At 71.8% G+C, this 57,671-nt stretch carries 33 protein-coding genes and 3 pseudogenes (1 of these 36 running past the window's edge); 14 read left to right on the top strand and 22 right to left on the bottom strand.

Annotated elements, in window-relative coordinates:
- On the bottom strand, positions 1 to 1,003 hold a 1,003-nt coding region (locus ACXAHD_RS03895), incomplete at its 3' end, for a serine/threonine-protein kinase (RefSeq protein ID WP_475048642.1).
- Positions 1,004 to 1,127: 124 nt separating this feature from the next.
- On the bottom strand, positions 1,128 to 2,693 hold the full coding sequence (locus ACXAHD_RS03900) for a GH1 family beta-glucosidase (protein WP_281555322.1): 1,566 nt from the start codon (positions 2,691 to 2,693) through the stop codon (positions 1,128 to 1,130).
- Positions 2,694 to 3,610: 917 nt separating this feature from the next.
- Between ACXAHD_RS03900 and ACXAHD_RS03905 the strand changes: the two genes are divergently transcribed.
- Entirely contained in the window at positions 3,611 to 6,520 is a 2,910-nt protein-coding gene (locus ACXAHD_RS03905; RefSeq protein ID WP_281555321.1) for a glycoside hydrolase family 48 protein, read from the top strand.
- On the opposite strand, the gene ACXAHD_RS03910 is transcribed toward ACXAHD_RS03905, so the two are convergent.
- The 8 genes from ACXAHD_RS03910 to ACXAHD_RS03945 all read right to left on the bottom strand — a co-directional run bounded on the left by ACXAHD_RS03910 (position 6,499) and on the right by ACXAHD_RS03945 (position 17,318).
- The gene (locus tag ACXAHD_RS03910) at positions 6,499 to 6,660 is read right to left on the bottom strand and encodes a hypothetical protein (protein ID WP_475048647.1); all 162 of its coding nucleotides are present in this window, start codon (positions 6,658 to 6,660) and stop codon (positions 6,499 to 6,501) included. The genes ACXAHD_RS03905 and ACXAHD_RS03910 overlap by 22 nt on opposite strands.
- A 190-nt stretch (positions 6,661 to 6,850) precedes the next feature.
- Positions 6,851 to 7,855 carry a hypothetical protein gene (locus ACXAHD_RS03915; RefSeq protein WP_475048650.1) on the bottom strand — a complete coding sequence of 335 codons (1,005 nt, stop codon included), beginning with the start codon at positions 7,853 to 7,855 and terminating at the stop codon, positions 6,851 to 6,853.
- Positions 7,856 to 7,948: 93 nt separating this feature from the next.
- Positions 7,949 to 8,605, bottom strand: coding sequence for a DUF3159 domain-containing protein (locus ACXAHD_RS03920; RefSeq protein ID WP_281555319.1), 657 nt, complete (start codon positions 8,603 to 8,605; stop codon positions 7,949 to 7,951).
- Between the two features lie 32 nt (positions 8,606 to 8,637).
- Positions 8,638 to 11,007, bottom strand: a complete 2,370-nt coding sequence (locus ACXAHD_RS03925; RefSeq protein WP_281555318.1) for a transglutaminase-like domain-containing protein — start codon at positions 11,005 to 11,007, stop codon at positions 8,638 to 8,640.
- A complete protein-coding gene (locus ACXAHD_RS03930) occupies positions 11,004 to 12,203 on the bottom strand; it encodes a DUF58 domain-containing protein (protein ID WP_475048653.1) in 1,200 nt (399 codons plus the stop codon). The genes ACXAHD_RS03925 and ACXAHD_RS03930 overlap by 4 nt, the downstream gene beginning before the upstream one ends.
- A 12-nt stretch (positions 12,204 to 12,215) precedes the next feature.
- A complete protein-coding gene (locus ACXAHD_RS03935; RefSeq protein WP_475048656.1) occupies positions 12,216 to 13,211 on the bottom strand; it encodes an AAA family ATPase in 996 nt (331 codons plus the stop codon).
- Positions 13,212 to 13,263: 52 nt separating this feature from the next.
- The gene (locus ACXAHD_RS03940) at positions 13,264 to 15,894 is read right to left on the bottom strand and encodes a fibronectin type III domain-containing protein (protein ID WP_475048695.1); all 2,631 of its coding nucleotides are present in this window, start codon (positions 15,892 to 15,894) and stop codon (positions 13,264 to 13,266) included.
- Between the two features lie 341 nt (positions 15,895 to 16,235).
- The gene (locus ACXAHD_RS03945) at positions 16,236 to 17,318 is read right to left on the bottom strand and encodes a fibronectin type III domain-containing protein (protein ID WP_475048659.1); all 1,083 of its coding nucleotides are present in this window, start codon (positions 17,316 to 17,318) and stop codon (positions 16,236 to 16,238) included.
- Positions 17,319 to 17,686: 368 nt separating this feature from the next.
- Between ACXAHD_RS03945 and ACXAHD_RS03950 the strand changes: the two genes are divergently transcribed.
- The 9 genes from ACXAHD_RS03950 (at position 17,687) to ACXAHD_RS03990 (ending at position 37,383) form a co-directional block, all read left to right on the top strand.
- Positions 17,687 to 25,273: an SDR family NAD(P)-dependent oxidoreductase gene (locus ACXAHD_RS03950; protein WP_475048662.1), complete on the top strand. Its 7,587-nt coding sequence runs from the start codon at positions 17,687 to 17,689 to the stop codon at positions 25,271 to 25,273.
- A 5-nt stretch (positions 25,274 to 25,278) separates the two neighbouring features.
- A complete protein-coding gene (locus ACXAHD_RS03955) occupies positions 25,279 to 30,084 on the top strand; it encodes a beta-ketoacyl synthase N-terminal-like domain-containing protein (protein ID WP_475048664.1) in 4,806 nt (1,601 codons plus the stop codon).
- 68 nt (positions 30,085 to 30,152) lie between these two features.
- A complete protein-coding gene (locus ACXAHD_RS03960) occupies positions 30,153 to 30,467 on the top strand; it encodes an acyl carrier protein (RefSeq protein ID WP_281555312.1) in 315 nt (104 codons plus the stop codon).
- 2 nt (positions 30,468 to 30,469) lie between these two features.
- Entirely contained in the window at positions 30,470 to 31,354 is an 885-nt protein-coding gene (locus ACXAHD_RS03965; RefSeq protein ID WP_475048697.1) for an alpha/beta fold hydrolase, read from the top strand.
- Positions 31,355 to 31,381: 27 nt separating this feature from the next.
- Positions 31,382 to 32,344 (top strand): sulfotransferase domain-containing protein, encoded by a 963-nt coding sequence (locus tag ACXAHD_RS03970; RefSeq protein WP_281555311.1) that lies wholly within the window; start codon positions 31,382 to 31,384, stop codon positions 32,342 to 32,344.
- Between the two features lie 50 nt (positions 32,345 to 32,394).
- A complete protein-coding gene (locus ACXAHD_RS03975; RefSeq protein ID WP_475048668.1) occupies positions 32,395 to 34,263 on the top strand; it encodes a hypothetical protein in 1,869 nt (622 codons plus the stop codon).
- A 16-nt stretch (positions 34,264 to 34,279) separates the two neighbouring features.
- Positions 34,280 to 35,287: a CE1 family esterase gene (locus ACXAHD_RS03980; RefSeq protein ID WP_475048671.1), complete on the top strand. Its 1,008-nt coding sequence runs from the start codon at positions 34,280 to 34,282 to the stop codon at positions 35,285 to 35,287.
- A gap of 12 nt (positions 35,288 to 35,299) precedes the next feature.
- Complete coding sequence (locus tag ACXAHD_RS03985) at positions 35,300 to 36,550, top strand: ABC transporter ATP-binding protein (protein WP_289213047.1); 1,251 nt, start codon at positions 35,300 to 35,302, stop codon at positions 36,548 to 36,550.
- On the top strand, positions 36,547 to 37,383 hold the full coding sequence (locus ACXAHD_RS03990) for an ABC transporter permease (protein WP_281555307.1): 837 nt from the start codon (positions 36,547 to 36,549) through the stop codon (positions 37,381 to 37,383). Before ACXAHD_RS03985 ends, ACXAHD_RS03990 begins: the two co-directional genes overlap by 4 nt.
- Before the next feature lie 43 nt (positions 37,384 to 37,426).
- On the opposite strand, the gene ACXAHD_RS03995 is transcribed toward ACXAHD_RS03990, so the two are convergent.
- Positions 37,427 to 37,573 (bottom strand): hypothetical protein, encoded by a 147-nt coding sequence (locus ACXAHD_RS03995; RefSeq protein WP_281567331.1) that lies wholly within the window; start codon positions 37,571 to 37,573, stop codon positions 37,427 to 37,429.
- Between the two features lie 86 nt (positions 37,574 to 37,659).
- Here ACXAHD_RS03995 and ctaD point away from each other — a divergent pair, with 86 nt between their 5' ends.
- From ctaD to ACXAHD_RS04010, 3 genes are all read left to right on the top strand, one after another.
- Positions 37,660 to 39,657 carry an aa3-type cytochrome oxidase subunit I gene (gene ctaD, locus ACXAHD_RS04000; RefSeq protein WP_348650069.1) on the top strand — a complete coding sequence of 666 codons (1,998 nt, stop codon included), beginning with the start codon at positions 37,660 to 37,662 and terminating at the stop codon, positions 39,655 to 39,657.
- Between the two features lie 125 nt (positions 39,658 to 39,782).
- Positions 39,783 to 40,289, top strand: a complete 507-nt coding sequence (locus tag ACXAHD_RS04005) for a hypothetical protein (RefSeq protein WP_281555305.1) — start codon at positions 39,783 to 39,785, stop codon at positions 40,287 to 40,289.
- Between the two features lie 160 nt (positions 40,290 to 40,449).
- The gene (locus ACXAHD_RS04010; protein WP_281555304.1) at positions 40,450 to 41,199 is read left to right on the top strand and encodes a CDP-alcohol phosphatidyltransferase family protein; all 750 of its coding nucleotides are present in this window, start codon (positions 40,450 to 40,452) and stop codon (positions 41,197 to 41,199) included.
- Here the strand turns inward: ACXAHD_RS04010 and ACXAHD_RS04015 are convergent.
- The 6 genes and pseudogenes from ACXAHD_RS04015 to ACXAHD_RS04040 all read right to left on the bottom strand — a co-directional run bounded on the left by ACXAHD_RS04015 (position 41,188) and on the right by ACXAHD_RS04040 (position 49,927).
- Positions 41,188 to 41,991 (bottom strand): FkbM family methyltransferase, encoded by an 804-nt coding sequence (locus ACXAHD_RS04015; protein ID WP_475048676.1) that lies wholly within the window; start codon positions 41,989 to 41,991, stop codon positions 41,188 to 41,190. The two genes, ACXAHD_RS04010 and ACXAHD_RS04015, sit on opposite strands and share 12 nt — an antisense overlap.
- Positions 41,988 to 42,602, bottom strand: a complete 615-nt coding sequence (locus ACXAHD_RS04020; RefSeq protein WP_475048700.1) for a GNAT family N-acetyltransferase — start codon at positions 42,600 to 42,602, stop codon at positions 41,988 to 41,990. Before ACXAHD_RS04020 ends, ACXAHD_RS04015 begins: the two co-directional genes overlap by 4 nt.
- Before the next feature lie 18 nt (positions 42,603 to 42,620).
- A pseudogene (locus tag ACXAHD_RS04025) lies at positions 42,621 to 44,678 on the bottom strand (penicillin acylase family protein); the annotation flags it as partial.
- Positions 44,675 to 47,014, bottom strand: a complete 2,340-nt coding sequence (locus tag ACXAHD_RS04030; RefSeq protein ID WP_281555602.1) for a GNAT family N-acetyltransferase — start codon at positions 47,012 to 47,014, stop codon at positions 44,675 to 44,677. The pseudogene ACXAHD_RS04025 and the gene ACXAHD_RS04030, both read right to left, overlap by 4 nt.
- A gap of 143 nt (positions 47,015 to 47,157) precedes the next feature.
- Positions 47,158 to 48,441: pseudogene (locus ACXAHD_RS04035) on the bottom strand (lysine N(6)-hydroxylase/L-ornithine N(5)-oxygenase family protein); the annotation flags it as partial.
- Positions 48,428 to 49,927, bottom strand: coding sequence for a pyridoxal phosphate-dependent decarboxylase family protein (locus tag ACXAHD_RS04040; protein ID WP_281555302.1), 1,500 nt, complete (start codon positions 49,925 to 49,927; stop codon positions 48,428 to 48,430). The pseudogene ACXAHD_RS04035 and the gene ACXAHD_RS04040, both read right to left, overlap by 14 nt.
- A 280-nt stretch (positions 49,928 to 50,207) precedes the next feature.
- Here ACXAHD_RS04040 and ACXAHD_RS04045 point away from each other — a divergent pair, with 280 nt between their 5' ends.
- Complete coding sequence (locus ACXAHD_RS04045; protein ID WP_289213045.1) at positions 50,208 to 51,590, top strand: MFS transporter; 1,383 nt, start codon at positions 50,208 to 50,210, stop codon at positions 51,588 to 51,590.
- Positions 51,591 to 51,593: 3 nt separating this feature from the next.
- Here ACXAHD_RS04045 and ACXAHD_RS04050 read toward each other — a convergent pair.
- The 5 genes and pseudogenes from ACXAHD_RS04050 to ACXAHD_RS04070 form a co-directional block, all read right to left on the bottom strand.
- A pseudogene (locus tag ACXAHD_RS04050) lies at positions 51,594 to 52,016 on the bottom strand (GNAT family N-acetyltransferase); the annotation flags it as partial.
- A gap of 32 nt (positions 52,017 to 52,048) precedes the next feature.
- The gene (locus tag ACXAHD_RS04055) at positions 52,049 to 52,294 is read right to left on the bottom strand and encodes a hypothetical protein (RefSeq protein ID WP_289213044.1); all 246 of its coding nucleotides are present in this window, start codon (positions 52,292 to 52,294) and stop codon (positions 52,049 to 52,051) included.
- Between the two features lie 342 nt (positions 52,295 to 52,636).
- Positions 52,637 to 54,004: an NAD(P)/FAD-dependent oxidoreductase gene (locus ACXAHD_RS04060; protein ID WP_289213043.1), complete on the bottom strand. Its 1,368-nt coding sequence runs from the start codon at positions 54,002 to 54,004 to the stop codon at positions 52,637 to 52,639.
- 4 nt (positions 54,005 to 54,008) lie between these two features.
- Positions 54,009 to 55,625, bottom strand: a complete 1,617-nt coding sequence (locus tag ACXAHD_RS04065) for a xylulokinase (protein ID WP_281555297.1) — start codon at positions 55,623 to 55,625, stop codon at positions 54,009 to 54,011.
- Between the two features lie 4 nt (positions 55,626 to 55,629).
- Positions 55,630 to 57,671: the 3' portion of an aminotransferase class III-fold pyridoxal phosphate-dependent enzyme gene (locus ACXAHD_RS04070; protein WP_475048682.1), read on the bottom strand. The gene runs 223 nt beyond the window's last position; 2,042 of the gene's 2,265 nt are visible here — the last part of the coding sequence; the start codon falls outside the window, past its right edge — the gene reads right to left on this strand; its stop codon occupies positions 55,630 to 55,632.

The raw sequence follows: 57,671 nt of genomic DNA on the forward strand, positions 1-57,671 counted from the left end.
GGACAGCCGGCCGCGCCGCCATCGCGGCCCGGCGCGGTGCCGGTTGGTCCGACTGGGCCACCATCGCGGCCCGCCGCAGCATCGGCCCGGCCTGCCGGGCCGGCGGTAGCCGGTCCACCAAGGTCCGGCCGCCGGGCGAAGCGCCGACCGGGCGCGGTCCGGGCAACGGGAACTCGACCATCACGCCGAGCACCGCGTGCAGGGCGTCGGCGATCTCACCGGCGGCCGGCCGCTGCGCCGGATCCCGGCTCAGGCAGGCGAGGCAGAGATCGGCGGCGGGGGCGGGCAGTCCGTCGGCGCGGGGTCGGGCCGGCGGGTCCGGTCGCTGTAGCCGGACGGCCGCCTCCCGCCAACTGCCGGCCGGTATGAGTGGTGACCCGGTCAGCATCTCGTAGCAGAGCGCGCCGAGGGCGTAGACGTCGGCCGCCGGATGGGCCGGCCAGTGAAGCAGCCGTTCCGGTGCGGCGTACGCCGGAGTGCCGAGCAACCAGCCGGCATCGGGCGCGGGTCGGCCGTCGGTCAACGCGGCGATGCCGAAGTCCAGGATCTTGGCGCCACTGGCGGTGAGCATGACGTTGCCCGGCTTGATGTCCCGATGCACCACCCCGATCCGGTGGGCGGCGGCCAGGCCGCTGGCCACCTGTGCGGTCAGCCAGACCGCAGCCTGCCAGGGCAGCGGCCCACCGGCCAGGCGGGCAGCGAGGTTCTCCCCGTCGACCAGTTCGAGGACCAGAAACGGCACCACATCGGTCTCGGTGATCGCCGCCTCGCCGTAGTCGTACACCTGGGTGACATGCGGATGAGTGATCCGGGCCGCGGCCCGGGCCTCCTGCCGACAAGCGGCCCGGACCGCTGGCGCGATCGGCGGCGTGAGCGCCTTCACCGCGACCGGTCGGTCGAGCAGTTCGTCGCTGGCCCGCCACACCTCGGACATCCCACCCAGCCCGATCCGTTCGACCAGTACGTATCTCCGGTCGAGACGCAACCCAGGACCGAACCCCATGGGCACAGTCTGTCCTGGCGCGTACCCGGCGTGGTGCGGTTTTCTGGTTACCGAGGGCGAGTTCCTCCGGAGGATGTAATCCCGGTCGTCTTCCGCGCGGCCCGGCCGTGGAACATCATCGCTGTCAGATGGCGTTCTCCGCGATCACCCGCCGGTACCAGTGCGCGCTTCGCTTGAAGATCCGCCGTTGCGTCGGGTAGTCGACGTAGATGAGCCCCCAGCGCTGCTGGTATCCCTCGGCCCATTCGAAGTTGTCCAGCAGCGACCAGACATGGTAGCTCTCCACGTTGACACCGGTGCTGATCGCCCGGTGCACGGCGGCGAGGTGATCCCGGAGGAAGGCGACCCGGCCGGGATCGTCCACCGAACCGTCCGTCGCCAACCGGTCCGGGGTGGGCAGGCCGTTCTCGGTGATCGTGATCGGCACGGTGCCGTACTCCCGGTGTACCCGGGTGAGGGCGTCGAACATGCCGTCCGGGTGGATCTGCTGCCAGCCCGCCTCCGAGGTCGGCCAGCGGCGGACCGTGCTGCCGTCTGCGGCGACGTAGAACGGGGTGTAGTACTGGACGGCCAGCAGGTCGATCGGCTCGGCGATGACATCGAGGTCACCGTCGTGTATCCCACCGGCCAGCCGGCTGGCCGGGCCGAGATCGGCGAGGACGTCCGCCGGGTAGCTGGCGAGGAAGATCGGGTCCAGGTACAGCCGGTTCTCGTAGCCGTCGTACAGCCGGGCCGCAGCGGCGGCTGCCGGGCTCGCGTCGGCTGGGTAGCAGGGATGCAGGTTGAGCGCCGGTCCGATCCGGCACGCGGCCCGCTCCGCGCGTAGCGCCTGTACGGCCAGACCGTGCGCGAGTTGGAGGTGGTGGGCCACCAGGTACGCTGCGTCCGCGTCCGGCCGGCCCGGGGCGTGATGCCCGCTGAGGTAGCCGTTCTGTACCACGGTCTTCGGCTCGTTGATCGTCAGCCAGACCGGCACCTCGCTGCCGAGGGCGTGGAACAGGATCTGGGCGTACTCGGCGAAGCGGTACGCCACGTCGCGCTGCTCCCACCCGCCGAGGTCCTGCAGGGCCTGTGGCAGGTCCCAGTGGAACAGGGTGGCCATCGGCTCGATGCCCCGCTCGAGCAGCCCGGCGACCAGTCGGCGGTAGAAGTCCAGCCCGCGCCGGTTGGGCTGACCGGTGCCGTCGGGCTGGATCCGCGGCCAGGAGATGGAGAACCGGTAGCTGTGCAGTCCGAGCTCACGCATCAGGTCCAGGTCGTGGCCGTACCGATGGTAGTGGTCGGCCGCGACGTCGCCGGTATCGCCGCCGCGGGTCCGACCGGGGGTGTGGCTGAAGGTGTCCCACACCGATTCGCCCCGGCCGTCCTCTTTGGCGGCACCTTCGATCTGGTACGCGGAGGTCGCCGCGCCCCAGCGGAAGTTGTTAGGAAAGTGCAGACCGATCGGACGTTCGGGATCGCCGCGGTGGCGGATGGCCGGGGTCGCGGAACCATCGCCTGCCGGGTCGGGCCCGGTCGCGTCGACGGGGCCGGCTTCGGTCGCGTCGGCGATGGCTCGGCCGGGGTCGGTGCCGGTGATGCGGCCGGTGCCGGCGGCGCGGCCTGGATCGCCGCTCGGATCGCCGCTCGCGGCGCGGACGGCGGAACGCTCGGCCCGGCGGTGCAGGTGCCGGCGGGACAGTACGGCCATCGGGCTCTCCTGACAGTGGTGTCCGATCCACTGCGGTGCGGCACGGGCGCGCGGATGCGCCGGTCAGGTGGCGCGGATGGGGGGATCGGCGGTGGTGGAACCGGGTCACGTCGGCCGGACGGCCGGACGGGGTGCCGGGTCGACCGATTTCCTGCCGGGTGTGGGGAAGTAGTGTGGGGACGGGGAGGGCAACCCCCGTCCCCACCATCAGTTGCTTTCACGCACGAGCGGTTTGGCGTCCAGGTCGTGCGTGACGCGCGGGAGCCGGGCCACGCGAGTGGCTCTGGATCCACCTCCTCTCCCGGGTGGTGTCTGCAGCTGCCGGCGGAGTCCGGGCTGGCCCGCCACCAGCTGTACGACCGGTAGTGGTGTGCTCCACCGGGGCGGCGGGGCACGGCAGGTACGGTGTACTCTCACGTGTTGCAACATCCATCGATGGAAGCGCTCCCATCGACGTTGGTTCTGGACTGTAGTCTCCGTCACGGGTTTGTGAAAGACCCAAAACGAGATCGAAACATGTTGGTGGCGTGAGTGAGTCCGGCCGCGCCCGACCATCGCTGATGAATTCCCTGCTCAATGCGGGTTCGTCTGGGTTCTCCGGTGGGTTGTCAAAGGTTGCCACTTGCTGCGGGAGCGCTCCCATGTAACACTGTCGACCATCGCAGGTGGGAGCCAACAGACCACGCGACAGCGGCAGCCGAGGGCATCCGACCCCGTGTCGGTACGGCGCCACGCAGTGAACCGGAGCCGCCGGTCCGGCGCTCTCCGTCGTATGCAGACCCCGGTCCGGGACGGGTCACACCCATCCGGCGCCTGGCGTCCGACGCGCTGCTCCACGACATCGCCCACCGCGCCCAAGGCGCCAAGCCGAGGTGTACCTCACTGCCTCGGCCTGGTTCGCGAGGAGAACCCCGCACATGAGATTGACCGCGACGAGACAGCGGCTGGCAATGCTCGCCGCTGGCGTGATGGTCGTCGGAGGTGTCGCCGCCGTCCCCGGCGTCGCCAACGCGGCCACCGCCTGCGACGTCGTCTATTCGACCAACGACTGGAACAACGGCTTCACCGCCAACGTGACCATCGAGAACCTCGGTGATCCGCTCACCGGGTGGACCCTGCGCTTCACGTTCCCGGGCGGCCAGCGGGTCACCCAGGGCTGGTCGGCCAACTGGACCCAGTCCGGCAACGTGGTGACCGCGACCAACGCCGCCTGGAACGGCAATCTGGCCACCGGTCAGTCAACCAACATCGGCTTCAACGGCTCGCACACCGGCTCCAACCCCCGGCCGACCTCGTTCTCCATCAACGGTGTGACCTGTAACGGCGCGTCGGAGAACCAACCGCCCACGGTCGGTTTGACGGTGCCGTCGGGGCCGTTCATCGCGCCGGCCGACGTCCCGCTGACCGCGACCGCCAGCGACGCCGACGGCACCGTCGACCGGGTCGAGTTCTACCGCAACGGGCTGCTGGTCAACACCGACACGACCAGCCCGTACCAGTACGTCATGGAGGACCTGCCCGCAGGCAGCTACACCGTGCAGGCCCGGGCGTACGACAACGCCGGCGCCAGCGCCACCGCCGAGCGGGCGTTCACCGTCAGTCCGGCCTCTGGACCGAGTCTGATCGCCACCCCGTCGTCGGTGAGTGTCAACGAGGGCGGCAGCAGCAGCTTCAACCTGCGGTTGAGCTCGGCGCCGAGCGGTAATCTGCCGGTCAGCCTTGCGATCTCCGGCGACAACAGCATCACCCGGTCGCCGTCGTCGGTCACCCTCACCCCGAGCAACTGGAACACCGGGGCGACGGTCACCGTGTCGGCCGCCGAGGACAGCGACACGGTCAGCGGCACGGCCACGATCACCGCCACGGCGAGTGGCCTGGCGCCACTGGCCATCGTGGTCACCGAGATCGACAACGACTCGCCCGGCGGCGACAACGAGTACATCGAGCGCTTCCTGGAGCAGTACGGAAAGATCAAGAACTCGGGTTACTTCAGCCCCGAGGGCGTGCCCTACCACTCCATTGAGACACTGATCGTCGAGGCCCCGGACCACGGCCACGAAACCACCTCCGAAGCTTTCAGCTTCTGGATCTGGCTGGAGGCCAACTACGGCCGGGTCACCGAGAACTGGGCGCCGTTCAACAACGCGTGGACCGTGATGGAGCGGTACATCATCCCGGGCACCGCCGACCAGCCGACCGCGGGTGTCCCCGGCACCCCGCAGTACGCTGCGGAGTACCTGCGCCCCGACCAGTACCCGTCGCGGCTGAACCAGAACGTTCCGGTCGGCACCGATCCGCTGCGCAACGAGCTGCAGTCGGCGTACGGCACCGGCGAGATCTACGGCATGCACTGGCTGCTCGACGTGGACAACGTCTACGGCTACGGCCGCTGCGGTGACGGCACCACCCGACCCGCGTACATCAACACCTTCCAGCGCGGCCCGCAGGAGTCGGTCTGGGAGACCGTCCCGCAGCCATCCTGCGACACCAAAGCGCACGGCGGCCCGAACGGCTACCTGGACCTGTTCATCGCCGAGGACAACGCCCCGGCGTCGCAGTGGAAGTACACCAACGCCCCGGATGCCGACGCCCGCGCCATTCAGGCGGCCTACTGGGCGCTGGTCTGGGCCGAGGAGCAGGGCAACGAGAGCGCGGTCGCGGCCACCGTCGCGAAAGCCGCCCGGATGGGCGACTACCTGCGCTACGCGATGTTCGACAAGTACTTCAAGCGGATCGGCAACTGTGTCGGCCCATCCAGCTGCCCGGCCGGTACCGGTAAGGACTCCGCGCACTACCTGATGTCCTGGTACTACGCCTGGGGTGGCGCCACCGACACCTCGGCGGCCTGGTCGTGGCGGATCGGCTCCAGCCACAACCACTTCGGCTACCAGAACCCGTTCGCCGCCTGGGCGCTGACCAACGTGCCGGAGCTGCGGCCGCGCGGCGCCACCGCGGTGCAGGACTGGACCGAGAGCTTCGACCGGCAGATGGAGTTCTACCAGTGGCTGCAGTCCGCTGAAGGTGCCATCGCCGGCGGTGCCACCAACAGCTGGAACGGCTCCTACGCCCAGCCTCCGTCGGGCACCCCGACCTTCTACGGCATGTACTACACGGAGCACCCGGTCTACCACGACCCGGGCAGCAACGAGTGGTTCGGCATGCAGGTCTGGTCGCTGCAGCGGGTGGCCGAGGTCTACTACGTGACCGGCGACGCCCGGGCCAAGCAGATCCTCGACAAGTGGGTGCCGTGGGCCATCTCGCACACCGAGATCGGCACCGGCGGGGACTTTGCGATCCCGTCGACCATGGAGTGGACCGGCGCGCCGGACACCTGGAACCCGAGCAACCCCGGTGCCAACAACAACCTGCACGTCGAGGTCGTCGGTACCGGTCAGGATGTCGGCGTGGCCTCGGCCTACGCCCGGACCCTGATGTGGTACGCGGCCGCCTCCGGCGACACCGAGGCCCGCGACACCGCCAAGGGCCTGCTGGACGCGTTGTACGCCAACGCCGACGCGCAGGGCTCCTCCACCGTGGAGACGAGAGGTGACTACCGTCGCTTCGACGACGTCTACAACGCCTCCACCGGGCAGGGTCTGTACATCCCGAACGGCTGGTCGGGCACCATGCCCAACGGCGACACGATCGAGCCGGGCGCGAGCTTCCTGGACATCAGGTCGTTCTACCTGGACGACCCGGACTGGCCGAAGGTTGAGGCGTACCTCAACGGTGGGCCGGAGCCGGAGTTCCGCTACCACCGGTTCTGGGCACAGGCTGACCTGGCGATGGCCTACGCCGACTTCGGTCACCTGTTCCCGAACAACTGAGACCGGTGTTGGGGGGGGGGGGGGGGAAAAAGCCACCCCAAAAACCCCCCCCCACCCCCCCCCCCACCCCCCAACCCCCTCCCCCCCCCCCCCCCCACCACCCTCTCCCCCCCCCCCCCCCCCCCCCCCCCCCCCTCCACCGCGATCCATCACCTGAACCAACACCTACGTACCGCCGCCCCACCAAACGGTCCGGCACCGCCTGACGGCGCCGAACCTCCGCAGACGGCCTGATACCCACGGTCAGGCCCGCCCGTGGTGGGTCGGCCGGGATTGGCCAACGCAGCGATCCCGGTCGGCCCACCACATCCTTGTGTTCGTCGGCTGACGTCAGCCCCGGTAGCACCGCCAGCTGTACGCGTCCCGACGACTGCCGGCCTCGGCGACGACCGGCTCGCCGTATCGACTGGCGCAGGCGCGTCGGACGTCGAGGTCTCGGTCATGAGGGGTCCACGGCCGGACGCACTCCCATTCGGTGCCGTTGCCCGGCCACTCGCGCGGCCACGCCATCCACCCGCCGCCGTGCTCCTGCTTGCAGTAACTGTCCAGCATGCCACGGAGATCGTCGCTGTTGTCCGGGCCGAGCAGCACCGGCTCGCCGCCGCCCGGCGGTGCGGCGCTGGACGCCGGCGGGTCGTCCGATGGGGGCGGGGGAGGAGCCGGGTCCGACGCGGGCTGCTCGGGGGGCACGGCCGGCGGGTCGGCCTGGCGCACCTCGGGTGACTCCCCGTTGTCGCCGGCGGCCGGCGAGGTGTCGGTGACCTCGGCCGTGACCGTCGCGGTAGGGGCGCTTTCCGGGGTCGCGGTGGGGGTGGTCGGCGAGCCTGTCGAACTCGCCGGGTTCCACAACAGTCCGTTTCCGGAGACGAACGGCGCCGAGCACAGCAGCGCCACTGCGGCGACCGAACCGGCGGCCACCACCCAGCCGTACCGGCGGGCCAGCGCGATGAACCGGTCCGGCTCGTCCGGTGGCGCGCTCCGGGACGGTGCCGGCGCGGTCGCTGCCGGTCCAGATGCGGTGCCGGCCGGTCCCGTCGGTAGTTGTGCCGGGGCGGCGGTCAGGCCCGCGACAGCGGCGGCCGCGGGTCGGACGGCTGCGGGGCGTACCACCGGCTGCTCGACCGTCGGTTCGTCGAACGCGTCGGCCGAGCGGTTCGCGTCGGCCGATAGCTGGACGATTGGCTGCTCGACCGTCGGTGCGTCCGGAACCGCCGGGCCCGGCGGCCGACCGCCAGGCAGGGCCTTCAGCTCGACGGTCGGCTGCGTGAGGGCACCGTCCGCAGCGGAGTCGCTGCGTCTGGCGCCGCGAGCGGAGTCAGCAGGTTTCTCGGCCACGGGAACGCCTGCCTCCTTGTGCGGATGCGGTCGGGACAGCGTGTCACTCTAGTCACATCAGCACCGGCCCGGGTCGTACGGGAGGCCGATTCGTCACCGTAGGTCGGCCGGTACCGGACGGCGTATCCCCGGGTGCCCGGCCGGAAGCGACCGGCGGAGCACCCACCAGCTCACCGCCAGGCAGGCGGCGACCAGCGGCCAGGCTAGCGCGACCCGTAAGGCGGCCAGCGCCATCGCCTGGTCGGCGAGATAGAGCGGGACGAAGACGGCCACCCGGGTCACGTACTGCCCGACCCAGACCCAGCTGGCCCGGCCGTACGCCCGCAGCAGCGCCGGATCCCGGCGCCACCCGGTCCGTTGACCCAGCACCGCTCCCACTACCACGCCGAGCAGCGGCCGCCGGACGACGATGCTGAACGCCCAGGCCAGTGCGCTCGCCGCGTTCGACAGCAGCTGCACCAGGAAGAAGTCGGACGCCCGCCCGGTGCGTAGCGCGATCACCGCGGCGACGCAGACGGCGAGCAGCCCGATCAGCACCGACCGGGGTCGATCACCACGCCGTAGGCGTACCCCGGCGATCACCACGCCGACCGTGACCGCGCAGCACACGCCGACCCAGATCGACTCTCCGCCGGCCACCCATCCGACGCCGAACGCCACTGCTGGCAGCGTGGCGTCGATGGCGCCTCGTCGCCCACCGAGCAGTTGCGCCAGTGACTCCGCCTGGGTGTCGTCCGATGTACCGGTCACCGTCCGCCTTCCGCCGCCGTCCTTAGGTAAGGCTAACCGTTTACTGCGGTGTTCGCGGTGGCGGCTGTACGTCGGCGACGCTCCCAGCGCAGTGGACCGGGGTCCAGCGACCAGATCACCCGCTGCCACCACGGCCGCCGGGCACGCAGCGCCGCCACCCAGACGGTGGCGTAGCCACCGGCGCGCCGGGCCTGCTCGTCGTCGGTCTGCCCCGGTGCGAAGCTGGCGAGGTTGACCAGCTCGGCCAGCGGGTCGAGCCGGGGCAGTGCCGCACCGTCCGGCAACGCCCGACCGTGTCCGGCCACCTCGCTGGCGGACATGTGCCCCCCGGCCGGGTGACCAGCCAGCCGGAGCGCGTCGACCACCTCGAGCCAGGCCCCGCAGACCCGGTGCGCGGGCAGGCCGCTGTCGAGTCGCCGGTCGCGTAGCCGGCGACGCAGCAGCAGGACGACGCCGGCCCATCCGGCCGCGCCGGCCCCGGCCACCGTCGCCGCGACGACGCCGAGCAGCCAGCCGGACGGCCGACCGCCCGGCGGTGCGGAGGCCGCCGAGGGCGGTGTCGACGGCGTCGGGTCGACCGTCGGTAGCACGGACGGCGCCACAGACGGCGTCGGCTCGTCCGGTGCCGGCCGGAACTCCTCCTCGATCGGGCGCGGCGTACTGTCCGGTCGGGGCAGCGGATCGAACGGCACCCAACCGACACCGGAGAAGAGCACCTCCGGCCAGGCCACCGCGTGCCTGCCGTGCACCGTCGCGTCACCGGACGGCACCACGAACCCGACGACCACCCGGGTGGGTAGCCCCATCAGCCGGCTGAGCAGCGCGTAGGCAGCGGCGAACTGCTCGGAGGTGCCCTGCTGGCCGCCGGCGTCGCGCGGCCCGAAGAGGAAGAAACCCAGATTCGGGTACGCGTGCCCGCTCGGCGCGTCGGCGACAAGCTGGTAGTGGTCGGCGAGGAACTGCTCGACGGCCAGCGCCCGCTGGTACGGCGCACCGTTGTCCCGGGCGAGCTGCTGGGCGAGCCGACGGATCTCCGCCGGCACCCCGTCAGCCACCCGCAGGGTCCGGGCCACCGACTCCCCGGCCGGCACGTCTGCGGTGGTCAGCGCGTTCAGCGGTGGTCGACGCGGCACCGAGTCGACGGCGTACGTGACGCCGGGAGTGAGACCCTCGGGGTGCAGCAAGGTGCTGCTGGCCCGGTCGTAGGCCACCCGGACGCCGTCGACCCGTACCGGGGCGGTGATCGCGGGCAGCAGCCGGCCGGACAGCTCGGCCACGGTGATCTCCTGGCGTACTGCGTCTGTCGACGAGGCGTCGGTTCGCGACGCCGCAGCGTCCTCGACCGGCGGCAGCACCCGGCCGGCGTTGCGATAGGTCCCGCCGACCCGCCAGGTGACGCCGTCGTAGTCGTGCAGCACGGCCAGAGTCAGCCGTAGCGCACCGTCTGCGGTCGGACGCGGGCCGGCCCCGGAGGCTTGCGGCCCGTCCACGGCCGGAGGCGGTGACGCGCCGACCCGCAGGTCGAACAGCGGCTGATCGGGATTGAGTGCCCAACCGGAGATCCTGATCAGGGGATTCTCGTCGAGGATTTCCACCTGCGGTGGTGCGACGTAGCGGCGTGGGTCGACGTCGGTCGTCGCGATCCGGGCCACCACCCACGGGGCGCTCACCGCCACCAGCAGCAGTACGGTGGCCGCGCCGGCGAACGACACCGCCGCCGTCCGCAGCCGTACCGTCGTCAGCGCGCCACCACCGCCACCGCTGCGCGGCCCGGACGGCTGGTTGACCGTTGCCGCCGACCCGCTCCGCCGGGCAGCGGGTGCCGGCGCCGCGGTGACCAGCAGCCCGACCGCCGCCGCCGCGACGAACAGCAGCGCCGGCCACCGGGCCGGCTCGGCGTTCGGCCCGACCACGAACGCCGCCGCGCCGAACAGCAGCAACGGCGGCAGGCAGCCGAGCAGCATGCGCCGGGCCCGCACCGCGAGCTCGGTCGCGGTGAAGCCGGCGAGCCAGCTGGCCACGACCGGAACCACCACCGTGTCCGGCACCGCCTCCATCGGGATCATCGCGGTCAGCAGCCGGGGAACCCCGTTCGCGGCGGCGTCGGCGAGTAGCCGGGTCACCGGGCCGGCCAGCTCCGCCCGGTCCGCCGCCCACCATCCGGCGGCCAGCAGGTAGCCACCCATCAGCAGGACGGACAGTGGAGCCACCTGCCAGTTCGGCAGCCGCCGGGCGCACGTGCCGACCAGCACCGCCGCCGCGCCGGCACCGGCGATCAGCCAGCTGGCCGCCGCCCCGTCGTAGATTCGGCCGAGCAGGACCGCGGCTGACCCGGTCATCGCGATCAGCGCCGCCGCCACCGCACCGAGACGCGCCAGCCCGGTCGTCCGGTCACCGGTCACCGGTCACCTGCCGCATCCCAGCCGGCGGCGAAGCTGACACCGTCGGCCGCCTCGACGAACAGCACTCCGGCCAGCCCGGTCGGGGCACCCAGCGCCGGTGCCCCGCCTGCCGACGGGTCGACGGCGCCGGTGATCCGGCCGACCAGAATGGTCGCGAAGACTGCGCGCAGCGCACCGATGCGGGCGACGGCATCCGGATCACCGGTGCCGGCCAGATAGACCAGCGTGTCGCCGGGCCGTTGCTGGCGCAGCTGGTCGCAGACCTGTCGGACCGGGTCCTCGCCGGTCAGCCGGTCGGTCCCGGCCAGCGTGACCTCGGCCAGCCGGTCCAGCGGGTGCCGACTCGGCGTGCCGTCCGGCGGCGGCTGGTCGACGACCATCCGCAGCAGCACCGGAAGGTCGGCCCGGGTCGCCGCGTCGACCACCGACGCCGCCGCCTCACAGGCCGACTCGAACGTCGCCGACGCCCCGTCGGCGTGGTCGTGGTACGCGACCGTCCGGTTGTCCAGCAGCACCACCAGCCGGGGCATACTGGTGTCGACGTGTTCCCGCACCATTAGCTGGCCGATCCGGGCGCTGGTCCGCCAGTGCACCCGGCGTAGTTCGTCGCCGACGACGTACTCCCGTAAGGAGTCGAAGGTGATGCTGCCGTGCGGTACCCGGTCGATCCGGCCGTCCAGGCTGCGGGCGATCCCGGCCGGCACCGCGCGCAGTGGATGCACCTGCGGCCGGACCCACACCCGGACCGGTTCGCCGTCCACGCGCGCGACGGCGACCAGGCCGAACGGGTCGCGGCGGAGCACCCGCAACGGGCCGACCGGGAGCACGCCCCGGCGATCGGTGGGCACCGGATAGCGCACCGTGGTCGTGGCGCCGGAGCGCAACCGGGCCAGCGGCACCGGGATCCACCGCCGGCCGCACCGCTCCTCGGCGAGGACGCTCGCCGCGCCCCAGCGCCGAAGGTTGCCGACCTGCAGCGTCACGGTGCACACGTCGCCGCGGTTCACCCGGTCGGGTTCGACGGTACGGCGTACCGACAGCCGGGGCTGCCACAGCGCGTAGCCGGCCGCGTAGCCGACCACCGTCAGACCGGCGGTGCCGAGCAGCGCGAGCTCCGGATAGCCGAGCACGGACCCGACGGCGGTGAGCAGCGCGGCGGCGACGCCGAGGCCGAGACAACGGGCGGTGACGTTCATGGGCCGGTCGGCTCAGACCCCGGCCGCTGCCGGCTGGCCGGCCGGCAGCGGCACCGGGACCGACCGGACCACGTCGGCGAGCACCTCGGCTGCCGTGACGCCGCGCAGTTGGGTGTCTGCGGTGAGTAGCAGCCGGTGCGCGAAGACCGGCTCCAGCAGGGCCTTCAGATCCTCGGGCAGCACGAACCCCCGGCCGCCGATCAGCGCGTACGCGCAGGCCGCCCGGGTCAGGGCGATCACCCCGCGTGGACTGACCCCGACCCGGATCTGCGGGTGTGTCCTGGTCGCGGCCGCCAGCCGCACCGCATACCCGTACAACGGGTCGGCGATGTGCACCCGCTGCGCCAGTTGGATGAGCCGGCCGACGGTGGCCGTGTCGGTCACCGGCTCGAGTGCCTCAGGGGACCGCAGGGTCGCCCCGCGCAGCACCTCGATCTCGGTCTGCTCATCGGGGTAGCCGACCGACAACCGGACCAGGAACCGATCCAGCTGGGCCTCCGGAAGCCGGTAGGTGCCGTCCATCTCGACCGGGTTCTGGGTGGCCACCACCAGAAACGGCCGGGGCACCGGATGCCGGACCCCGTCCACTGTGACCGTGCGTTCCTCCATCACCTCCAGCAGCGCCGACTGGGTCTTGGGTGAGGCGCGGTTGATCTCGTCGGCGATGACGATGTTGGCGAACACCGGGCCGGGATGGAACTCGAACCCCTGGGTGGACTGGTTGAAGATGGTCACCCCGGACACGTCGGCGGGCAACAGGTCGGGGGTGAACTGGATCCGACGCCAGTGGCCGTGCACCGTGGCGGCGACGGCCCGTGCCAGGGTGGTCTTACCCACCCCCGGCACGTCCTCCAGCAGGACGTGGCCCTGCGCGAACAGGGCCGTCAGGGTCAGTCGCACCACCTGCGGTTTGCCCAGCACCACGGTGGAGATCTCACCGGCCAGTCGAGCGGCGGTCGAGGCGAAGCCGGTCACCTCGTGGGGCGTCAGCTGGGTGGTCGTGGTCACTGCGGCTGGTCTCCTCGCCGGGGTGGATCGGTGGCTGCCCAGGTGGGCGGGGTCAGCAGGTGGGCAGCTGGTTCAGGTCGTCGCCGCCGGCCAGGTTCAGCCAGGCCCACGGGATGTAGTTCTTCCCGCTGTACTCCACCCGGATCCACCAGGTGCTGGCCTTACCGCCGTTGTAGATCCAGGCGTCGACGTGCCCGCCCTGGCGGCGGCACAGCGCGGTCAGTCGGGTGCCGTCGGGCACCCAGCCGACCTGGCGGCTGTTGTCCTGCTCCGGCACGGCGAAGATCTCGTTGCCGTTGCGACCGGGAACGTCGTCGTCGCAGTAGGTGCGTTGCCCGCCGTCCGGACCGTTGACGCAGGTCGCGATGCCGTACAGGTCCGCGGTCGCCCGGCTGTGGGTGGCGGTGCCGGTGCCGGCCGCGTTGCTGGCCCGGACGGTGAACCGGTAGGACCGTCCCGGGTAGAGTCCGCCGACCCGGATGCTGTTGCAGCTGCCGGTGACGGCCGCCGCGCCGTCGGCCGCCGCGCTGCAGCTGACGTTCCCGCCACCGGCGTCCACCGAGAAGCTCAGGGTGACCGCGTTGGTGCCGGCGGTGGCACCGGTGACGGTGACCTTCGGCGCGGCGACGGTACGGGCCGTCGTACTCACCGACGGGCCGTCACCGGCCTCGTTGACCGCATGCACCGAGACCGTCACATCGGCCCCGTCGCCCAGCCCGGTCAGGGTGACGACGGTGCCGTCGGCAACCTCGGTGCGCTGGTCGCCGGCGGTCACCACGTACCCGGTGACCGGACGCCCGTTGTCCGGTGCCGGCGACCAGCCGACCCGCAGGGCACCCCGCTGGTCGGCCACGGTGGTCGCCTCGACCGCCGCCGGCTCGCCGGGGGCCGTGTAGGGCACCACCGAGTTGCTCAACGGCGACGCTGTCGAGTTGGCTCCCTGGTCGCTGACCGCGACGACGGTGAACGCGTACTGCGTGCCGTAGTCGAGCGAGCCGGGCGGGAGGACCAGCTCGGTGCCGGAGACGTCGCCGACCGGGGCGGTGGCCTCGGCCGATACGGCGGTGACCGTGTAGCCGGCGATGACGTTGCCCTGGCCGTCGGCGGCCGGCCAGCTCACCGCGACCGAGCCGTCCGCGCGGGCCTGCGCGGTGACGTTCACCGGGGCGTCGGGCACCTCAGCGGTGGGAACGACCGGGTTGGACTCCCGCTCGGGCCCCGCGCCCTCGGCGTTGACCGCGTGGACCGAGAACCGGTACGTCTCGCCGTTGACCAGCCCGGTGACCTCGAACGACCGTTGGTTGGCCCCGACCTCGAAGCTGCGGCCGTCGCCGGTGACCACGTACCGCTGGATGCTCGCGCCGTTGTCGGCCGCCGGCTGCCAGCTCACCCGCACGGTGGTGTCGCCGGCTGCCGCGCTGACCGCGCGGGGCGCACCCGGCCGGCCGACCGTCGGCTTCGGCGGTGGTGGCGGTGGCGGTGGCTCCGGCGGTGGGTCACCGCCGAGGATGTCGTTGGCGTACTTGTCGACCTGCCGGACCTCGTGGGCGTCGGTGACGACCCGGGCGGTGGCCGCGTCGGGCGCGTTGATGAACAGGTGGTTCTCCCGGACCTCCAGGTCGAGCGGGCCGGCGGTCTCGGTGACGTCGATCGACGCAAGCAGCGCCCCCGCCCCGTCGAACGCGAGGATCTCCCGGCTGCGTTCGTCGGCGCAGTAGACCCGGCCCGCCCAGCTGACGGCGGGACGGAGCGCGGATCCGCTGCCCGGCACCGACAGCTGCCGGACCCCGTCGTCGTCGACCAGGACGATGCGTCGCCGTTCGGGCACGGTGACCGCGACCAGGCTGCCGGTCGTGCGGGCCGGCAGGACGCCCGGACCGTCCAGGTCGAGCGGCACCTCGTGGCGGTCCCCGCCGCGCAACAGGGTCAGCGCGCCGGCCGTCCGGTTGAGCACCGCGACGCCGTCGTCGAGCGCGGAGATGGCCAACTCGTTGCTGGGCGGGGCGACCGCCACGGTCCGGATCCGGGTCGGCCCGGCGGTTTCGTCGGTGGCGTCCGCATCCTGCCCGGCGGCGGCCGGCTGGGGGATCGACGAGTCGAAGACGGCCTCCGCCGAGCCCTCCGCCGAGCCCTGCGTCGGGTCGCTCGGCAGCGGCGCTGCGGTGATCGCCGAGACGGTGCCCTCGCTCGGCACTGCGATCCACAGCCGACCGGCGCCGTCGAAATGTCCACCGGCGATCCCCGGCGGGTAGCGCACCGGGTCGCCGACGGGCCGCAGTGACCTGGGGTCGATCTGGCGAACCACGCCCTGGACGGCGTCGATGACGAAGGCCGCGTCGCCCTGCATCGCCACGCTCACCCCGAACCCGGTCGTGCTCTGGACGGTCGCGCCGACCTGCAACGTGGCGAGATCGAGCGAGCTGACCTTGCCGGTGGCCAGTTCGCGCAGGATCAGGAACTGGTCCGTCTGCAGCACCTGAGTTTGGCGGCCCTGTGCGTCGGCGACCTCGACCCGGGTGTCGACCCGCCCGGTGAGCCCGTTGACCCTGGCCAGCTCGCTGCGGGCGGAGCTCCACAACCAGGAGCTCGCGTCGTAGCCGGCCGCCGCGTGGTCGGCCGCGCCGAGCCCGAGCACGGTGAGCCCCATGCCGACGACGAGCGCGGTGACCGTGCCGACGGTCACCAGCGTGCCGCGGCCGCGGCGTCGTCGGCCGTCAGGGCTGGGGCCCCGCCGTGTGCCGCCGCCGGCTGTGCCGCCGGCTGTGTTGCCGTCGCCCGTGGTGCCGTCGCCCGTGGTGACCACAGTAGGTCGCCTTCCGCCCGTCGGTCGTATGGTGTCCGTCGCCCGTATAGTCGGTCGTCGCCGGCCCGGGGCCGCTCCCGACGCTGGGCCGGAGGCCATCCTAAGGGGCCGTCACGCTGACCGGAAACCGCTCTGGCAGCCCCTGTGGACAACGTCGGACGGGATTACCGAAGAACTGCTCGGAAATTCATGTTTCCGCTGATCAACATGGAGTTTTTCGACTAGTCCGGGTCGGCTGTCCGACGGTCGGTGCAGACCTGGTCCGAGGGGACGTACTCGTCGGCGGAGTAGACGGCGAGCACCGCGAAACAGTAGTCGAGTTCGGGATTCAACCCGTTGACGGTGAATACGGTCTGGCCGGGATTGACCGTGGCAAGTGCGCCGAGTTGTTGTCCGCTGCGGCCACTTGCGACGATGAACGGCACCGTTCCCGCGGTCGGGTCGGACCAGGCCAGCGTCACGGCCGTGGTGTCGTCGGTCAGCCGCAGGGCGGTCGGCGGGTCACCGGCCGCGGTGCGGTCCGACCCCGGACGCCCCGGCCCGGTCGGTGTGGTGGTCCGCCCGTCGAGCAGGACGGTGACGCCCACGATGACCACGACCACGGCGGCGATGACCGCGGCGGCTGCGGCGCCGACCGCGACGACGACCGGTAGGGACCGCGACGGTGCCGCAACGCTGGCGGCCGGTCCGGTCCCGGCGGCGGGTAGCGGTAGCGGTCGATCGACGGCGGTTGTCGCCTCCCGGTCGGAAGCCGGAGGCGTCGGTGCCGGTGGTGCCGGTGGTGCCGGCTGGGCCGGTGGTGCTGGCTGGGCCGCTGGTGCCGGCCGGTCTGGCTCGCGCTGAGCAGCGATGGAAGCCGGATCGGCCGGGGCGACCGGTGAGCCGGCCAGGTACTCCCGGGCGGCCCGGACCTGCCAGTGGTCGTCGCCGAGCTGCGCCGGGCCGGCGGCGGCGACTCGGGAGAAGTTGCGGCGGGCCTCATGCCGGTTGCCCAGTTCTTCGGCGAGCGTCGCGAGCTCGTACGCGATGGCCAGCATGACCGGCTCCCGGTCACCCAACCGTAGTTCGCCTGCTGCCAGCGACTCCTCCAACAGCCGCCGGGCGGCTGCCGGGTCGCCGGCCTCACGTCGGAGACGGGCCAGTAGGTGCGCAGTCCACAGAACCTCCGGTTCGTCCGCACCGAAGGCGTCACGGGCCGAGTCCAGCGCCCGCAGCAGGTATCCGCACGCGCCGGCGAGGTCGCCGCCGGCACGCATGGCGGCCGCGTTGTCGCGGACACCGACGAGGAGGGAAGGCTGGGCCACCTCGCCATGCTGCCGGGTGCCGTCGGTCCACCCTGCCCCGGGGTACCCAACGGCAACATCGGGAGTCTGGATCCAAGTCCACGGATCTACTGTCTGTCCGTCCGATGTGACCTGAGTCACCGGATTGTTTCGGCGGATCTGGCCATGTTGCCGGTTGCCGTCGGAAGCCGGGCAGTTGCCCTGGTTCTGCCCGCACCGGGTTGGCGTTATTGGTCGACAGAGTTCACACGGTCGTAACTGATCGCCGCTAAGTTTCTCCGAAGAGTGACATCGATTGATGCGGAATATTCGCTCTGAGCTGCCGCAACGGTGGATCCTCCGGCGGTCAGCATCGAATCCGGGACCACTGCTCACGAAGCGGGAGTCTGATGAGTACTGCAGTCGACATGCGTGACCTGGTGATCGCCTACACCCCCTGCGGCGAGGTCGAGTCGAGCCCACGCATCGCCAGCGCGGTCCGCCGGGGCGGCGGCACCGGCGTGCTCGACCTGGCCGGAACCCGGCCACAGGTCCTGCGCGCAGTGGAGCAGCTGGCCGCCTGGTCGGACGGACCCATCGCGGTCCGCGTCCCGGCGAGCTGTCCGGCCTCGGTGGACGACGTCGAACGGCTCGCCCCCGGCCAGATGGAGCTGGTGGTCGTCACTGGCGAGCTGCCGTGGGACCTGTCCGGACTGGTGACCCGTTACCGCGTACTCGCCGAGGTGACCAGCCTCGCCGCGGCCCGGACCGCGGCGGCGGCGGGTGTGCACGGGCTGATCGCCTGCGGCATGGAGTCCGGTGGTGAGGTCGGCGAGCTGAGCACCTTCGTCCTCGTCCAGCAACTCACCGCCGCCGACCTGGGCGTACCGGTCTGGGCGCTGGGTGGGATCGGGCCCTACACGGCGGCCGCCTGCGTGCTGGGCGGTGCCGCTGGCGTGGTGCTGGACAACCAGCTCGCCCTGATGCCCGAGTCGGACCTGCCGGCCGACGTACTGGCCGCGATCCGGCGGATGGACGGCTCGGAGAGCGTCCTGGTCGACGGCTACCGGGGGATCCCACGGGCTCCGCGCCGGCCGGGCGCGGCCGGTGTCCCCGCCCGCGCCGACCTGCTGCCGGTCGGCCAGGACGGCTGGCTGGCCGCCGAGTTCGCCGGCCGCTGGTCCGACACCGCGGCCGCGGTCCGTGGCATCCGCGAGGCGATCGTCGACGCGGCGACCGACGGCGCGGCGGCCGAGGTACTGCGCCCCGGCGGTCCGTTGGCCCGGGACCTCGGACTGCGGGTGCCGGTCGCGCAGGGCCCGATGACCCGGGTCAGCGACGAGGCCGGCTTCGCCGCCGCGGTCGCCGCCGACGGGGCGCTGCCGTTCATCGCGCTGGCACTGGCCACCGCCGAACGCACCGAGGAGATGCTCACCGACACCGCCGCCCGTATCGACGGACGGCCCTGGGGCGTCGGTGTGCTCGGCTTCGCGCCCGAGGAGATCCGTGCCGCCCAGCTCGACGTGATCCGGCGGATCCGCCCGGACTTCGCCATCATCGCCGGCGGCCGCCCACCACAGGCCAAGGAACTGGAACGGGAAGGGATCCGGACCTTCCTGCACGTGCCGTCACCGGGGCTGCTGCGCCAGTTCCTGCGCTCCGGTGCCCGCCGGTTCATCTTCGAAGGCGCCGAGTGCGGCGGCCACATCGGCCCCCGGGCCAGTTTTCCGCTGTGGGAGGCGCAGCTCGCCGTACTGGCCGAGCACCTGGCCGGCGCGACGCCGGAAGAGGCGGCCGAGATCCAGGTCTTCTTCGCCGGCGGCATCCACGACGACCGGTCGGCGGCCATGATCGCCGCGATGGTCGCCCCGCTGACCCGGCGAGGCGTGCGGGTAGGGGTGCTGATGGGCACCGCCTACCTGTTCACCGCCGAGGCCGTCGCGCACGGCGCGATCCAACCCACCTTCGCCCGGATGGCCCGGGAAGCGACCCGGACCGCGTTGCTGGAGACCGCACCCGGGCACGTGACCCGGTGCCTGCAGAGCGACTTCGTGGACGACTTCCATGCGCTGCGGGTCGAGCTCGAGTCCGCCGGCCTGGAGAACCGCCAGGTGTGGGAGCACCTCGAGCTGCTCAACGTGGGCCGGCTGCGGATCGCCAGCAAGGGCAAGCGACGCGACGGCGACGCGCTGGTGGACGTCGACGAGGCGGCCCAGCTCAGCGAGGGCATGTTCATGGCCGGTCAGGTCGCGGTGCTGCGGGAACAGGAGACCACCGTCGCGGCGCTGCACGGTACGGTCACCGACCAGGCGGTCGCCTTCCACACCGCCCGGTCCGAGCGGCTGCGGGCCGACTGGACCCCGGCCGAGCCGGCGGAGTCGGCGGAGCCGCTGGACATCGCCATCGTCGGCATGGCCTGCATGCTGCCGAAATCGCCGGACCTCGCCGCGTTCTGGCGTACCGTGCTGGACGGCGCCGATGCCGTCACCGAGGTGCCACCGCACCGGTGGAACCCGGACATCTACTACGCGCCCGAGGTCGGTCCCGGTCAGACCGGCCGGTACAGCGTCTCGAAGTGGGGCGGGTTCCTCGCCGAGGTGCCGTTCGACGCCATCGGGTACGGGATTCCACCGTCCGCCCTGGCCAGCATCGACCCCACCCAGCTGCTGGCCCTGGAGGTCTCCCAGCGGGCCCTCGTCGACGCCGGCTACACCCCGGGCCGCGACGGGGTGGACCACTCCCGCACCGGGGTGATCTTCGGAGCCGAGGCCGGCAGCGACATGGGGCACGCGCAGACGCTGCGGACCATGCTGCCGGCCTACCTGCCGGAGGTTCCCGGAGAGCTGGACGAGCAACTGCCGACCGTCACCGAGGACTCGTTCCCCGGCATCCTGGCCAACGTCATCGCCGGTCGGGTCGCCAACCGGCTCGACCTGGGCGGCCCCAACTACACCGTCGACGCGGCCTGCGCCTCGTCGCTGGCGGCCATGGACGCCGCCTGCAAGGAACTCGCCAGCGGCGGCAGCGACCTGATGATCTGCGGTGGCGCCGACCTGCACAACGGCATCAACGACTACCTCATGTTCACCTCGGCGCACGCGCTGTCTCCGACCGGGCGGTGCCGTTCGTTCGACAGCGCCGGTGACGGCATCGCGCTCGGCGAGGGCGTCGCCGCCGTCGTGCTCAAGCGACTGTCCGACGCGCAGCGCGACGGTGACCGCGTCTACGCGGTGATCAAAGGGCTCGGCGGGTCCAGCGACGGACGGGCCCTGGGCCTGACCGCGCCCCGGGCAGCCGGCCAGCGGCGGGCCCTGGACCGCGCGTACCGGCAGGCCGGGGTGTCGCCGGCGCAGGTCGGCCTGATCGAAGCACACGGCACCGGCACGGTGGTCGGCGACCGTACCGAGCTGGAGACGCTGACCACGGTGTTCAGCGAGGCGGGTGCCACGCCCGGCAGCTGCACTCTCGGGTCGGTCAAGTCGCAGATCGGGCACACCAAGTGCGTCGCCGGTCTGGCCGGTCTGATCAAGGCGACCCTCGCGCTGTACACCGGGGTCCGGCCACCGACCCTGCACGTGACCCGACCCAACCCGGCCTGGCACCCCGACCGGAGCCCGTTCGCCTTCGAGACCTCGGCGCGGCCGTGGGCGGCACCGGCCAGCGAACGCGTCGCCGGGGTCAGCGCCTTCGGGTTCGGTGGCACCAACTTCCACGCGGTGCTCAGCGCCTACGCCGACGCACCCGAACCGCGACACGTACGCGACGAATGGCCGGCCGAGCTGTTCTGCTTCCGGGCCGGCGACCGGGCCGGCACGCACCAGGCGATGCGGGCGCTGCTGGGCACCATCGACACCCGCGACGCGCTGGGCCGACGTTGGCGGTTGCGTGACCTCGCCGCCGCCCAGTCCCGCCAGGCTGAGAACCGGTCCGGCCCGGTGCAGGTCGCCATCGTCGCCAGCGACCTCGACGACCTGGCCGGACTGCTGCACCGGGCGATCGCCGGTGAGCACGATCCGGCGCGCGGGCTGTTCCAGCCGGCTGAGCCACCGGGCGCGGGCGGCAAGGTCGCCTTCCTCTTCCCGGGCCAGGGCAGCCAGCGCCCGGGCGCACTGGCCGACCTGTTCGTCAGCTTTCCCGAGCTGCGGCGGTTCCTGGACATCGGCCGCGACTACGTCGAACCGCTCTTCCCCCCAGCCGCGTTCGACCCCGAGTACGACCGGGGTCAACAGGACCGGGTCCGGGACACCCGGATCGCCCAGCCGGTGCTCGGCATCGGTGGGCTCGCCGTGCATCACCTGCTCGGTCGGCTGAACGTTCGGCCGGACCTGGCCGGCGGGCACAGCTACGGCGAACTGGTGGCGCTGTGCGTCGCCGGTGCCTTCGAGGACCGGACACTGCTCGAGCTGAGCCGCGAGCGCGCCGACGCCATCCTGGCGGCCGCCGGCGCCGATCCCGGCACGATGGCCGCGGTGGCGGCCACCGCCGAGCAGATCGGTGAGGTGCTGTCCGGCGCCGGGCTGGCCGGTGAGGTGGTGCTCGCCAACCACAACGGCCCGCAGCAGGTGGTGATCTCCGGCCCGACCCCGGCGGTGCGACGCGCGGTGTCCGTACTCAAGGAGAAGGGTCTGTCCGCCCGGCCGATCGCGGTGGCCTGTGCCTTCCACAGCCCGGTGGTCGCCGACGGGGTCACCGCCTTCAGATCCACCCTCGACGGGCATCCGGTGGCCGCACCCACCGTTCCCGTCTGGTCGAACAGGACCGCCCAGCCCTACCCGGGTGGTGCGGACCAGATCCGCGACGAACTCGCCGCGCAGATCGGTGCCCCGGTGCGGTTCGTCGACCAGATCGAAGCGATGTACGCCGCCGGGGCCCGCGTCTTCGTCGAAGCCGGCCCTGGCCAGGTACTCACCCGCCTGGTCGACGCCGTCCTGGGTGAGCGCCCGCACGTGGCGGTCGCCTGCGACGGTCGGCGGGCGGACGGACTGCGTGGTTTTCTCTGCGCCGTCGCCGAACTGGCCTGCGCCGGGGTTCCGGTGCAGACCGACTGGCTCTACCGCGGCCGGCGAGTCGCCGAGATCGCACCCGCTCCGCCGTCTCCCCGTCCGGTCTGGACGGTCGACGGTCAGCTGGTTCGCGACCAGCATGGCCGGCCGCTGCCCGGCGGCATGACGCCTCCCCGACAAATCAAGGAGCTGTCGATGAGTGCATCCACCGAGGCCGGAAACGGTCGTGGTCTCGGCAACGTGTCCGGAAACGATCCCGGCAACGACGTGGCGCATGTGTCCGGTAACGGCAACGGGGTCGCGCATGTGTCCGGCAACGGCAACGGACATGGCAACGGCAACGGGATCAGCCCTCTTACGTCTGCCGGTGCCCGGCACGTGCCCACAGCAGGCTACCGGGACGGGCGCGACGAACTGATCAGCGAATTCCTACGGACGAGCCGGGAACTGATCGCCTCTCAGCGGGACGTGATGCTGGCGTACTTCGGGGAGCGGCCACCAGCCGGCAACGGGTGGGCCGAGGCCGGAGTGTACCCGTCGATGATGGCCCAGCCGGCGATCGCCGCGCCGAGTAGCTACCCAGAGGTGGTCGTGCCAACCAGCACGCCCCCGGCGACCGACGTTGCGGCCATCCCGGCGTCGCCTGCCGAGACGACGGCTTCGGCGGCACCCGCCGTACAGGCTGCTCCGGCGGCACCCGCTGTCCAGCCCACCCCGGTGGTGCGCGAGTACGTGCCAGCGGAGCCGGCGGTCCGCGAAGCCGTCACCGCGCCGGTGACGGCCCCGACGGAGCCTGCGCCGAAGGCGAAGGTGACCGCGACGGTCGCGGTGCGGCCGGCGGCGTCGGTGGGGGTGGCGCAGTTCCAGGAGGCGATCCTGGAGGTGTTGAGTGAGCGGACCGGGTATCCGGTGGATCTGATCGAGTTGGATCTGGATCTTGAGGCGGATCTGAGTATCGATTCGATCAAGCGGGCTGAGGTTGCTGGTGAGGTGGCGACCCGGTTGCGGTTGTCGGTGGATGGTGACGAGTCGGAGTTGGAGGAGCTGGTTCGGGCGCGGACGGTGCGCACGATGGTGGCGTGGTTGGCCGAGAAGATGGCGGCTGATCAGACACCCGAGGCGGCGCCGGCTGTACCTCCGGCTGTCGTCACGACCGCGGCGTCCGCGCCTGCTGCTGCGACGCCTGCTGTGCCCGCGTCGTCCCCGGCTGCCGGATCGGTGGGGGTGGCGCAGTTCCAGGAGGCGATCCTGGAGGTGTTGAGTGAGCGGACCGGGTATCCGGTGGATCTGATCGAGTTGGATCTGGATCTTGAGGCGGATCTGAGTATCGATTCGATCAAGCGGGCTGAGGTTGCTGGTGAGGTGGCGACCCGGTTGCGGTTGTCGGTGGATGGTGACGAGTCGGAGTTGGAGGAGCTGGTTCGGGCGCGGACGGTGCGCACGATGGTGGCGTGGTTGGCCGAGAAGATGGCGGCTGATCAGACACCCGAGGCGGCGCCCGCGGCTCCTGCGGCGCAGCGGGCTGGGTCCGGCCCGGACAACGGTACGGCCCCACGTCGACTCGTCGCCCGGCCGGTTCCCGCCACCGGCGCGGTCGTCGCGCCGGAGGCGCTCGCCGGTGCCCGGTTCCTGATCACCGGCGGGTCGCCCGCCCTGGCACCGCTGGCCGAGCAGCTCGCCCAGCACGGCGCGGCAGGCGCCACCGGCACGATCCACTCCGGTGAGTCGGACCAGACGGCCGGCTACGACGGCGTGATCATCCTGGACGGGCTGAGTGACAGCGGCGGACCGCTGCTGCCCGGCATCTTCCCGTTCATCAAGCAGGCCCTTGCGGCGGGTGTGCGGTGGCTGATCGCCGCCGGCACCGCCGGTGCGCGTACCGACGGATTCGCCGGCCTGTTCCGGACCATCCAACGCGAGTACCCGCAGGTCTCGGTGACCTATCTGGAGGTACCGGCAGGCGCCGACCACAATCAGCTTGCCACCGGCCTGGTCACCGAACTGCTCAGTGGCGGACAGACCCCGATCGTCACCTGGTCGGCGACCGGCCGGCAGACCGTCGACTTGGCCGCGGTCGATCTCGGCCCGCTCGCTGCGGGCGGTGCCGGACCGGCCGGTGACGGCGTCGCGGAGACCCAGGCGATCGGTCTGGACCAGGACTCGGTCGTGGTGCTCGTCGGTGGTGCCCGGGGCATCACCCCATGGTTCGCCCGTACCTTGGCCGCCGCCAGCCGATGCCGCATCGAGCTGGTCGGCCGTACCCCACTGTCGCAGGAGGCGGAGTCCCCGGCGCTGGCCGCCGCGGTGGACAAGCCGGCGTTGCGGGCCGCCCTGGTCGCCCAGGGGATGCGCGCACCGGCGGAGATCGACCGTACGGCCACCGCGATCCTGGCCGCACGCGAGGTTCGCGCGACCCTGGAGGAGCTGCGGGAACTCGGCAGCCAGGTGCGCTACCACAGCCTCGACGTCACCGACGCCGACGCCACCCGGCAACTGCTCAAGGAGATCCACGGCGAGCACGGCCGGATCGACGGTCTGGTCTACGCGGCCGGCCGGATCGAGGACAAGCTGATCGCGGAGAAGGATCCGGCGTCTTTCGACCGGGTGTTCCAGACAAAGGTGCAGGGTGCGGTGACGGTGCTCGACGCGCTGCGCGACGGCGCCGATCCACGCTTCGTGGTGCTGTTCGGCAGCATCGCGGCCGCGTACGGCAACCGGGGTCAGAGCGACTACGCCGCCGCCAACGACGCGCTCGACCGGATCGGTGGCCGCTGGGCGGCCGGCACCGGGGTGCGCTGCGTGACCGTGCACTGGGGGCCGTGGGCGCCAGGCTCGGTGCACGGCGGGATGGTCAGCGCGGAACTGAGCCGGGAGTACGCCCGCCGGGGCATCGACCTGATCGATCCCGAGGAGGGCGCGCTGAGCCTGCTACGCGAGCTGGCCTGGGGCGACCCGGCGGTCACCTCGGTGGTCTACACCGCCTCGGGATGGTGAACCAGATGTCGGACCTGACTGACCCGCACCAGACGATCGCCATCGTCGGCATGGCGGCGTTGATGCCCGGAGCTCCCGACCTGGACGCCTACTGGCGCAACCTGGTCGACGGCGTCGACGCCATCACCGACGTGCCGGCGCACCGCTGGGACGAGGAGTTCTACGACCCCGACGAGGCGCACCGCCCCGATCGGATGTACTGCCGGCGTGGTGGGTTCGTCGACGACCACGCGAGCTTCGAGCCGCTGCGTTTCGGCATCATGCCGACCTCGATCGGTGACATCGAACCCGACCAGTTGATCACGCTGCAGGTGGCGGCCGCCGCCATCGACGACGCCGGTGGCCAGGACCGGCTGCCGGACCGGGACCGGATCGGCGTCCTGCTCGGCCGGGGCGGAATCCTGAGTCCGGCCCAGGCCCGCTACGCCCAGCGGGTCCGGATGTCCAGCCAGGTCATCGGCATCCTCAAGGAGCTCATCCCGGAGTTGCCGCCGGAGAGCCTCGACCGGGTCCGGCGCAAGTTCGATGAACGGCTCGGGCCGCAGCAGCCCGAGGGCACGATCGGATTGGTGCCCAACCTCGCCGCTTCCCGGGTGGCGAACCGGTTGAACCTGCGGGGTCCGTCGTACACCATCGACGCCGCGTGTGCCTCGTCGCTGATCGCGGTCGACCAGGGCATGACCGAACTGCGGGCCGGCCGGTTGGACGCGGTGCTCGCCGGCGGTGTGCACCACGTACACGACATCAGCTTCTGGTCGGTGTTCAGCCAGCTCCGGGCGCTGTCCCGGCAGGGTGAGATCCGTCCGTTCGACTCGTCGGCGGACGGTCTGCTGATCGGCGAGGGCACCGGGATCGTGGTGTTGAAGCGCCTGGCCGACGCGCTGGACGCCGGTGACCGGGTGTACGCGGTGATCAGCGGCAGCGGCGTGTCCAGCGACGGCCGCTCGGCGAGCATGTTCAACCCGGCGAGCAGCGGACAGTCGCTGGCCATCCGGCGGGCCTGGCAGTCCGCCGGGCTGGATCCGACGGCGCCGGACGCGCTCGGCCTGCTGGAGGCGCACGGCACCGGCACGCCGACCGGGGACGCCGCCGAACTGGTCACTGTCGCCGAGGTGTTCGGCGGTTACCAGGGCGGCCCACGGCCGGTGATCGGCTCGGTCAAGTCGATGATCGGGCACACCATGCCGGCGGCCGGGATCGCCGGCCTGATCAAGGCGACCCTCGCCGTGCACCGGGGCGTTCTGCCACCCACCCTGCACTGCGGGCAGCCCCGCGAGGAAATGGCCGCGACCCGGTTCGCGCCGATCGCCGCCGCCCAGCCGTGGGAGAGCGACGGACCACGCCGGGCCGGGGTCAACGCGTTCGGCTTCGGTGGGATCAACGCCCACGTGATCATCGAACAGCCGCCCTCCGCTCCGTCCGCCTGGGCTGCCGTGCCGAACGGCGCGGCCGGGCAGTCGGCCCGCTTGGCCAGCGTCGAGGTCGAGGAACCGGACCAGGTGCTGTGGCTGGCTGCCGACGACCCGGCCGGTCTCGCCGCGCTGCTGGACCGCGACGATTCGCTGGTACGGCGCGAGGGCACCGCGTTCGCCGACGGCCCGCATGCGCACGCCGCGCCGCCGTGCCGGATCGGGGTGGTGGATCCGACCGACAAGCGGCTGGCCACTGCCCGCCGCGCGGTGAGTCGGGGGGAGCCCTGGCGGGGTGCCCGGGACATCTGGTTCACCACGGCCCCGCTGCTGACCGCCGGCGGGAAGCTGGCGTTCGTGTTCCCCGGGCTGGAGGCCGAGTTCACGCCCCGTACCAGGGACTTGGCCGCGCACTTCGGGCTGGTGGACCGGGAGTGGTCCGCCGCCGATCTGGGCCGGCACGGTGCCGGTCTGATCGAAGTGGGCAAGTTCCTCGACGAGGTGCTCGGCCGGATCGGCATCCGGCCGGACGCGGTCGCCGGGCACAGCATCGGTGAGTGGTCCGCTGCGGCGGTGAGCGGGCAGGTCAGCACCACTGACATGGACGGTTTCCTCAAGTTGTTCGACGCCGACTCGGTGGCGGTGTCCGGCTATGTCTTCGCCGCCGTCGGTGCCGGTGCCGACCAGGTGACGCCGGCGCTCGGCGGCTATCCGGGAGTGGTCCTGTCCCACGACAACGCGCCCGCGCAGTCGGTGGTCAACGGCCCGGAGGAGCAGGTCGACCGCCTGGTCGACGAGCTACGTCGGCGCAACGTGCTGTGCCAGAAGCTGCCGTTCCGGTCGGCCTTCCACACTCCGGCGTTCGCCGACGGACTGAGGTCGATCGGGGTCGCCCTGCAGTCCTGGCGGGTGCATCCGACCACGGTGCCGGTCTGGTCGGCGACCCTGGCGGCGCCGTTCCCCACCGACGAGCAGCAGGTCAACCAGATCTTCGTCCGGCACATGATGGAGCCGGTCTGGTTCCGGCAGTTGACCGCCGCGATGTACGACGCCGGGTTCCGGGTCTTCCTACAGGTCGGCGCGGGACAGTTGGCGTCGTTGGTCAGCGACAACCTGCGCGGGCGGGATCATCTCGCCATGCCGGTCAACGTGGGTCACCGTACCGGTCTCGACCAGTTGCGCCGGGTGGCCACCGCGCTGTGGGTGGAGGGCGCGGCACCGGACCTGCGGGCGCTGCGATCACCCGCTGCGGCCGCGCCGGCACCGGCCGCCCCGGCGGCACCACCGCGCCGGGGGCCGAAGATCCAACTGGACCTGGGTGGCCCGTTGGTGCGCCTCGGGCCGGGTGCCGACACCCTGCTCGGCCTGGCCGACCTGTCGTCACACCGGCCGTCCGGTACGCCGGTCGCCGAGGCCCAACCGTCGGCTGCCGCGGCGGCGCAGGACACATTTGCACCGCCGGCTGAGCCCCGACCGCCTGCTGCACCCCGGCCACCGGCTGGGCCCCGGCCGCCGGCTCACGCCGAATCGTCGGCAGAATCCGAGCAGTCGGCCGCCGCCCAGCAGTCGGCCGTCACCGAGCCGCCGGCCAATTCGCTCACCGCGTTGCACCGGCTCGCCGGCCGCTCCAAGGCGGCCGCCGAGCTCGCCGCGCTGCTGCGGGACACTGCGGACGGCGCGGTGACCGTGCTGGATGCCGCCACTCGACCCGCCAGCCCGGCTCCGGTGTCTCCGGCAGCGCCGGCCCGGCCGGTCGCCGCACCGCCAGCTGACGCCCGGCCGGTCACCGTACCGGCCGCAGCCGGGCCGACCACGTCGGCGCCGGCGCCGACGGCCGTCCCGCCGCCCCGCACCGAGATCGCCCGGACCACGTTGCGGGTCTCCGTGCAGACCATGCCGTACCTGCTCGACCACTGCTTCTTCGTGCAGCCGGACGACTGGCCGAACCCGGAGGACCGGTGGCCGGTGGTGCCGGCGACGACCGTCGTACAGCACATGATGGACGCCGTCGCGCAGGCCGTCCCCGGTCTGCGGGTGGTCGGCGTGCGCGACGCCCGGTTCAACCGGTGGACCATCGCGGCACCGGCGCAGGACGTCGAGATCGTCGTCCGGTCTGCCGGCCCGGACTCGTACGCGGTGAACTTCGGCAGCTTCGCCCGGGCGACGGTCGACGTCGCCGCCGACTATCCGGCCCCGGTGAGCGCACCGTGGACCCACGACCCGGCCACCGAGACCGCTCCCCGGATCAGCGCCGAGGAGATGTACGCGGAGCGGCTGATGTTCCACGGCCCCCAGTTCCACGGGGTGACCACGGTGCACGCCCTCGGCGAGATGCACGTACGCGGCGTGGTCACCGCGCCCGTCCCGCCGGGCGCCCTGCTGGACAATGCCCTGCAGCTGATCGGGAACTGGCTCATCACCACCCAGCCGATGCGCACCGTGGCGCTGCCGGTGGGTCTCGGCCACGTCCGGTTCTTCGGCCCGCCGCCCGCGCCCGGCACGGCGTTCGAGTGCGTCGCCCGGGTTCGGTCGATCGACGACGCTCAACTGGTCGCGGACACCCAGCTGTCCGTCGACGGCCGGGTCTGGGCGCAGATCGACGGCGCGGTCGACCGCCGGTTCGACAGCCATCCGCAGGCACGGCCGGCTGAACGGTTCCCGGAACGTCACCCGATGTCGGTGCGTCAGCCGGAAGGGTGGACCGCGGTGTTCGACTGCTGGACCGACCTGGTCACCCAGTCGATGGCCGCCCGGGGCATCCTCGGCACCGCCGCGTCAGTCGACTACGAGCGGCAGCCGGGGAAGATCCGCAAGCAGTGGCTGCTCGGTCGGATCGCGGCGAAGGACGCGGTGCGGTTCCGGCAGTGGGACGCCGGGCACACCGACGTGTACCCGATCGAGTTGACCATCGCCAACGACCCGAACGGTCGGCCACGTGCCGATCTGCGTCCCGACCGGGATCTGCGGGAATGCGACCTGTCCCTGGCACACTGCGCCGAAGCCGCCGTGGCGATCGCCGGCCCGGCCCGGTCGACGCCGGACGGCCCCGGCGTCGGTATCGACATCGTCGAGGTGACCGACCGGCCGGACAGCACGGTCGACTACGCCCTGTCCGGTGCGGAGGCCGCGTTGCTCGACCAGGTCAGCGCCGGCGGTGACCGGCGGTTCTGGTTCGCCTGTTTCTGGGCGGCCAAGGAGGCTGCCGGTAAGGCAGAGGGGACCGGGCTGGATGGAGCGCCCCGCCGGCTACGGGTGGTCGCCGTCGACGCCGGCACCCTGCTGGTCGAGGTCCCCTCCGGCAGGTCCTACCGGGTCACCTGCCGGAGCCTGGAGAACCCGCCCGACCTGCCGCAGCGGCGCTACGTCGTGGGGTGGACCTGGGGCCCGGAACCCGCCCGGTAAGCGGCGAACCCGGCCCCGATTGACCTGCCGAGAAAGCCGATCGACGTCCTGACAAGGAGACCCGCATCATGCCAGCCGACCACGACACCATCCTGACGGAGATCTCGCAGATGCTGCGCGCGGTGCTGCCCGGCATCGATCCGGACGAGGAGATCACGATGGACACCAGCTTCCGTGACGACCTGGAGATGGAGAGCATCGACGTCATCTCGCTCGCCGGGCGGCTGCAGGCCCGGTACGGCGACTCGGTCAACTTCGCCCAGTTCGTCGCGGGGCTCGACGTGGACTCGCTGCGCGCGTTGCGGGTCGGCGAGCTGGTCGAGCACATCTCCGCCGCGCTGGACGGCCCGCCGGCCAGCGTGGCGCAGGTGGCCGGCCAGTGACGATGATCCAGGTCAACGGCCTGGTGACGCATGTCCAGGAACTCCCACCGGTGGCTGCCGACGCCGCTGCCGGGGGAGTGGCCGCAGCAGCGGCGGCCGGTCCGGGTGGCGGTCCGGCGGCCGGTCCGGCAGCCGAAGCTACGGCCGGCCGGCCGGTCGCGGTCCTGGTTCACGGTATCGGGCCGGACAGCCTGGCCAGCTGGTATCTCAGCCTGGCGCATCCACTGGCCGACGCCGGCTTCCGGGTGATCATGTACGACCTGCGGGGCCATGGACGGACCGAGCGGCCGCCGACCGGCTACCGGATGGACGACCTGGTCGAGGACCTGGCCGCGCTGCTGGACCGGCTCGGTGTCGACACACCGGTGCATCTGCTGGGCAACTCGCTGGGCGGATCCATCGCCTTCGGGTACGCGGCCCGGCATCCGGACCGGGTCGCCTCGCTGATCGCGGTGGAGTCGGCCCCGGCCACCGCCCAGTGGCTCGCCCGGGTGGGCCGGCAACTGGTCCGGGCCGCGCAGCCCGACGGCGACGGTGATTCGCTGTTGGCCACCCGTGGGGGTGAGCGGGGCGCCCGCTACACGGCGGCGGTCCGCCGGCTCGTCGCCACCACCACCGCCGGCCGGGACCTGCCGGCCAGCACACCCGCCGACCCGGCCGCGGTACGGGCGATCACCTGCCCGGTGCTCGGCGTCTTCGGTGGCGACTCGTCCGCCGCCGATCTGGCGCCGGCACTGGTCGAACTGCTGCCGCAGACCGAGCTGGTGGTGGTCCCCGGGCACCGGCACGCGGTGCTGGTCACCGCCCGCGACCAGGTCCGGCGCCAGGTGTTGCCCTGGCTTGCCCGGCAAATCGCCGACACCGGTCAGCCCGCCCTGCACGGCTGACGTCGTCGTTTTCACCAGGAGGTTTCGATGCAGTTCGAGGCGCCCGGACGGGCGATCATCATCAGCAGCGGGCGGTGTGGTTCCACCCTGCTGTCCGACCTGATCGTCGAGGAGCCGGCGACCCTGTCCGTCCAGGAGTTCTTCATGGCCACCCCGTCGTGGGCGAAGGCCGGCGAGCCGATCACCGGGGCGGCGTACTGGCAGGTGCTGAGCAGCCCGAAGCCGGAGCTTGCCACGCTGTTCGCCATCGGCCTGCCGCCGAAGGAGGTGCGCTATCCGGCGGACGGCAGGTGGGCCGGCAACCTGACCGAGCTGCCGCAGTTGCTGGCGATCACCCTGCCGAAGCTCACCGACGATCCGGACGGCCTGTTCGACCAGCTCGCCGGCCAGGTGCCGGATTTCCCGGAGCAGCCGTTCGTCGACCACCACCGGATGTTCCTGGACCTGCTCACCCGGTTGACCGGCAAGCAACGCTGGGTGGAGCGGTCCGGCGGGTCCAGCCAGATCGCCCCGCATCTGCTGCGGTCGTTCCCGGACACCCGGATCGTCTATCTGACCCGCAACTGGGCGGACACCGCGCGGTCGATGAGCCGGCACTCGTCGTTCCAGCTGATCCAGCTGCGGCTGGAGTTCGTCTCCCGGTGCGGCGTGGACCCGTTTCGGATGGGTCCGGACCAGCAGGTGCCGGCGGAGCTCGAGCACCTGCTGCCCGGCCGGATCACCGCCGACCTGCTTCGCGAGCGGGGCGAGGACAGCACCCGCTACCTCGGGCTCTGTGCGTTCATGGCGGCGCAGGCCGAGCAGGCGCTCGCCGACAATCCGCCGGCGCACCTGCTCACCATGACCTACGAGGACCTGGTCGCCGACCCGGAGCCGCAGCTGGCCCGGCTCGGTGAGTTCCTGGAGTTCGACGACCCGTCCGGCTGGGCCCGACAGGTCGCCGGCCGGGTGGGCAAGGGTGGCGCGGTACGGCAGACCGCCACCGTGTGACCCGGAGACATCCCGCACCAGCCAATCACAGTAGAGGGAGAGAGTGTTTGATGCGTAGGTTGCGCCCATCCGCGAGCCGGTCGGTCGCCGCCGCCGTGCTCGCCGGGCTGCTTCTGGCCGCCGGTCCGGCCGCCGCCGCACCGGTGGCCGGTACCGAGTCGGCAGCCACCACCGACGGCAGGCACGGTGGACACCACGGCGGGACCCGCTACCAGAGCACCCTGTTGGCCAAGGCACCGGCCGACGAGTGTTTCGTCGACATCGGTGTCGACTACCCGGCCGGCCCGCCGTGTGAGGCCGGCCAGCCCAAGGTCAACCAGTCGTACGTCTGGGGGCTCACCCGCTACAAGCACCGGCTGTGGTTCGGCACTGGGGCCAACATCAACTGTATGACCAGCGGCAACAACTTGCGCAACACGGAGCCGACACGCAACGACGACTGGGTTTGCGAGTACGGTCAGAGCGAGATTGCCCGCCGTAACCCGCAGTTGCCACCGACCCTCGGCGACCACCGCACCCCCCGGCTCTACATGTATGACACGAAGAGCCGACAGATGACCGAACGCACCGATGCGGTCCGCGCCGCCTCAGCGGACGACGCGAACCGGTTGACCACGACCGCCGGCATCCGGGCGGCCGGAAACCACCGCGGCGTGGTGCTGCTCGGCGGTCCCGCGCTCGGTGCCACGCTCAACCTGTTTGCGTTCGACGCCGACACGGGCGCGTTCCTCGGCTCGCGCAACTTCACCGAGTACGGCAACATCCGGCATTTCCTTGTCGCCGACGGCGAGCTCTACACCGGCGTCGGGGTGGGGCCCAACGGCGGTGAACGCGGCCTCGTGCTGCGCTGGACGGGCAGCAAGTCGGACCCGTTCAGTTTCACCGAGGTGGCGAACCTGCCGGCACAGGCAGTGGACCTGACCGTCCACCAGGGCCGGATCTTTGTCACCACCTGGGTCGGTGTCGAGGCCGACGTTGCCGCGATGCCCGGTCCGGCGTCACCCACTGCGGACATCGCCGACATGCCGACGGCTGACGATCCGAGCCCGCCGAATGTCGCCGGGGTCTGGATGAGCCCGAAACTGTCTGACAACGGGCCGGGCTTGGACGGCCGCGACGCCGACGGGTGGACCCGGGTGTGGAGCGTGCTGGAGTACGAGCCGGATCCGATCGTCGCCCGTACCTACGGGCTGGGTGGGCTCGCGTCCTACGGTGGCTACCTCTACTGGGGGACCATGCACGTGCCCTTCAAAGCGACGACGGTGCACCTGGCGGCGTACCCGCCGACCGACGAGCAGGGGGTACGGGACTCGGTGCGCAACACCCAGCGTGCCATCGGCATCTTCCGGGGCAGCTTCGGCCACCGTCATCACCACGGCCAGGGCCAGGGCGGTGGCGGCCACGGCGACCGGGTCGACCTGCTCTACGGCGCCAGTGAGCTACCGGCCTACGACCCGGTGGCCGGCGTCTGGGCCAGCACGTCGACCGGGTACACCCCGCTCTACGGGGCGTCCGGGTTCGACAACCCGACGCTCAACTACACCTGGAGGATGGTCGTCGCCGGTGGTCGGCTCTACGTCGGCACGATGGACTGGAGCTACCTGGCGAAGGAGCTGCAGCAGGAGGAGCCGGTGCCGCCGGCCGACGTCGCCCGTGGTGGTGACGACGATGAGGAGGAGGAGCTGGCCTTCGGCGCCGATCTCTGGGTCTTCGAGTCGCCACACCGGCCGGCCAAGATGGTGGACAACGCCGGGCTCGGGAACTACCTCAATTACGGCGTCCGTAGCATGGTGGTGGCCGGGTCCACGGTATACCTCGGTATGGCCAACCCGATGAATCTGCGGACAGATCCGACAGATGACGTCCCCGAGGGCGGCTGGGAGTTACTCAAGTTGACTCCGAAACACCACCACCACTAAGAGAAGCAGGTGAGCGATGTCGCGGTTCCGGCGCCGGTCGGCGGTTCTGGTCGTCACGGGGGTCCTCGGGACACTCGTCGCAGGCTGCACGTCGGCGCCGGACCCGGCACCGCCGACATCGGGCACCACCCCGCCGGCCACGGACGGCGGGGTGGTCGCTCCGGTCGAGACCCCGCCGGTCGGCTCGTCGGCCGGGTCGATCACCGTCGATGGGCAGGAACGGACCTACCGGGTGTACCGCCCGGCCGACGTCGCCGAGAAGACGCCGGTGCCGGTCGTCGTCATGCTGCACGGCCTGCTCGGCAGCGGCCGGCAGGCCGAATCCTGGTACGGCTGGAACGCCGTCGCCGACCAGCACGGCTTCGTCGTGATCTACCCGGACTCCCGTAACCGGGCGTGGGCGGTGACCGAGGAGTGCTGTGGTGCCTCGGCCCGCGACGGTGTCGACGACGTGGGTTTCGTCCTCACCCTGGTGGAGTCGCTGGGTCAGCGGCTCGCCTTCGACCCCGACCGTCACTACCTCGCCGGCCTGTCCAACGGCGGCATGCTGGCGTACCGGATCGCCTGCGACAGTTCGACGTTCGCTGCGGTGACCGGGGTGGCGACGACCATGCTCGGCGACTGCCCGGCCCCGGAGCCGATCTCCGTGCTGCACATCCACGGCACCGGCGACGAGACGATCCCGTACACCGGCGGGCCGGGGCGCCGCGACGGTGCCGGCAACGGCCGGGTGCCGGACAAGGTCGACGGCCCCGCCGTGCCGGACCTGGTCGGCCGGTGGCGCCAGGTCGACGAGTGCGGTGCCGCGCGGACCGCCACTGAGGGGAGTGTCACCACCTCGGTGGCGGACTGTCCGGCCGGCCGGGGCGTCACCCTGATCACCATCGACGGCGCTGGGCACCAGTGGCCCGGCTCCGAGATGACCGCGGCGGGCCGGCTGCTCGGCCTGGACCAGCCCTCCACCGCACTGGACGCCACCGCGACCAGCTGGCAGTTCTTCGCCTCGCATCCCAGACCCGCCTGAGCAGGAGAGCAGATGTCCAGTACCGGCACCCACCCGTTGGTCGACGATCCGGCCGCCAATGCGGCATCAGCCGCCCCGGGACCGGCCGTCCAGCCCGGCTCCGGCCCGGCGGTCGAGGTCGTCGATCTGGTCAAGCGGTATCCGGGCCAGGACCGCAACGCCATCGACTCGCTGTCGTTCGCGGTCCGACCCGGCGAGGTCTTCGGCCTGCTCGGGCCCAACGGTGCCGGCAAGTCGACCACGGTGGGCGTGCTCACCACGACGATCCGGGCCAGCTCGGGCACGGCGCGGGTGGACGGCGTCGACGTCGTCCGGCACCCGGTGGCGGCCCGGACCCGGTTTGCCGTGGTACCGCAGTACAACAACCTGGACCGGGCGTTGACTCCCCGGCAGAACCTGCTCAGCCACGCCGCGTACCACGGGGTGCCCCGGGCCGAGCGGCGCCGCCGGGCCGACCGGCTGCTGACCGAGTTCGGGCTGGACAAGCAGGCCGACTCGCGGGTCGACTTCTTCTCCGGCGGGATGGCCCAGCGCCTGATGATCGCCCGGGCGCTGATGCACGACCCCCGGGTGGTCTTCCTCGACGAGCCGACCAATGGGCTGGAGCCGCAGGCCCGGCTGCTGATCCGGACCCGGATCCGGCAGCTGCGCGAGCGTGGGGTGACCGTCGTGCTGACCAGCCACGAGATGACCGAGGTGGCGGAGCTGGCCGACCGGGTGGCGATCGTCGACCACGGCCGGTTGCTCACCCTGGACACCCCGGCCAACCTGGTACGCGGCGTCGCCGGTCGGGCGGTGCTGGACCTTGCCCTGCGCCCCGGGCCGGGTGACGGTGCGACTGATCTGGTCGCCGCGCTCACCGCGCTCGACGGGGTCCGTACCGGGGAGGTCACCACCGGCGGCGCGGCTGTCCCCGCCCCGGCGGGTCGCGGCGGTCCGGGGCTCGCCGGGCTGGCCGCCGATCCGCGGATCGCGGCCCGGATCGCCGCGGCCAAGGCCGATCCGCGCAAGGCCGCGAAGCTCGCCGCGGCCCGCAACGATCCACGGTTCGCCGCGTTGTTCGCCGCCGCACCGGCCGCTGCGGCCGGCGGATCGGCGGGCGAGATCCGGCTGCGGCTGCACCTCGACGCCGACCCCGCCGCCGTGCTCGGTCCGGCGTTGACGGTGTTGACCGGCCGCGCGGCCCAGCTGACCGACGTGCACATCGGCAAGCCCGGCCTGGAGGACATCTTCCTGAGCCTGACCGGTAAGGAGATCCGTTGAGCCTGGCCGAGGTCACCCCCGTACCGTCGTCGGAGACCACCGTGCCGGCCGCGCCGCCGCGACCACCGGTGGCGCGGGCCTTCGGCGCGATCCTGTGGCGGGACCTGTTCGTCGCCGGCAAGGACATCTGGTTCGTCCTCGCGCAGGTGCTGATGACCCCGCTGTTCATGCTGTTCATCTTCACCCAGGTGCTGACCATGCAGGGCATCGTCGGCGCCGGGTTCGCCGACATCCTGCTGCCCGGTACGGTCGCCCTCGCCACCTTCACCACCGCGCTGCAGAGCGTGGCGGTGCCACTGGTCAAGGAGTTCGGCTTCACCCGGGAGATCGAGGACCGGCTGCTGTCGCCGCTACCGACGGCGCTGGTGGCGGTTGGCAAACTGATGGTCGCCACGCTTCGTGGTCTGTTTGCAGCGGCGGTTGTCTATCCGCTCGGCGCGCTGGTCGTCGGGTCCGCACCGGGCGGCTGGTCGGCGTTGCCACTGTCCCTGGTGGTGGTGCTGCTGGCCGGCTGGGTCGGCGCGGCCCTGGGCATGACCCTGGCGACGGTGCTGCCGTTGCAGCGCATCCAGGCCACCTTCTCGCTGTTCGTCACCCCGATCATCTGGACCGGGTGTGTGCACTATCCGTGGCAGCGGCTGGCCGAGATGCCATGGTTCCAGGTGGCGACTGCGGCGAACCCGATGACGTACGCGGCGGAGGCGCTCCGCGCGGCGATGGCACCGCACGTGACCCACCTGCCGGCGGGTCTGTGCCTGCTGGTCCTGTCAGGGGTCGCGGCAGCGGCCACCGCCGCCGCGTTGCGTGCCTTCGCCCGACGCGCCGTGCGGTGACGTCACGCCACGCGTCGGCGGCCTCCCGCCTGGCGGTCTGCGGTCAGCCGATCCGGTAGACCCGCCGGGCGGCCCGCTCCAGCGGCACGTGGGCCACCACCGCCCGGAGCATCGGCCATCCGGCGGCGAGCTGTTCGACCCAGTCGACCTCGGCGTCCGTGTCGGCCCGGCCGGCCTCGAGGTCGGCCAAGCTTTGACCCGACTGATCCGGATTTACCGCCTCAACCGATGATTTATCAAGTTACCGTCGGTTGACGTGCTGGGCGGGAGGCGGCCATGACGGAGCAGACCACGGCGGTGGGTACGGCACAGACGGCCCCGCCGCGGCCGGTGGAGCTGGGAGCCGGCGGTGCCAACCCTGGCCCGGTCCGCTCCGCGGTACCGGGCAACTCGCTGACCCGGCTGCTGCGGACCACCGACGCCAAGCAGATTGGACTGTTGTACCTCGGCACGTCCTTCGGCTACTTCGTGGCGGGCGGCGTCATGGCCCTGCTGATGCGGGCCGAGTTGGCCCGGCCCGGAATGCAGATTCTCTCGCCCGAGCAGTACAACCAACTGTTCACCATGCACGGCACGATCATGATGCTGCTGTTCGCCACCCCGCTGGTGTTCGGGTTCGCCAACTATCTGGTGCCGTTGCAGATCGGTGCCCCGGACGTGTCGTTTCCCCGGCTCAACGCGCTGGCGTACTGGCTCTATCTGCTAGGTGGGCTGCTGGTCATGGGGGGATTCCTGACGCCCGGCGGCGCTCCCGACTTCGGCTGGTTCGCCTACACCCCGTTGAGCCGGATGGAGCACACCCCGGGCGTCGGCGCCAACATGTGGATCGTCGGCCTGGTCGTCTCCGGCCTGGGCACCATCCTCGGCTCGGTCAACCTGATCGCCACCATCATCACCCTGCGTGCGCCGGGCATGACCATGTTCCGGATGCCGATCTTCACCTGGAACATCCTGATCACCGCGCTGCTGGTGGTCCTGGTCTTCCCGCTGCTGGCGGCGGCGCTGCTGGCGCTGCTGGCGGACCGGCTGCTCGGCGCGCACGTGTACGCGCCGCAGACCGGCGGCCCGATGCTCTGGCAGCATCTGTTCTGGTTCTTCGGCCATCCCGAGGTCTACATCGTCGCGCTGCCGTTCTTCGGCATCATCAGCGAGGTCATCCCGGTCTTCGCCCGCAAGCCGATCTTCGGCTACAAGGGCCTGGTGGCCGCGACGATTGCGATCGCCGCGCTGTCGATGAGTGTCTGGGCCCACCACATGTTCGGCACCGGGCAGGTGCTGCTGCCGTTCTTCGCCATGCTCAGCTTCCTGATCGCGGTGCCCACTGGAATCAAGTTCTTCAACTGGATCGGCACCATGTGGAAGGGGCAGTTGACCTTCGAGACGCCGATGCTGTTCGCGGTCGGCTTCCTGGTGACCTTCTTGCTCGGCGGGCTGACCGGCGTGCTGCTGGCCAGCCCACCGGTCGACTTCCACGTCACCGACAGCTACTTCGTCGTGGCCCACTTTCACTACGTGCTGTTCGGTACAATCGTCTTCGCGGCGTTCGCCGGCATCTATTTCTGGTTCCCGAAGATGACCGGCCGACTGCTCGACGAAGCGCTCGGCAAGGCGCACTTCTGGACGATGTTCATCGGCTTCCACGCCACCTTCCTGGTCCAGCACTGGCTCGGCAACGAGGGTTTTCCCCGCCGGTACGCCGACTATCTGCCGACCGACGGCTTCACCGTCCTGAACACCATCGCCACCATCGGATCGTTCATCCTGGGGGCGTCCACGCTGTTCTTCATCTGGAACGTGTGGAAGTCGTACCGGTTCGGCGAGCAGGTGAGCGTGCACGACCCGTGGGGGTTCGGCAACTCGCTCGAGTGGGCGACTACCTGCCCGCCGCCGCTGCGCAACTTCGACCGGTTGCCCCGGATCAGGTCCGAACGTCCGGCCTTCGAGGCCAAGTACGGTCTGTTCGTCGCGGATCTCGGTCGCGACCTGCCGCAGCGGGACACCGAGCCGCCGCAGCACTTCGTCGACGAACTGCACCGTGATCCGGCCGCCCACCGGATCGTCCCGCGCGGTCCGGCGCAGGGTCCCACCGACGTCGCCACCTTCGTACCGGACCCGGTGTCCGGTGCCCGGGCCGTCCAGGTGCCCCGGCCGGAACAGGTCCGTCGGCCCAGTTTCGAGCACACCACCGAACCGGAGAACACCCTCGGCGCCCAACGTGGTCCGCAGGAACGACGGTGGCGGCTTCCGTCCGCGGACGAGGACGAAGACTCCTGACCGACTCTGCGGTACGCGCGCCGCCCGGCGGTCGCCGGGTGGCTGCTGCCGTACCGGTTCCTGGTGGGTTAGCCTCCGATCCCTGGTCGCCATGACTGCCGTGGAACCGCCGAGGAGGCGTAGACATGTTCGAGGAAGTCGCGGGAATCCCCGCCCATCCACTGCTGCTGCATGCGGCGGTGGTCTTCGTCCCGCTGCTGGCGCTGCTGGCGGTCGGGTACGCCCTGGTCCCGTTCATCCGGGCGCACACCCGGTGGGTGCTGGCCGTGCTGGCCGTTGTCACGCCGATCGCCGCGCTGGTCACCAAGCTGTCCGGCGACGCGTTCCTCAACCGGATGGACACGGCCGGTCGGATCACCGAGAGCTTCCGGCCGGTGATCGAGGAGCACGAACAGTTGGGGAACCTGACGCTGCTCGCCTCGATCGTGCTGGCGCTCGCCACCCTGGCCCTGGTGTACCTGGTCGGTCCCCGGGCAGCCGCCGCGCACGGCGCGGCCGCCGCCGGGGCGCGTGGCAACGGGCTGCTGGTTCTGGTGGTGAAGGGTTTGGTCGTCGTCGCGGCCGGGGTAAGCCTCTACTTCGTGGTGCGGGCCGGCGATTCGGGAGCAAAAGCCGTCTGGACCGGCTACTGATCGTCACCAAGTGCTGGTTGGCTGCGTCGGCCGTCACGGTGTCCGGGTGCCGACTTGAAATTCCGGCCCGGCCAGTGAACTCTTCGCACCGAATCGCCGTTGGTGGGGATATGGGCACCGGGGCGTACTACGCCGGTGGCCATTCGGTGACGGAGGAGAAGTGACGGTAAGTGCACGTAGTGAAACTGTTGGGTCGGTACACGCGCCGAGTATCGGGCTGCTCGCCCAGATCACGGTCCTGCTGATCCTGGCGGCGACCAGTGGCCTCGGCGTGGCCGGCTGGTCGGCCGGACTGGTCTACGGCCTGGTGACCTGGGCGCTGCTCATCCGGGCGATGCAGCATCCCGAGGTGGCCGGCTGGGGTCCGGCGGACAGCGTCACCCTGGCCCGGGGCACCCTGGTCGGCGCGGTGACCGCGCTGGTGGCCGACTCGTTCGTCGGGCCGGTCCCGGTCGCGTTGCTGGTGACCCTGGCCGCGGTGGCCCTGCTGCTCGACGGCGTCGACGGTCAGGTGGCCCGCCGGACCGGCACCTGTTCGCGGCTGGGCGCCCGGTTCGACATGGAGACCGACTCGGCGCTGGTCCTGGTACTCAGCGTGTTCGTGGCCGCGTCGGTCGGCTGGTGGGTGCTGGCGATCGGGGTGTTCCGCTACGTGTTCGGTGCCGCCGCCCGGTTGCTGCCCTGGCTGCGGGCGCCGCTGCCGCCCCGGTTCAGCCGCAAGACGGTGGCCGCCACCCAGGGTGCCGTGCTGGTGCTGGCGGCTGCCGGGATCGCGTCGCCGGCGCTGGTCACCGCGCTGGTCGCCGGCGTGCTGGCCGCGCTGCTCTGGTCGTTCGGGCGGGACGTGCACTGGCTGTGGCGCGGCCGCGTGCCGCAGGTCGACCGGTGGCGGGCGGAGCTAGCCGGCTGACCCGCCCGGCAGCACCGCGTAGACGTCGCCCGAGTTGGCCGCGTGCGGCAGTGCCCGCAGATGCGCGGCCATCTCCGCTTGCGGCACCCACCGGTCGAAGGTCAGCTGCTGGCTCTCACCCAGCGCGACGTCGAACCGGTAGTCGCCGAGCTTGGCCAGCCGAGTCAGACAGCGCAGCGCCGTGTCCCGCTGGATCGTGGTGAACTCGAAGGACAGTGCCGGCAGCGGCCGGGACAGTCCGGCGAGCACGGCCTCCTCGAACCCCTCGACGTCGATCTTGACGAACGTCGGCCGGCCGTACTCGGCGATCAACTGGTCGAGGGTCGTCGCCGGCACCTCGATCTCGCCGTCCCAGACCTGGTCCGACCAGCCGTCGGCACCGTCGGCAGCGCCGACGAAGTCGGCCGACGCGGTGGAGACCGTGGGATTAACCGAGTTGATGTACATCCGCACCGGGCCGGCGGTGTCCCCGCACGCCGCCGGCAGTACGGTGACCGCCGGATCGTCCGCGTAGACGAGCCGCACCGCGCGGGCGCACAACGGCTGCGGCTCCACCGCCACCACCCGTGCGCCTAACCGCCGGAAGCTGCCCACCCGGTCGCCGACGTGCGCGCCGATGTCGAAGACCAGATCGCCCGGTGCGACGAACCGCCGGTAGAGCAGATCCATCGCGGTGTCCCGGTCCGGATCGCCGTAGTAGAACTCCAGCGACCGGCGCAAACCGGCGAGCTGCGGATCGGCGGCCAGCACCCGGGACGGCACGGCGGTGCGTGGCTGGTCAGCGGCGGTCACCGGGACGATGGTACGCCGCCGGTGGGCTGCCTGGCGGTGAACGCCTCCCGGGTCAGGAACGCCAGCCGGGCGCGCTTGTCGGCCAACGCCAGCTCCCCGTCGAACTCGAAGCCCAGTCGCTTCCAGCGGCGCAGCGCCCGGTCGTTGCGGACGTCCGGCTCGATGACGATCCGGCGCCGGCCAGGATCACTGAACAGGTAGCGGGTGAACGCGTCCGCCACCGCGCCGGTGAACCCGGCGACCGGCCGCCGGGCCGGGGCGAGGAACAGATGGATCCCGATGTCACCGTCGCGTACCGGGTAGTGCTCGCCGAGCGGGTCCTCGGCCGGCAGGTAGGTCTGGAAGATGCCGACCGGTTCGTCGTCGACGGTCATCAGGTACGCGTGGTGCGAGTCCAGACCGTCGAGGAACCGGTAGACGTCGCCCACCTGATCCCGGGTGTGCCCGGTCATCCCCCAGAACCGGGCCCGTGGCTCGGTGACCCAGCCGTACAGCAGGTCGAGGTCCTCGGTGGGGTCCAGCACCACCAGACGGAACCGGCCGATGCCGGGCAGTTGCTCGACGTAGACGGCCGGCCGTGCCGTCCCGCCGGGACCGGCGGTCCAGCGCACCGGCGCGACCGGGACCAGCTCGCCCGCCGCCCACCGGGGCAACTGGTCGGCGAAGTGCCGGTCACCGGGCCTTCCCGAGGCACCGAACGGCACCACCCAGCGGCTCGCCGCCGGGTCGGCGAGGTCCCAGACGTAGCGGGCCACCGGTCCGCGCCAGCACACGTCGGAGACACCGGGCACGCTGGAGGTGGCCAGGACACTGCCGGTGTCGCCGTCGAGCGGGACCGGATCGCCCAGCGCGCCGGTGGCCGGATCGGCGGCGCCGGGCAGCACCCGTACCGGGTGCAGCAGGTGCCGGTCGCCCCACGGACCCGGCGGCGGTCCGTCGGTCACCTCGACCAGCGCGGCTACCGCACAGCGGCCCGGGTCGCCACCCAGCCGGGGCAGCCCGTCGACCAGCCGGTCCAGCGCCAGCCCGATCCGGCCCACCGGGTCGGTCCACGGGGCGAACAGTTCGTCGAAGCCGGGTTCGCTGTGCAGCGGCCGTAGGCAGGGCTCGGCGGACAGCCGGTGGACCAGCGCGGCCCGCCAGGCGGCGAACAGTCCGGCGTCGGCGCTGCCGGCCGCCATCCGGCCGTCCCAGTCGAGCAGCGTCTCGCGCAGCCGGCGCACCGGCACGGGCTGGTCGGTCAGGTCCAGGCCGCGCAGCAGCCGGCGTAGCCCGGCCAGCGGCACCTGGGAGTCCATGTGCACCAACTCGGGTGCGGCCCCGCCGTCGACCAGCTGGCGGATCCGTCGGGCCCGGTGCGGTGCGGCGAAGTCGACGCCGAGGTCCGCGGTGTCGCCGCCGCGCCGGTCGTTGGCGTTGACTACCACATCGGACACCTCGGCGGCGGGCAGGGCGGCGTACCCGGGTCGCCAGGCGTACCGGGGTTCCCAGCCGGGCACCGGCACCTGCCGGCACCGGTCGTCGCGCATCGGCACCCGGCCGGCGACCAGCCGGCGCACCGCGCCGGAGCGGTCCGCGACCAGCACACTGTTGACCGGCTCCACCCAGTGCCGCAGCGCCCGTTCGACGTCGCCGACCCGGCGGGCCCGCAGCAGCGGCAGCAGCGCGTCGAAGCCCAGCGCCCCGCCGACCCGGCTCGGCGTACGCAGGCTGATCGCCTCACCGGTGCGTAGGTCCACGTCGATCACCGGTCCGCGCGGGGTTTCGACCACCTCGACCGGCACCGGGTCGGCGTCGCGTACCTCGATCAGTTCGGTGTGCGCCGGCACCGGGGCCCAGCCGTCGACCTGGCGGACCAGCACCCGTCCGTCGACCCGGCGCAGCTGTTCGCGGTACAGGTCCTGGTAGTCGGCCATGGCGTTGGTGATCGCCCAGGCGACGTCGCCGGCGTGGCCGAAGTGCGGCAGCCCTGGCACGCCGGGGAAGGCGAACCCGAAGACGTCGAACTCGGGGCAGGTCAGCTGCACCTGCTGGTAGACGTTGGGCAGCTCCAGAATCCGGTGCGGGTCGCCGGCGATGACCGGGAATCCGGTGTTGCTGTTCCGTCCGGTCACCGCCCAGGCGTTGCTGCCCGACGACGCGGGCGGCTCCATGGCGAACAGGTCGACCGCCGCCGGACCGAGGGTCGCGGTGACGTGCGCCCGCCACAGCTTGTTGCCGAAGGTGCCGAACAGCACGTGCTGCACCAGGAACACGCCGAGTGGGGTCCATGGCCGCCAGGTGCCGGCGGTGGTGCCGGTGGCGGCGAACTCGGGTGCCGCGACGGCGCCCTGGGCGAGGCCGTCGTTGACGCCGTCGACGTACGCGCCCACCCAGCGGCGGGTCGCCGGGTCCAGCCGGTGGAAGCAGCGTTCGGCGGTGTCGTCGAGGCGGGCCCGGCGGGCGAACCGGTCCCAGCCGACCTCGGCCCGGCCGAGCCGGCTGGCCAGCGCGCCCTCCGCGCGCCACCGTTCGACCTCGATCTGCCAGGCCCGGTCGTTGGCGGCGGTGTGCCCCTGCAGGTAGGCGAGGTCGTCGACGTCGGCCGCCCACAGGTGCGGTACGCCGTACCCGTCCCGGTGCACCCGCCCGGACCGGCTGGCGGCGTAGCGGGCCGTTTCGGGGCCGGTGCCGGATGGGGCCGTCACGGGGCCGGGGCCGGGGCCGCGACGGTGGCGATCGGATTGTCCTGCGCCCCGACGAAGATCAACGACCCGGCCTGGTCGGTCAGGTCGACCATCTGCAGCGTGTTCCGCAGCTGCAACCGGTTCAGGCAGGAGTGCCGGAAGGTGGGCGCGAAGAAGTCCAACCTGTCCCGCAGCTGCGGGTGGTCGTCGCCGTGCCGGCGGACGCACTCGGCGACCAGCTGCCAGAACCGGTCCGCCGGCAGCACACCGTCGGCGTCCAGGATCGCGGCCAGGAAACGCAGGAAACCGTCGAAGACGTCGGTGAACACGGCCAGGACCCGGAAGTCGTCGTCGACCGGCATCCGGATCCGTTCGACCGTGGCCGGCAGTTCGCGGTCGTGCATGGCGACGACCTCCTCGCCGATGTCCTTCATGAACACCCGGACCGGTACGTGGTCCGCCAGCACGAGGATCAGGTTCTCCCCGTGCGGCATGAACGCCAGGTCGTGGCCGAGCAGGCAGTGCAGCAGCGGGCGCAGGTAGGCCCGCAGGTACCGGGCCAGCCAGTCGGCGGCCGGCAGGCCGGACGCCGCGATCAGCGCGGTGGCCAGGTGCGCGCCGTCGCGGTCGCGGTGCAGCAGGCTGGCCATGGTGGCCAGCCGCTGACCGGGCGCGATCCGGGGCACCGGGCTCTCCCGCCACAACGCGGCGAGCATCCGCTGGTACGCCGAGACCGGCGCTCCGCTGCGGTGGTACGCGTCCCCGGTGTAACCGACCGACGCCAGCTCCCGCAGCACCTCGAACCCGCAGTCGCGCAGTGTGTCGTCGGCGGCGACCAGGTCTGCGACCCAGTCGTTGATCGGCGGGGTGGCCCGCATGTACGCCGGGGACAGCCCGCGCATGAAGCCCATGTTCTGGATGGACAGCGCGGTCTTGACGTAGTGCCGGTGCGGGTGGTCGACGTTGAAGAAGGTGCGGATTGACTGCTGCGCCCGGTACCGGTCCGGACTCGTCCCGACCGGGACGATCGCCCGGGACGCCACGTCGGCGGCGAACGTGACGCCGACCTTGTGTTCCCACTGCCACGGGTGCACCGGCAGGTACCGGTAGCCGCCCGGGTCGAGGCCGAGCCCGCGGAGCTGGTCGGCGAACCGGTGCAGCGTCTCGGCACCCAGTTCGTCGAGGTAGTGGCTCTGCTCGTCGACGCCGTGGCCGGCGGTGAAGGTGCTCAGGTCACGGCGTACCGCCAGCCAGACCAGCCGCACCGGGGCGCCGGCCTCCGGCGCGTACGCCTCGTGGTCGGTCAGGCCGAAGCCGATCCGGCCGTTGTTGGCGACGAACAGCGGGTGGCCTTCGGTCATCGCCGATTCGATGGTCTGGAAGTCGGCCTGCACCAGGTCGGCGGCGCGTTCCCGGCGGTGATGGTGCTTCCAGGCGGCACCGGCCAGGGTGGCGCTGATCTCCTCCAGGTAGGTGCCGAGCAGCTTGGGTGGGATGCCCAACGTCTCCCGCAGTTCGACGACCAGGTCGAGGGCGTTCAGCTCCGCCGGGGTGCCGTCGACCTGGCGGGTCAGTGACGCGGCGTCGATCAGCCAGTGGTCGAGGGCGTACCGGCGGGCCCGGAACAGGTACGCGACCCGGTCGTCGGTCGTCAGCCGGTACCCGTCGCCGCCGGGGCCGGCCGGGAGCGTGTCGTCGGGTAGGGGCTGGATCAGCCGCTCGTGGCTGAACTCGGCGATGGCCTTGGCGACCAGCTGGCGGTGGGCGGCCGCGATCGGGCCCGGCGCGAGGTGGGCGGGGGGTGTCATCGGGCTCTCCGCAGCGGATCCGTCGGCACCGCCCAGCCGGCTGACGCGGAACGCGGACCGGGAACAGAAGCTGAGCCGGGCCTGCTTGTCGGACAGTTGGATCAGCCGGTCGACGACGAAGCCGGCTTCGGCGTTCTTCGCGGCGATCGCCTCGTTGCGCACATCGGGTTCGACGACGACCCGGTGGTGCGCCGGGTCGGCGAAGACGAAGGTCATCACCGTGCGCATCACCGCCGACGTGACCCCGTGCCGGGGCTCGCCGTCCGGCGGTGCGACCAGCACGTGCATCCCGACGTCGCCGGGCTGTACGGGGTAGTGGCCGGCGAGTTCGCTGTGCGCCGGTTCGTAGGTCTCGGTGAGGAACAGCGGTACGCCGTCGAGCCGGCCGAGCCACGCGTGATGATGCGGATTGGCGTCGATGAGCTGGTACTCGCGCCGTACGGTGTCGAGGTCGGCGTCGGGCATTCCCCAGAACACCGACCGGGGGTGGGTGATCCAGGCGTGCAGCAGGCCGGCGTGACCGGCGACGTCGAGCGGTTCGATGGTCATCCGGCCGAGCGGGTCGTCGAGGGTGAACCTGGTCGTCGTGGCGGCAGTCACCGGATGAGCGCCTCCTGCCGCTGCGGGGCCGAACTGTTCGGCGGTGCGGCCTTGTCCGACGGTGCGGCCTTGTCCGACGGTGTGGCGCTGTCCGACGGTGCGCCGAAGTGCTGGAAGGCGATCTTCCGCTCGATCGGGTAGACCTCGTGGCCGAGCATGTTGGCGATGATCACCGAGTTGCGGTAGGGCCCCATGCCCAGGTCGGGTGCGGTGAGGCTGTGGGTGTGCTCCTCGGCGTTCTGTACGAAGATCTCCCGGTCGCCGTGGTCGACGGTGTAGCCGAGCGCCACGTCGAACCGGCCCCGTTCGTCCCACCGGATCCGGTCGCGGACCGGGTCCAGGAACGTCGGCACAGCCGGCCGGTAGCCGGTGGCCAGCACCAGACCCTCGGTGTCCAGGGTGAAGCCTCGGTCCTGTTCCTGGTGGTGCAGGCCGAGCCGGTACCGTCCGGCGTCGGTGTCCCAGTGCGCGCCGGTCAGCGCGGTGCCGGTGAGCAGGGTGGTCGGTACCGGGCCGGCGACGTCCTTGCGGTAGAGCGTGTCGAAGATGCTGTCCACCAGGTCGCCGCTGATGCCCTTGTAGAGGCTGCGCTGGTCCCGGTTGAGTCGGTCCCGGCTGGCCGCAGGCAGGGCGTGGAAGTAGCGGACGTACTCCGGTGAGGTCATCTCCAGGGTGAGCTTGGTGTACTCCATCGGGAAGAACCGGGGCGACCGGGTGACCCAGTTGAGCTGGTAGTCGTGGGCGTCGATCTCCTCCAGTAGGTCGAGGTAGATCTCTGCGGCGCTCTGCCCGCTGCCGACCACGGTGACCGACCCGAGGCTCTGCAGCCGGGCCTTGTTCGCCAGGTAGTCGGCGCTGTGCACGGCAGGGCCGGGCAGGTCCCGGACCACCGCCGGGCGGTACGGCACGGTGCCGATGCCGAGCACCAGCCGCCGGGTCCGTAGCGTCGTGGTCGCCCCGGTGTCGGCCCGGGTGACCCGTACCAGGTAGTCGCCGGTGGCGGCGTCGTGCTCGACCCGGTCGACCCGGCTGCCGAACCGGACGTTGGGCAACTGGGCCGCCGCCCAGCGGCAGTACGCGTCGTACTCGGCGCGCAGCGGGTAGAAGTTCTCCCGGATGTAGAAGCGGTAGAGCCGACCGGTCTGCTTCAGATAGTTGAGGAACGAGTACGGCGACGTCGGGTCGGCCATCGTCACCAGGTCGGCCAGGAACGGCACCTGGATGGTGACTCCCTCGATCATCAGCCCGGGGTGCCAGGCGAACTCGTCGCGCTGCTCCAGGAACACCCCGTCCAGGTCGTCGAGCGGCGCGGTCAGGCAGGCCAGACCGAGGTTGAACGGCCCGAGCCCGACGGCGACGAAGTCATACGTTCGCATTGGCGCACACCTCCGGGGTGACCGGCTCCGGGGCGATCAGCGCCGGATCCCATTCGGCGTCGAGCAGCTCCTGGCCGGTGCGGCGGATCAGCTCGATCACGGTACGCAGGTCCTCGACGGTGGTGTTCGGGTTGAGCAGCGTGAACTTGAGCCAGTAGTGCCCGTCGACGACGGTGCCGGCGATGATCGCGGTGCCGTCGGCGAACAGCCGGGCCCGCAGCCGGGGCAGCAGCCGGTCGCAGTCCTGCACCGGTAGCCAGTCCGGTCGGTACCGGAACAGCACGGTGCTCAGCACCGGTCGCATGACCAGCTCGAAGTCGTCGCACTCGCGGAGCAGACCGTAGGCCTGCTGAGCCAGGTCGACGACCTGGTCGAACATCTCGCCGAGCTGGTCGGCGCCGATCGCCCGCAACGTCATCCACAACTTCAGGGCGTCCAGCCGGCGGGTGGTCTGCAGGCTCTTGTCGACCTGGTTCGGCACGGTCGCGGTTCGTGGGTTCAGGTAGTCGGCGTGCACCGCGACCCGCCGCATGGTCGGCGCGTTCCGGACGATTATGGCGCTGGAGCTGATCGGCTGGAAGAAGCTCTTGTGGAAGTCGACGGTGACCGAGTCGGCGGCGGCGATGCCGTCGAGCAGGTGCCGGTGGCGGGTGGAGACCAGCAGGCCGCAGCCGTACGCCGCGTCGACGTGCAGCCACACCGCCCGGTCGCGGCAGACGGTGCCGATCGCGGCGAGCGGGTCGACACAGCCGCGGTCGGTGGTGCCGGCGGTGGCGACGACCGCCATCGGCACCAGGTCCTGGTCGAGCAGCCGGTCGATCTCGGCGTCGAGCGCCACCGGGTCCATCCGGCCGGCGCCGTCGGTGGCGACCGGGACGACCGCGTCGGCGGCGAGCCCGAGCAGACCGGCGGACTTGCCGACGCTGAAGTGGCTCTCCGCCGTGGCCAGGACCCGCAGCCGGGGCAGCATCGTGTCCCGGTCGGCGTCGGCGCGGACCAGGCGGTCCTCCCGGGCCAGTAGCAGACCGTGCAGGTTCGACTGGGTGCCACCGCTGGTGAAGACGCCGTCGGCGGTCGGGCCGAACCCGATCCGCTCGGCCGTCCAGGCGATCAGCCGTCGCTCGATGAGCGTGCCGGTGGTGCTCTGGTCCCAGGTGTCGACCGAGGTGTTGACGGCGGCGAGCAGCAGTTCGGCGTTGAGCGCGGGGATCGCCACCGGGCAGTTCAGGTGGGCCAGGTAGGTGGGTTCGTGGAACCACACCGCGTGGTCCAGGTACAGGCCGGCGACCTCGTCCAGCGCGGCGTCGGTGGTGCCGAGCGGTGCGTCCAGGTCGACGCCGTCGACCTTGGCCTGCAGTGGTGCCACGGCGCCGCCGGAGTACGGCTGGCGGACCGCCCGTACGCGGTCGGCGAGAACCGCTGCGGTCCGGTCGATGCTGGACACATAGGTGTCCAGCGTGTGCCGGCCGAACAGATGCGGGTACATTGGCCTCTCCAACACCGCCTCCATAAGGGTAACCTAACCTAACTTAGGCGAGGCTACTGGGAGGGCCGGTGAAACGGAACTGGGCAGGACCCCTTCTCCACGGGGTACGGGGCCGGCGGGTGCGTCCCACACCCCTCGGCGGGACCGCTGTCGTACGTCGTGACCAGCGGATTCATGCCGTCAGCGGAGGCCGAGCGAGTGCTTGTGACCTGCATCCCACCAGGTGGATTACCCAGTGGATTCCGGGGCGGCCGCTCGGCGTCGGCGGGAGGGCGGCCGGATGACCGCTGCCGTCGCCGCCCGCGGGCGGACCATGTCGACCCTGACCGCGCTGTACGTCACCCAGTACCTGGGATTCGGGTTCATCACCGTCGGGCTGGCCAGCATCCTGCGCGCCGGCGGCACCTCGCTGGACACGCTCGCGTTGCTCAACCTGATCGGCCTGATCTGGCCGGTGAAGTTCCTCTGGGCACCGGTCCTGGACCGGTACGGCCCACGGCGCGGCGGCCACTACCGCTCCTGGCTGCTGGTGCTGCAGAGCGGCATGGTGCTGGCCCTGCTGGCCCTGCTCGCGGCCGACCCGGCCACCGGGCGGATCGGCCCGGTGGTGCTGATCTGCGCGCTGTTCGTCTTTCTGTCCGCCACCCAGGACATTGCCGCCGACGCGGTCGCGGTGCGGATGCTGGCCGACTCGGTCCGGGGTACCGGCAACGGGATCCAGGTGTCGGCGAGCTACCTCGGCAGCATTCTGGGCGGCGGCGTCTGCGTGGTGGTCTACGACCGGCTCGGCTGGCAGGCGGCGGTCGGCCTGCTCGCCGCGCTCACCGCGACCGGGCTGCTGGTGGTGTGGCGGTTCCGCGAGCCCGAGCGGATCGCCCGGCCGGCCGGGGCGCGTCAGGCGTACGGTGCGCTGCTGTCCGTCCTCGGCCAGCCCGGCTGCCGCCGCTGGGCGCTCGGCGTGGTGCCCCTGCTCTACATGGGAGCCGGGGCGGCCTACGGCCTGGTGTCGCCGGCCCTGGTCGACGCCGGCTGGTCGTTGCAGCGGATCGGCTTCGTGACCGGGATCGTCACCAGTGTCCCGGCCGTCGTCGCCGGGCTGGTGGCCGGTGGCCTGGTCGACCGGATCGGGCGGGCCGGAGTGCTGGTGGCCGGCGGCGGGTCGCTGGCCGTCGCCACCGTGCTGCTGCTGCCGATGCTCACCGGACGGGCCGCCGGCGGCTTCACCACGGTCGCGTTGTGCTGCTTCATGGCCGCGTACACGGTGGCGAACGTCGCGCTGTACACGGTGAACATGGACTACTCCCGGCCGGGCACCGGGGGTACCGACTTCACTGTGCTGTCGTCGTTCGGGCTGGTCTGCTCCTACCTGGCTGCGGCGCTCGGCCTGACGGCGGCGGCCCGGGTCGGCTACCCGGCGGTCGCGGTGGCCGCGATCGTGCTGGTCCTCGCCGGAGTCGCCGTCGGCGTCCGCCACCAGCGCCGGTACCGGCCCGCGACCGGTCCGGCGCCGTTCCCGGGACCGACCGGATCACCAGGGCAACGGTCGGACGAACATGGCGTGCCGGCGCCAGCCGAGGAAGGGCACCAGGTCGCCGACGTGCTGCCAGCCCAGCACCCGCATGCTGCGCAGCACCCGGGAGTTGGAATCGGCGACCGCCAGTGACACCCGTTCCTCGGTGCGGCTGGCCAGCAGTTGGGAGAACAGCGGCACGCCGACCTGCTGACGTTGGAACTCGGGCAGCACGAACGCCTCGCAGACGGCGAAGGTCCGCCCCGGCCACTCCCGGGCAAGGTCCGGGTCGGCACCCGACCTCAGGTCGCGCCACCAGAGCGTCTCCGGCGGCAGCGGACACCCCATCACCGTCCCGACCAGCTGGTCGCCGACGTAGCCGACGGTGGCGGCGAATCCGGGTGCCTGCGCCGTCCACTCCAGCCGTTGCTCCACCGACGGCTCGGTGTGGTCGGTCAGGTGCAGGTCCTTGGCGTGCACCTGGCGGTAGACCTTCGCGAGAGCATCGATCTGTACCTGGTCGGTGAGCACCACCCGGTGGCGGCCGGTACCGGTCTCCGTCGTACGTTCGAGGCCCATCCCACTCCCTTCAGTGATGAGGTGAGCCTAACCTAACTGTATGCCCGGGTTCTGCCAAGGCCGACGGTCCCGGCGACCGGCGGCCGGTGCCCGGCCATCGCCGGGGCCGCGTCCGGCACGACCCGGTGCCCGACCAGCAGCCGGTGCAGACCGATCCCGGTCGCGGCGACCAGGACCGCGTTGCGGGCGGCCAGCAGCACGACCCCCGGCCAGCCCGGCGTGCCGATCACGTCCGGATAGAACCACGGGAAGTAGGCACTGGTCAGTACGGTCGCCACGACGATCAGCAGGGCCGGTGCCCGTTGTGTGGTGTCCCGGCGGGTCAGAGACCGTGGCGTAGCCGGTCCGCGTCGACTCGGCGAGCCAGCCGACCGCGACGAACAACGCCGCCGCGCCCGGCGGGTACTGCCACATCGGGTCGGCGCCCGGCACCCGGCCGTCGCGCAGCTGCCCGCTCCACCGTCGGTACAGGTCGACGTCGGCGAACACCTCACCGGCGTCCAACCCGGGAACGAGCTGTGCGTAGACCGCCATCAGCGCGGCCCGGGTGATCAGCCACACCAGGACCGTGGCCGGCGCCGCCCACCGGCTCCGTAGGAGTCTCATCCGCGTCGGCAGCGTCAGCTCGACGGCGGTGCGACCAGCTGCGGGCCGGGCCGACCGCGCAGCACCCGCAGCGCGACGGCCGGGCGGACCACTGCGGACAACGGTGCGACCAGGTGGAACACGTCGGTCAGGGCGCGCTGCACGTACGGATCGCGGTTGGCCACGTCGGCTGCCCGGTCCAGGTACCAGCGGGACAGTCCACCGCCGCGCCGTGGCCGTGGCCCGACGGTCGTCGGGTACCGCAGGTCGGCGCCGGTGGCGATCAGCCAGGCGGTCTCGCTGCAGTCGGCCACCCGGGCCTGCGCCGCGCGGCCCAGCGTGCCACCGCTGTCGCGCAGCTGCTCGGCCAGCACCACCGCCGTCCGGGCAGCCACGGCCATTCCCTGGCCGTAGACCGGGTTGAAGGTGCACGAGGCGTCGCCGACCACCGCGAACCCGTCCGGCCAGCGTGGCATCGCCTCGTACCGGCGGCGATGGTTGGCGGTGTTGCGGAACCCGTGAATCGGTGAGTCGGGCGTGGCGTCGCGGATCGCCTGGTGAATCAGCGGGCTGCGCAGCCCGCGGGCGAACTCCAGGAAACCGGCCTCATCGGTCGGCGGGTGGTCCCCGCCGAGTCCGCCGAGGGTCACCATCCACCGTCCGTTCTCGATCGGGTAGATCACCCCGCCCCGACCAGAGCGTGGCGGCTGCGGCATCACCACGATGTTCTTCCACCCGTTACTGGCGCCCGGCGGCAGCAGGTAGCGCCGGCTCGCGTAGCCGAGTCCGGAGTCGACCCGGGTCTCGTCGGGGCGGCCGTAGCCGAGCTCGGCCAACCAGTCCGGCACGTGTGAGCCGCGGCCGCTGGCGTCCACCACCAGGTCGGCCGGCAGGTTCCGCTCGGCGGCACCCGCCGCGCGGGGACGCATCCGTACGCCGGTGACCGCGTCGCGGCCGTCGGCGCCGAGCAGCCCGACCACGTCGTGGGCCGGCTCGAACCGGATGCGTGGATCGACGGCCAGCCGCTGACGCACCGTCCAGTCGAGCAGTTCCCGGCTGGTCCCGACCAGCTGGTGGGTCGCCGGGAACCGTTCCCGCCAGCCGGTCGCTGTGAGGTACAGGACGTCGGTCGGCGCGTCGACCCGGACCGCGCCGGCGGCGTGCAGTTCGGCGATCAGACCGGGGAAGAGCTGATCGAGCGCGCGCTGCCCGGCGGTGATCAGCACGTGCAGATGGTGCGCCTGCGGGACGCCGGCGCGGACCTGCGGCGTGTCGGGGAACCGGTCGCGGTCGACGACGGTCACCCGGTCGACGTGTTCGGCGAGGGCGCGGGCCGCGCACAGCCCGGCGAGACTGCCGCCGATGACGACCGCGTGCCGGGTGGCGGGAACGGATCGGACCATGCCGCTATCTTCGTCGATCGGTCCGATGTGCACCACCGGGCATCCGCCGGTACACCGGGGCGAGTCGGCGGTGCAGCTCCCGGTAGACGTCGAAGAGTTCGTCGTAGCGGACGCGGTGCGCCGCCGTCGGGGCGAACACCTGGTCGGTCCGCAGCAACGCCGGGATCTGCCCGAACGTCAGCTGCCCGGTGCCGACCGCGCCGATCCAGCCGGCGCCACGGGCGTTGACCGCGACCGGGTCCGGGTCCCGACGCACCTCGACGCCGAGCACGTCGGCGAAGATCTGGCACCAGGCCGTCGACCGGGCACCGCCACCGGTGACCGTCAACGAGGTCACCGGGGTGCCGAGGAACCGGTCGACCGCCGCCGACAGCCACCGGGTGTTCAACGCGACGCCTTCGAAGACGGCCCGCAACAGATCCGAGCGGTTGGTGTCGAGCGAGATGTTGACAAACGCGGCACGCAGGTCCGGATCGTCGACCGGGGCGCGTTCGCCGTACAGCCACGGCAGGTAGAGCACCCCGTTCGCGCCGGCCGGCACGGTCGGCAGGATCGCGTCGAACGCGTCGAAGATCGACGTCTCGTCGGTGGCGAGGCGGCCGGCACCGACCAGCGGATCGTCGTACTCGACGATCTTGTCCTTCAGCCAGGTCAGGTTCGCCCCGGCGGTGGCCTGCAGCGCGGTCATCAGGTACCGGTCGCCGATCGCGCACGGCACGGCGGCGATCTGCGCGACCGGGTCGGTCTTCTTGCGCCGCACGTGCGCCGCGATCCACGACGAGGTACCCAGGTACAGGTGCGGGTCGTCGTCGGCGGTGGTGCCGGCGCCGATCGCCGCCGCCGTGGTGTCGATCGCCCCGGCCACCACCTGGACGGTCGGCGGCAGACCGAGGTGGGCGGCGGCGTCCGGGCACAGCGTGCCGATCACCTCGGTGCAGGCCACGATCGGCGGCAGTTTGTCCGCGTCGATGCCGCAGTCGGCGACCAGGGCGGGGGAGTAGCGGACCCGGTCGGGTCGGCGGTTGTCCGTCACCCACGAGGTGAGGATCGAGTCGACCGTGGCCACCGTACGGCCGGTCAGCTTGAGGTTGATCCAGTCCAGCGCGTTGAGGAAGGTCGCGGTCCGCGCGTACACCTGCGGCATGGTGTCGCGGACCAGCAGCATGTGTGCGGCCGGGTCCTTACCGGTGGCGGACGGCATCCCGCCGGTCAGCCGCAGCCAGCGGACGATCCGGCGGACCGACATTCCGCCGTACGCCGGAAAGCCGCCGAACTGCCGACGCAGGTGCGCCGCACCGCGCATGTCCAACCAGGTGATACAGCGGGTGAGGGGTTCACCGGCGGCGTCCACCGCGATGGTCCCCTCACCCTGCGCGGACGAGCAGACGGTGGTGACCGCCCGCAGGTGTTCCGGATGAGCCCGGCCGAGTTCGGCGACCACCTCGGCGAGCGCCCGCCACCAGTCGTGCGGGTCCTGCTCGGCACCGCCGCCGGGCAGCACCACCAGCGGCACCGGCCGCTGAGCCCAGCCGGTCACCGTGCCGTCCACTGCGACCAGCGCCGCCTTCATCCCGGAGGTGCCCAGGTCGATCGCGAGAACCTGCGGGGGCGTGGCCGGCACCGGGTCAGACCCCTTCCACCTGCGCGAACACCCGGTCGAAACGGTCCAGCGCGGAGTCGATCACCTCGTCGGTGTCGGCCATCGAGGTGTACATCCGGGAGCCGGCCAGGGTGACGACACCGTGCGCCGTGTACGCCGCACCCATCTGCTCCATCAGCCGCTTGCGGGACTTGTTCTCCCTGAGCAGCTTGATCGGGTTGCGCATGTCGAGCAGCATGACGCCACTGCACTCCAGATGCACGATCGACCCCTGGTTGTAGGCCACGTACGGCAGACCGTACCGGTCGATCAGCCGCTGCAGCCCCCGGGTGAGCCGGTCCCCGGCCCGACCGGCGATCACCGGGGCGTTCGTCCGGGCCATCTCGGCGATGGCGAAGTAGCCGGCCGCGCAGGACAGTGGGTTCGCCGACAGGGTGCCGCCGACCTGGATGTGCGTCCCGCCGCGCCCGTCGAGCCCGGCGCCGAAGACGGCCATCACCTCGGCCCGCCCGCCGACGCCGCCGGCCATCGGGTAGCCGCCGGAGACCGCCTTGCCGAACACGGTCAGGTCGGGGATGACGCCGAAGTAGCCGGCCGCCCCGCCGAGCCCGACCCGGAACCCGGTGACCACCTCGTCGAAGATCAGCAGCGCGCCGAACTCGTCGCACAACGCGCGGACCCGGGCGTTGAAGTCACGTGGCACCGGTCGGGTGCCGGACTCGGGGCCGAGCGGCTCGACGATCACCGCGGCGGTGCCGCCGCGGACCCGGTTCTCGATCAGTTTGCGGCGCAACGCGCCGAGATCGTGCGGGAACGCCTCCCGGGTGTTGGCGGTGGCGCCGAACGGGATGCCCTTGGCGTTCATCCGGTACGTGCCGGGCACTCGCAGCCCGTACACCATCGTGTCGGACCAGCCGTGGTAGGCGCCGCCGACCTTGATCACCATGTGCTTGCCGGTGAAGGCGCGGGCACCCCGGACCGCCGCCATCACCGCCTCGGTGCCGGAGCCGAGCGACCGGTACATCTCGATGTGCGGCAGGTACCGGTGGATGATCTCGGCGAGCTTCAGCTCGTACTCGTGGAACAGCCCGGTCACCGGCCCCGACTCCTTCACCACCGCGGCAACCTGCTCGTTGACCGGGCCGTAGTTGCTGCCCAGGATCGTCGGGCCACCGGCCTGCAGGAAGTCGATGTAGGTGTTGCCGTCGCGGTCGGTCAGGTAGGCGCCGTCGGCCGCGTCAATCGCCAACGGGAACGGGTAGTTGAAGGCCAGGTTGTGCTGCACCCCGCCCGGGATGCGGCGTTTTGCCCGTTCGGTGATCTCCTTGCTGGCCCGGCACCGGTCGTTGAAGTAGCCGAGCACGTCGAGCATCGCGTCGTGACGCAACCCGCGTACCGGCTGAGCGACCAGGGCCTTGAGCCGGCGCATCGTGTCGTCGACGTCGAGGTACTCGGTGATCGCGTAGCCGAGTCGCGCGGACTCGCTGCCCGGGGTCTGCACGGTGGTGGTGTCGGCGACCGGCGGCCCGGCGGTGGCGATCGCCGCCGCCACCGCGTCCGCACTGGGCAGTTGCTCATCTGCGGGCACCCGCACCGGCGGAACCGCCTCGGTGATCTGCGCGGCGATCCGCTTCTCATCGGCGCGCAGCTTGGTGAACGCGACCTCCCGGACCGCGGTCGGGATGGTGTAGACCTTGCCGGCTTCGCTGGTCAACGCCAGGAGATAGGCGATCGACACTTTCTCCAGCAGTGCCATGTTGAACACCGCGCGGTCCGGTTCGGTCCCCAGCGCGACGACCCCGTGGTTGGCGATGATGAACGCGTTGTCGCCGCTAGCCACCTTCTTCTGCACGTTGCGGGCCAGCATCCCGGTGCCGGACGGGGCGTAGTCGACGATCGCCACCTCGCGGCCGAGGAAGCGCACCTGCTCGTCGGTGAGCGCAGGGATCGGACGGCGCAGGAACGCCAGGGCCGAGGCGTACGGCTGGTGGGTGTGCACGATCGCGTTGACGTCGGGCCGCTGCCGGTAGATGTTGGCGTGCATCCCGGCCTCGATCGATGGCGCGA

The sequence above is a fragment of the Micromonospora sp. ABR4_055 genome (genome assembly GCF_056160425.1).

Bases quoted from the DNA above. Each gene is read 5' to 3' on its own strand.
- ACXAHD_RS03900 (WP_281555322.1), bottom strand. From the start codon at position 2,693: ATGGCCGTACTGTCCCGCCGGCACCTGCACCGCCGGGCCGAGCGTTCC.
- ACXAHD_RS03905 (WP_281555321.1), top strand. From the start codon at position 3,611: ATGAGATTGACCGCGACGAGACAGCGGCTGGCAATGCTCGCCGCTGGC.
- ACXAHD_RS03930 (WP_475048653.1), bottom strand. From the start codon at position 12,203: ATGAACGTCACCGCCCGTTGTCTCGGCCTCGGCGTCGCCGCCGCGCTG.
- ACXAHD_RS03950 (WP_475048662.1), top strand. From the start codon at position 17,687: ATGAGTACTGCAGTCGACATGCGTGACCTGGTGATCGCCTACACCCCC.
- ACXAHD_RS03955 (WP_475048664.1), top strand. From the start codon at position 25,279: ATGTCGGACCTGACTGACCCGCACCAGACGATCGCCATCGTCGGCATG.
- ACXAHD_RS03960 (WP_281555312.1), top strand. From the start codon at position 30,153: ATGCCAGCCGACCACGACACCATCCTGACGGAGATCTCGCAGATGCTG.
- ACXAHD_RS03965 (WP_475048697.1), top strand. From the start codon at position 30,470: ATGATCCAGGTCAACGGCCTGGTGACGCATGTCCAGGAACTCCCACCG.
- ACXAHD_RS03970 (WP_281555311.1), top strand. From the start codon at position 31,382: ATGCAGTTCGAGGCGCCCGGACGGGCGATCATCATCAGCAGCGGGCGG.
- ACXAHD_RS03975 (WP_475048668.1), top strand. From the start codon at position 32,395: ATGCGTAGGTTGCGCCCATCCGCGAGCCGGTCGGTCGCCGCCGCCGTG.
- ACXAHD_RS03980 (WP_475048671.1), top strand. From the start codon at position 34,280: ATGTCGCGGTTCCGGCGCCGGTCGGCGGTTCTGGTCGTCACGGGGGTC.
- ACXAHD_RS03985 (WP_289213047.1), top strand. From the start codon at position 35,300: ATGTCCAGTACCGGCACCCACCCGTTGGTCGACGATCCGGCCGCCAAT.
- ctaD (WP_348650069.1), top strand. From the start codon at position 37,660: ATGACGGAGCAGACCACGGCGGTGGGTACGGCACAGACGGCCCCGCCG.
- ACXAHD_RS04005 (WP_281555305.1), top strand. From the start codon at position 39,783: ATGTTCGAGGAAGTCGCGGGAATCCCCGCCCATCCACTGCTGCTGCAT.
- ACXAHD_RS04030 (WP_281555602.1), bottom strand. From the start codon at position 47,014: ATGACCATCGAACCGCTCGACGTCGCCGGTCACGCCGGCCTGCTGCAC.
- ACXAHD_RS04040 (WP_281555302.1), bottom strand. From the start codon at position 49,927: ATGTACCCGCATCTGTTCGGCCGGCACACGCTGGACACCTATGTGTCC.
- ACXAHD_RS04045 (WP_289213045.1), top strand. From the start codon at position 50,208: ATGACCGCTGCCGTCGCCGCCCGCGGGCGGACCATGTCGACCCTGACC.
- ACXAHD_RS04060 (WP_289213043.1), bottom strand. From the start codon at position 54,004: ATGGTCCGATCCGTTCCCGCCACCCGGCACGCGGTCGTCATCGGCGGC.